Below are 55313 nucleotides of genomic sequence, written 5' to 3'. Positions count from 1 at the left end.
CGACGACAGCGCGGTGTTCCAGCGTGCCGTCCGGCTGCGATCGATGGGGCAGGTGCCGATCTTCCACATCATCACGTTCATCCCCCAGGAACTGGGCAAGGAGTTCACCCGCGAAGAGTTGAACAGTACGTCGCTGTACAAGTTGCTCGCTAGAAGCGGTGTCCGGCTGCATTCGGGCCAGCAGGTAGTGAGCGCGCAACTGGCCGATCCGGTCGTGGCGCCACTGCTTAACGTCGCCGTCGGCAGCCCTCTGCTGCAGCTTCGACGTCAACATTTCGATCAGAGCGGGCGACTGATCGAATATTTCGAGATGCTGGCATCGCCAACGATGTTCGAGCTCTCGATGTCCCTGGATCCGGAGCAACTCTCCAACTGACCCGATCCGGTTGACTTGATCAGTCCAGTCCCAGCCGGCCAGGCGACCAGATGGGGTTATGGAAGCGCGGTTTGCTGCCATGCGGTTACCCGTTCCTGACCTGTCGGGAGCAAATGCATGGCAAATACCAGACTTGCTCAGAACCCATGATAACAGCGTTCGTAGAGCCGCTAGGCCAAAAGACCCCGAAAATGGTGCTGGCTGCGCTCCCATTTGCTGCCCTCGGCGATGCCTAGGCTGTCGCGCAGCCCGTGGATCTGGGTCGGGTTCATCAGCCCGGCGGGGTTGTCCTTGTGGCCGGCGAAGGGCAGGCCATAGCCCTTCACCGTATAGGCGATGAACATCATCGGCTTGTCGTCATCGGCCTGCGCGAAGGCGTCGAGCAGCGTCTCGATGCGACGCCCAGGCCGACCGAGCCGGTCGAAAAGTCGACCGGGACCTTGTCCTTGGTGCGGCTCGGATAGCTCTGTGCGCCACCGAGGCCGCGGAAGCGCTGCAGCTGGTCGAGGCTCTGATTGCCGAGCAGATAACGGATCGCGTGCAGCACCGGCCCGGCGCGCGGCTTCACCGCCACCTTTGTCCTGCGGGGGCAGCGCGTGGAAATAGAGCGCGCTCATGATCGCGGTGATCGACGCGCAGCTCGCCTGGTGGCCACCAACCTTCAGGCCGTCGCGGCTGTCGCGCAGGTGGTTGGCATTGTGGATCGTCCAGGCCGATAGCCAGCGCAGCCGCGTTTCCAGCGCCTCGATCGCCGCGATGGTCGCGGCAGATGCAGGCGTGGGTGGAGCGAAATCGGTCATGAAAACCTCATGGGGATGTATCAGGCGCGGCCGAAGACGGTGTGCGACGGGGCTGCCCAGAAGCCGTCAGCTCCGTTGCGAACCAGTCGGACCGAGGCGGAAGCTGTGCCGTTCACCAGGGCCAGCGGCTTGCGAACGCGGATCTCGACCGCCAGCACGCGCGGGTCGAACAGGCACTCGGCGGCGAGGCGGTTGGCGAAGATCTCGATCAGGCCGGTGCGGCTCTGGCCCAGCCGCGCGGCGCGATCGGCGATCGATCGATAATCGGCGGTGGCGTCGAGCCTGTCGTCCCACACTGGCATGACGTCCAGCCTTATGTCGACGATCAGCGTCTGCCGCCGGCCGATCTCGTCCGGATCGACGCCGATGTCCGCTTCGATGACCAGATCCTCGATGGAGATCTGCTGCCGGGCGATCAGCGCAGGGGAGCGGTCATGGCCGCGACGGTCCTCAAACATGCTGCTGGCTCCGGGCCGCGCGAACGGTGTTTGCCAGCAGGCAGGCGACCGTCATGGGGCCGACGCCGCCGGGCACCGGGGTGATCGCGCCCGCGTGATCCAGTTCTCCCGTCGCGCAGTCGCCAACCAGATAGGAGCTGCCATCCTCGGCGATGCGGCGGTTGATGCCGACGTCGATGACCACGGCGCCCGGTCTGACCCAGTCGCCACGCACCAGCCCCGGACTGCCCGCTGCGACCACGACGATGTCGGCGGCGCGCACGATGCCGGGCAGGTCGCGGGTATGGATGTGGGTCACGGTGACGGTGCACTCGCGTTCGAGCAGCAGTTGCGCCATCGGCTTGCCGACGATGTTGGACTTGCCGATCACTACCGCCTTGAGACCGCGGAAATCGTCGACCACCTGTTCCAGCAACATCATGCAGCCGAGCGGCGTGCAGGGAACGAGACCATCGCTCCCCGTCGACAGCCGGCCGACATTGACCGGATGGAAGCCGTCGACATCCTTGACCGGTGCGATCCGGTCGAGCAGTGCGGCGGCATCGAGCGGTGCGGGCAGAGGCAACTGGACGAGGATGCCGTGGACCGCGTCGTCGGCGTTGAGCCGGTCGATCAGGGCCAGCAGATCCGCCTGCGCCGCGGTCGCGGGCAGACGATGTTCGATCGAGCGGATGCCCGTTTCACGACAGGCGGCGAGCTTGCGGCCGACATAGACGCGGCTGGCTGGATCGTCCCCGACCAGTACGACGGCCAATGTCGGTGGCGCGCCGACGGCATCGGCGAAGGCCTCCACGTCTCGCGCCACCGATCGCCGCAGCGATGCGGCGCGTGCCTTCCCGTCGATGAGTCGTGCCATGGTTGTTACTTTGCGAAGACGACGGTCTTGGTGCCGTTGAGGATGACGCGATCCTCAAGATGGAACTGCACCGCGCGCGACAGCACGAGCCGTTCGATGTCACGGCCCTTCCGGATCAGGTCGTCGGGCGAGTTCGCATGGCTGATCGCTTCGATGTCCTGGTGGATGATCGGGCCTTCGTCGAGGTCGCTCGTCACATAATGGGCGGTGGCGCCGATCACCTTCACGCCCCGGTCGAACGCCTGATGATAGGGCTTGGCGCCCTTGAAGGAGGGCAGGAAGCTGTGGTGGATGTTGATGCACTTGCCCGACAGCCGCGCCGACATGTCGTCGGACAGGATCTGCATATAGCGGGCGAGGACGACCAGATCGGTTCCGCTGTCCTGCACGAGGGACAAGATCCGTTCTTCTTGTTCGGTCCTGGTCGCGCGGGTGACGGGCAGATGGTGGAAGGGAATGCCGCTCAAGTCGATGCTGGCGAAGGTTTCCGCCGGATGGTTCGAGACGATGCCGACGATGTCCATGTCGAGTTCGCCGGTGCGCCAGCGATAGATCAGGTCCGACAGGCAATGGTGGAACTTCGACACCAGCAGCATCACCCGCGTCTTGCGGGTGGCCGGGCGCATCTTCCAGTCCATATGCCATTTGTCGGCCAGCGGTGCGAAGCCGGTGCTGAAGGCGTCGAAGCCCTGCGCTTCGCCGGTGGCGCCGCATTCGATCCGCATGAAAAACTTGCCGGTCGAACTGTCGGTGAACTGGCCGGCTTCGATGATGTTGTAGCCGCCTTCGAAGATATAGTTGCTGACGCCCGCGACGATGCCCGGCGTGTCGGGGCAGGCGAGGGTGAAGATGATAGAGTCGACTTGGGTCATGCTTCGGTCCCGATATGGGTGATCAGATTGTCGGCCAGGCTGCGGGCCACCGACAGTTCGTAGGTCGGCTCGTCATCGATCCTGGACAGATGGACGCGCATCAGCCCGATCATCGTGGCCATCGCCGATCCGCGCCGAAAACGGGCGGGGTGGAGGTCGACGGCGACGCAGTTCTGCAGCCGTTCGGCGGCGCCCTTGCCGGAGATGCGGAAGGTCCGCAGGCCATCGCTCTGGTCGGTGACCGCGGCGATCCCCTGCAATCCCTCGGTCAGCAACGCAACGAACCCGTCCGAACCATGATGGTCGAGGACCAGCCATTTGCCCGGCGCCACGAACAGGATGGATCGACCCGGCCGCTCGATACGCTTGCCGACCGGTGGCAAGGGCAGGCCGTGGCGATCGACCAGAAATTGTTCGACCACCGCCGGATCGCCCAGCGCCATGACGAGCGCCGCCGCCGGCGCTGTTTCGGTGAGCCGCGGGCCCGGTGAAGATTCAACCATGGACACGGGTTCCTTCCGGATCGACGAAGACGGGCGAGCAGACCTCGACATCGCCATGGGCATTGCGGACTGGATCATGCGCGGCGATGGTCTCGCCGATCCGATTGGAGCCATTGTCGAGCAGGCCGAGCCCGATCCACTGGCGGAGCGTCGGCGAATAGGCGGCCGAGGTGATATGGCCCTGATCATGCGCGGCAGTGAACGGGCCGGCGGCGGGCAGCAGATGGGCGCCGGCTGAAAAGGGGCGGCTGCTCCTGAGGCCGACCAGCCGTGGGCGCATCGGATCGGCCAGTGGTTCACGCAGCGCCATGAGCCGGCCGATGAAGTCCTTCTTCTTCGATACCATCCGGCCCAGACCGATATCGGCCGCCGTGGTCTGGCCATTCAGTTCGGGACCGGCGACATGGCCTTTCTCGATCCGCAACACGCCCAGCGCTTCGGTGCCATAGGGTTCGACGCCCAGCGGACGACCGAGCTCGACCAACGCGCGCCATGTCTCCAGTCCGTGGCGTGCGGGCACCGCGATCTCGAAGCCGCGCTCGCCGGAGAAGGACATGCGGAACAGCCGTCCCGCGACGCCGCTGCGCAGCCGCACCGGCATCACCGACATGTGCGGCAGGCTGGCGTCGTCGATCGCGATGTCCGGCTCCAGCAACGCCGCGACGAGCGGGCGGGCGTTCGGGCCAGCGATCGAGAATTGCGCCCATTGTTCGGTGACCGAGGCGATCTGGACGCGCCAGGCCGGCTTGAGCACCTGCAGGCACCATTCGAGATGTTCCATCACCGCCTCGGCATTGGCGGTGGTGGTGCTCATCAGGAAATGCTGGTCGCCGAGCCGCGCGGTGGTGCCGTCGTCGAACACGAAGCCGTCCTCCCGCAGCATCGCGCCATAGCGGACGCGACCGACCGCCAGGGTCGAAAAGAGGTTGGCGTAGACGAAGTCGAGCAGGGCGCCGGCGTCGGGACCCTGGATATCGATCTTGCCCAAGGTCGAGACGTCGCAGATGCCGACGGCGGAGCGCACCGCCAGCACTTCGCGGTTCACCGAGGTCAACCAGTCGGTTTCACCCTCGCGCGGATACCATTGGGCGCGGCGCCAAAGGCCGGCCTCGATCATCGGCGCGCCTCGCTCGAGTGCCCAGTCGTGGGTCACCGTCTTGCGCAGCGGCCGGAAATGCCCGCCGCGATGCGTGCCCGCGAGCGCGCCGATCGCGATAGGCACGGCGGGCGGACGGGCGGTGGTGGTGCCGGTCGCCGCGATCGACTGGCCGGTCAACTCGGCCATCAGCGACAGGCCCAGGAAATTGGCGGTCCGTCCCTGGTCGGTGGCCATGCCCAGCGTCGTGTAGCGCTTGAGATGCTCGACCGATCGATAGCCTTCGGCGAAGGCGAGGCGGACATCCTCCTCGGTCACGTCATGCTGGAGATCGACGAAAACCTTGCCGCCGCCCAGCGATCGCACCGATGAGGGACGGTCCGATGCTGGCACCGGCGCCGGGGTCTCGTCGAAGCTGGTGCGATCGACGACGCTCCGCCCGGCCGCGGCGCCATGGCGGACGCAGGCGTTGGCGGACGACTGGCCGGCCGCCGCACCGCACAGGATCATGCCTTCCGGCCGGGCATCGGCGAGGAACTGGCCTGTCGCCTCGTTCCAGCGTGGCCTGGCGCCGAGATGGGTGGCGATGCCGATATTGGGGTTCCAGCCCCCCGACACCGCGAGGCAGTCGATGGCCAGGCGCGTCGCCTTGCCATCCGCACCGGCGATGGTGACGGCCTTCAAGCTGCGTCCGCCATGGCCGCGTCGCACCGTCGCGCCGAGATGGATGACGATGTTCAGCTGGGGCGCGATCTCCTCCGCGCGCGCGGAAAGGCCGGGGCGGCGATCGATGATGGCGACGATATGCGCGCCGGCACGGGCGGCGTCGGCGGCGCTTTCCCATCCCGCATCATTGTCGACCGCGAAGGCGATCCGCTGCCCTGCCTGGACGCCGAAGCGCGTCGCATAGGTCGCGACGGCGCCCGCGAGCATCACACCGGGCAGGTCGTTCCCGTCGAACAGCATCGGCCGTTCGATCGCGCCGGTGGCCAGGATCGAGCGTTCCGTGACGATCCGCCACACGCGTTGCCGCGGCGCGTCGGCATCGCCGGGGGCAGATTGCTCGACCGCGGCGAAGACGCTATGATCGTAGACTGCGAACATCGTCGTGCGCAGCATCAGGGTGATGTTGGGATGATCGGCGATCCGTCGGGCGGCTGTTCCGAGCCAGTCGGCGGCGTCGCCGCCATCGATCGCACCATCTCTGCCGCGCAGGCTGGCGCCCAGCAGGAAGTCGCTTTCGCACAGCAGCACGCGCTGGCCGGCGTCGGCGGCGGCCAGAGCCGCCGCCATGCCCGCGGGCCCACCGCCGATCACGAGCAGGTCGCAAAAGGCGTTGCCCTTGTCATAATGATCGGGATCGGGTTGGCCGGCGGCGCGGCCGAGGCCGGCGGCGCGGCGGATGGCGGGTTCGTACAGCTTTTCCCAGAACGCCGCCGGCCACATGAAGGTCTTGTAGTAGAAGCCGGCCTTCAGGAATGGCGAGAGCAGCGAATTGACGCTGAGCAGGTCGAGCCTGAGCGACGGGAAGCGGTTCTGGCTCCAGGCTTCGAGGCCGTCGACCAGTTCGACGGTCGTCGCCTTGCTGTTGGGCTCGCGCCGCGCGCCGTGGCCGAGTTCGACCAGTGCATTTGGCTCCTCGGCACCGGCCGAGAAGATACCGCGCGGGCGATGATATTTGAACGACCGGCCGACCAGCCGCACCCCGTTGGCCAGCAGGGCCGAGGCCAGGGTGTCGCCGGCGAAGCCCGTCATCGCCTTGCCGTCGAAGGAGAAGCGGATCGGTCGCGAGCGGTCGATCGCGGCGTTGCCGGTGGCGAGGCGATCGGTCACGCGACGGTCTCCGCGCGGCTGTCGGCGACGGCGGCGGTGCGGGCCGGCGCGACCGACGCGATGGCGTGGGTCAGCGTGTCGCGCACGACGACGAGCCAGCTGCGGCAGCCCATCGCGTGGAACCAGTGTTCGCGATGCTCCCCGCAGGGATTGTCGCGCAGATAGAGATGGTCGGCGACCTCTTCGGCCGTGGCGACCGTGGTGTCGGGCCGCTGCCGCGTGGCGTCACCGCGATAGCGGAACTCCTGGCTGCTGCGCGGGCCGCAATAGGGGCAGTTGATAACCATGGATCGATCGTCCTGTGTTGGCGCGCCGCCGAGGGGATAGCCCCGGCGGAGATGGCCTCAATGGAGATTGGGCTGCGCGCCGGCGCCCTTTTCGTCGATGAGATGACCGCGGGTGAAGCGGTCCAGCCGGAAGGCGGCGGCATCGGGATGGGGTTCGTCCCGCGCCAGCAGATGCGCGAAGCAAAGGCCGGATGCCGGCGTCGCCTTGAACCCGCCATAGCACCAGCCGGCGTTGACATAGAGGCCGTCGATCGGGGACCGGTCGATGATCGGCGATCCGTCCATCGACATGTCCATGATGCCGCCCCAGTTGCGCAGCATGCGCAGCCGTCCGAGCATCGGCATCAGGGCCATCGCGGCCTCGCAGACATCTTCAATCACCGGCAGATTTCCGCGCGCGGCGTAGGAATTATAGCCGTCGATGCCGCCGCCGAAGACCAGTCCGCCCTTGTCCGACTGGCTGATGTAGAAATGGCCGGCGCCGAAGGAGATGACATTGTCGACCAGCGGTTTGATCGCTTCCGAGACGCAGGCCTGCAGGACATGGCTTTCGATCGGCAGGCGGAAGCCGGCGCGTTCGGCAAGGATCGAACTGCGCCCCGCCACCGCGATGCCGGCTTTCGCCGTCTTGATGAAGCCACGGCTGCTGTGGATGCCGGCCAGCCGGCCGTCGCGGATGTCGAAGCCGGTGACCTCGCAATTCTGGATGATGTCGACGCCCGCGCGATCGGCGGCGCGCGCATAGCCCCAGGCGACGGCATCATGGCGGGCGGTGCCGCCGCGCCGTTGCAGCAGGCCGCCCAGGATCGGGAAGCGGGCATTGTCGAAGTCGAGATAGGGATGCATCCTGCGGATCTGCGCCGCGTTCAGCAGTTCGGCGTCGACCCCCATCAGCCGCATCGCATTGCCGCGCCGGGCAAAGGCGTTGAGTTGGGCCTCGCTGTGGCACAGGCCCAGGAAACCGCGCTGGCTGACCATGGTGTTGAAGTTGAGGTCGCGCTCCATCGTCTCCCAGAGCTTCAGCGCGCTTTCGTAGAAGCGGCCATTGGCCGGGAGCAGATAGTTGGAGCGGATGATCGTCGTGTTGCGGCCGACATTGCCCGACCCGATCCAGCTCTTTTCGAGCAGGGCGACGTTGCGCAGACCATAATTGCTGGCGAGAAAATAGGCGGTGGCGAGGCCATGGCCACCGCCGCCGATGACGACCGCGTCATAGGAATCCCGCGGCGCGGCGTCGCGCCAGGCGGGGCGTTCGGACGATCCGAAGATCGCGTCGCGGACGAGGCTGAGGGCGGAATAGCGCATCGTCATGCCTCCGATCGGCCCGACACCGGGAGGGCGTGCCGGGCGAGCGTGGTCCAGAGCCGGACGCCGATGTCGATCGCGTCGTCGTTGAAGTCATAATGGGGGCTGTGCAGCGCGGCGCCGTCGGTGCCGTTGCCCAGCCGGATGAACGCCCCCGGCCGCCGTTCGAGGAAGCAGGCGAAATCCTCCCCGGCCAGGCTGGGGGTGGAGAGCTCCTCGACATTATCGACGCCGAACGCGTCCTGCGCGGCGGTGCGCAGCATGTCGGTCTCGACCAGGCTGTTGATCGTCGGCGGGGTGCCGCGATGATAGCTGATCTCGCACCGCGCGCCCGAGGCGACCGCGACCGACGTCGCCATCATGCGCAACTGCTGTTCGACGCGCCGCCGGGAGTCGGCCGATATGGTGCGGACGGTGCCCTGGATGAGCGCGGTGTCGGGGATGACGTTGTAGGCGGTGCCGGCGTCGATCCGCGTCACGCTCAGCACCGTCGCGTCGGTCGGATCGCAGGAGCGGCTGACGATCGTCTGCAACTGCCCGACGAGCTGCGCCGCGACGGGAATGGGATCGATCGTGATATGCGGCTGGGCGGCATGGCCTCCCTTGCCGAGGATCGTGATATCGAAACGATCGACGGCGGACATCATCGCGCCGCAGCGGATGGCAACCTTGCCCAGCGGCAGGCCGGGCCAGTTGTGCAGGGCGTAGACCTGGTCGATCTGGAAGCGATCGAACAGGCCGTCGTCGATCATCGACATGGCGCCGCCGAGGCCTTCTTCGGCCGGCTGGAAGATCAGCGCGACCGTGCCGTCGAATGGCGTATCGACCAGTTCGCGGGCGGCGCCGATCAGGATCGCGCTATGCCCGTCATGGCCACAGCCATGCATCCTGCCGGTATGGCGCGAGCGATGCGCGCTCGCCTTTGCATCGTTGAGCGGCAGCGCATCCATGTCGGCGCGGATACCGATCGAGCGCTGCGAGCGTCCCTTGCGGATCAGCGCGACGATACCCGTTCCGCCGACTCCTTCATGGATGTTCTCGACACCGGCCGCGCGCAATTCGTTGACGATCAGCGCAGCCGTGCGATGCTCCTGAAAACCGAGCTCGGGATGCTGATGAATGTCTTGCCTCAGTTGCCTGAGGGTGCGCCTCCCCGGCGCTGCATGGGCGTTCATGATGACTCCAGCGGATGATTTCGGCCATCATGAAAGACGATGGCTTCATTAGTCAAGTGACTTGACACAAAAGAATGCAAGTTGCATCAGGGCGTCAGTGGCCGCCGGTCACACCCAACAGGAGCTCTGAATTTCGATGCGTGACGCGCTCAAGAACGACCGGCTGGGCTTCGCCACCCGGGCCATCCACCACGGCTATGATGCGGCGGCGAACAACGGCGCGGTCACGCCGCCGGTCTATATGACCTCCACCTATGCCTTCGAATCTGCGGAGGCCGGCGGTGCGCTGTTCAGGGGTGAAGGCTCCGGATATATCTATGGCCGCACGCGCAACCCGACGCAGGATCTGCTCGAGGCGCGGATGGCCGAGCTGGAAGGCGGGGAGGGCGCTGTCGCCTTCGCGTCGGGCGTCGCGGCGATCAGTGCGACGCTGATGACCCTGCTTAGCGCGGGCGATCAGGTGATCCTCGACAAGACCGTCTACGGAAACACCTATGCGCTCTTCTCGAAGGGGCTGGTTCGCTTCGGTATCGACGTCTGCTTCGTCGACCTGACCGACGTCGCCAATCTCGAGGCGGCGATCACGCCCAGGAGCCGGATGGTCTTCTTCGAATCCCCGGCCAATCCCAATCTGCGCGTGCTGGACATCGCCGCGCTGACCGCAGTGGCCCGCAAGGCCGGGCTGATCTCGGTCGTCGACAACACCTTTTGTTCGCCGGCGCTGCAGCAGCCGCTCGCGCTCGGCGCAGACATCGTCGTCCATTCCGCGACCAAGTTCCTGTCGGGCCATGGCGACGTGCTCGCCGGGATCATGATCGGCCGGAAGGAGCATGCCGACCTCGTCCGCGGGCAGGGGCTGCGTTTCCTCAATGGCGGCGCGATCTCGCCGCTGGTCGCGCATCTGGTGATGCGTGGCATGAAGACGCTGGAACTCCGGATGGAGCGCCATTCGCAGTCGGCGATGGCGATCGCCGAGATGCTCGAGGCTCACCCGGCGGTCGACATCGTGCATTATCCGGGCCTCGCGTCCTCGCCTTTCCATGATATCGCTCGGCGACAGATGAGCGCTTTCGGCGGCCTGATCTCGGTCGAGCTGAAGGGCGGCATCGATGCCGGCATGACCTTCATGAACAAGCTGCAACTGGCGACCCGCGCGGTCAGCCTGGGCGATGCCGAGACGCTGGTGCAACATCCGGCGTCGATGACGCACGCCGTCTATCCGCCGGAAGAGCGGCTGAAGCACGGCATCAGCGATGGTCTGGTTCGCCTGTCGGTCGGTCTCGAGACCACCGCCGACCTGCTCGCCGACGTCGAACAGGCGCTCGCGGCCGTCCGAGGCGCGTGATGGCCGCGCTCGTGTCGTCCTCGGCCGAGGACGGCGTCGCCCGTATCACGCTCGATCGGCCGGCGCAGGGCAATGCACTGAATGCGGACATGGTCGAAGCGCTGCTGGAGGCGCTCGATCATGTTCGGGACGAGCGGCCCCGTTGCCTGGTCGTAAGCGGGGCGGGAAAGGGCTTCTGCGGCGGCTTCGACCTTGGCGATCTCGATGGGCAGAGCGACGGCGATCTTCTCCACCGTTTCGTCCGTGTCGAGACGGCGCTGCAGGCGATCCATCATTTTCCGGCGCCCGTCCTGACCATGGCCCATGGCTTCGCCTGGGGCGCGGGGGCGGATATCTTCTGCGCCGGGCATGTCCGCATCGCCGCTCCGGGCACCCGGTTCAGTTTTCCCGGCAGCAAGTTCGGAATCGTGCTGGGGACACGGCGCCTGCGCGCGATCACCGGCGCGGCCACCGCGTTCGATCTCGTGTTGTCCGGCGCACCGATCGGGTCGGATGTCGCCCTGTCCTGCGGCATCGCCCAGGCGCTGGAGCTGGTCGAGCAATGGCCGGCCTGGCAGAGTGCCTGGATCGCCCGCCAGACGCGGCTCGATTCCGGCATGGCGGAGATGTTGAGCGCGCGCATGCGGGATGACGGCCGCGACGCCGATCTCGCAGCGCTCGTGCGGAGCGCGGCCCGGCCGGGATTGAAGAGCCGGCTGGCGGCCTATGCGGATGCGGTCCGGCGCGCGAAGGCTGCGCGCACGGACGACTGATTGTCGATGGAGTAACAGAGATGTCGGATAGCGAAGCGCCCCCGTTGCAGGGCGTGCGGGTCATCGAGTTCTGCCAGATCGCGGCCGGGCCGTTCGCTGGCATGTTGTTGGCCGATCAAGGCGCCGACGTGATCAAGGTCGAGCCGGCTGCGGGTGACGCGATGCGTGGCTGGCCGCCGTTGAACAATGGCTACAGCGAGAATTTTGCCTCGCTCAACCGCAATAAGCGATCGATTGTGCTGGACCTGAAGGACCCGGCGGATGCCGAGGTGGCCCGTCGCCTGATCCTCGACGCCGATGTCGTGATCGAGAACAGCCGTCCGGGCGTGATGAAGCGCCTCGGACTCGATTATGAACGCTTCGCGAGCGAGCGGCCGGATCTCGTCTATTGCTCGCTCTCGGCCTTCGGGCAGACCGGACCGCGCAGCCGCGACGGCGGTTTCGACGTCACCGTCCAGGCCGCTTCGGGCATCATGAGCGTCACCGGCGAACCGGGCGCGCCGCCGGTCAAGGCGGGGGTGCCGATCTCCGACTTCGCCACCGGCCTCTATGCCTCGATGGCGATCTCGATGCTGCTCTACCGCGTGAAGTCGGGCGGTCCCGGCGGCTATATCGACGTGTCGATGCTGGGGTGCAGCCTGGCGATTGCCGCGCTGCAGACCAGCGAATATTTCGGTACCGGCAAGGCGCCGGGGCGCTGGGGATCGGCGCATCCGCGCAACGCGCCGTACAAGGCGTTCCGCTGCGCCGACGGCTATATCGTCCTTGCCGCCGGCAATCAGAACCTCTGGTCGCTGGTCTGCGATGTGATCGAGCGGCGCGAACTGCTCGACGATCCCCGCTTCGCCTCGGTCACCCTGCGCGCCGCCAATCAGGACGCCTTGTCGGTGGAGATGGAGGCGGTGTTGCAGAAGGGCGGGATCGCCCATTGGCTCGCGGCCTTCCGCGCGGTCGGCGTACCCTGCGAACCGATCAACGATTATGCGTCCGCGCTGTCCGCGCCCGAAGTCCGCGAAATGGGCTGGGTCGCACCAATCACGCTGCCGGGCGGTCGCGACACCGAGACGGTGGGCAATGTCGTGCGGATCAACGGTTCGCTGGGCGCAGCCCCCGGGTCGCCGCCGGACCTGGGCGAACATGGCGAGGCGATCCGCGCTGCGCTAGATACCGAGCGGGCAGGGGAACCGGCATGACCGCGGGGCGGTTGCGCGATGCGGTCCAGGCGCTGACGGCGATCGCCGATGGCCAACCCGACGAGCCCCGTTTCCTCGACGAGGCGTCGCATGTTCTGGCCGATCTGCTGGCCCATGACGACTGGCTGCCGGCGCGCTTCGCCCAGCCTTCGCCGGATCGCTATCAGCAATATCTGCTGCATTGCGATCCGTGGGAACGCTTCTGCATCGTCAGCTTCGTCTGGGGACCGGGCCAGCACACGCCGGTGCATGATCATCGGGTATGGGGTCTGATCGGCGTCCTGCGGGGCGCGGAGCGCAACCTGTCCTTTGAACCGGACGGCGATGGTGTGCTCCATATCGTTGCTGACGACCTAGCCCAGCCGGGCGACATCGGTCGCGTCTCGCCGACGATCGGCGACGTTCATCAGGTCTTCAATGCGCTGACCGACGAAGTCTCGATCAGCATCCACATCTATGGCGGCAATATCGGCCGCATCGAACGCGCGGTGTTCGATCCGGAGAACGGTACCGCCCGGCCGTTCGTGAGCCGCTTCGCCAATCCCGAACTGCCCAACATCTGGAACGATTGAATCTTCGGAGGACTATATGCTGGAATTGCTAGGAACCGCGGCCTCGCGCACCGCGCGGGTGCTGTGGACGCTGGAGGAACTCGGGCGCGACTATCGCCATACCTCGATCGACCATCGCCGTGGCGAAAATCGCGACGCCGGCTTCCTGTCGCTGTCGCCCACCGGCCAGATCCCGGTCCTGAAGGACGGTGATACGATCGTGCGCCAGTCGCTGGCGATCAACCTGCATCTGGCTTTCGACAGCGCCCCGAACGACCTGCTGCCGGCCGACGCGACCATGCGTGCGGCGGCGCTCGAATGGTCGCTGTGGGCAGCGACCGAGATGGAGCCACATAGCTTCTTCCGACTGACAGAAAAGGCGAAGCCGGAAGACGAGCAGGATCGCGCCGGTCTGATGCGGGCCGATGTGGCGATCCGCAAGGCGCTCGATTGTCTCGAAAACTCGCTCGGTGATGGCGACTATATCGTCGGTGGGCGCTTCACCATTGCCGATCTCAACGCCGTCGGCCCGATCGAATATCTGCAGCGCACCGCTTATCCGCTCGAAGCCTGGCCGCGGATCCGGGCCTGGCTCGCTCGTTGCCAGGAGCGGCCGGCCTATAAGAGAGTGCTGGCGATGAAGGCGGCCGCCTGACGGCCGGGGAGGCGACGCCATGCCATGAGCAGGACGTCGCTTCCTATCAGCTCAGCGGGCGGAGCTGCTTGCGCCAGCCCGGCGGGGTGTTCGACCACAGGATGCGCGCGGTCACATCGCCCTTGTTCTCATAACCATGGCCAAGGTGCGACGGATAATAGATCGCGTCGCCCACGACGAGATCATAGGTCTTGCCGTCGACCGTGAACTCGACCTCGCCCTCCAGGATATAGCCGACTTCCTCCCCTTCATGGGTGAAGTCGCTTTCGGTCTTGGAGCCCGGCGGGATGATGTGGATCGTCGATTGGAGCAAGGCACCCTGATCGCTGGCCGACAGCCGGACCATGGTAATGCCGCGGGCGGACGTTTTCTCATCGGCGATAAAATTCGCCGTGGCGTTTGCGCGCACAACCTTCACCTGGTCGGAATAGGCTTCTTCCGGCGGCGCGAACACATCGGCAAGATCTGCCCCGACCACCGACACCAATTTGGCCAGCATTGCGAGGGAGGGCTGAGCCTTCCCATTTTCAATTTTGGAGATGAAACCCTCGGAACACCCAGCCGCGTCCGCGACCTCTCGCATACTCAGGCACCGCAGGAGACGAGCATGCTTGAGCTTCACGCCGACACGCAAAGCGTCACCGGCTGGGTTGGTGGCCGGCGGAGGGGCTCCGCGCAAACGACTTTCGCTGACTTTCTTCATTCGATCATCCCACATGTCCGCGAACGGACTGATAAGCATAACTCATATAACCTTTTAGCACGAAGCTAAACCTGGAGGAAAGTATGATGATAAATATGGGGGAAATTTCCGAATGATGTAACTTACAGGAAAGTCACTTGACTAATGGGATCGTGTCTTGCATCCATAGCTTGTCGAGGCCCGAAATTGGCCCGAATCAGCGGAAAAGGGTGGTGACATGGATATCAAAGGGGAAGCGCGTTTCGTATCGGCCGTGATCTGCCTGATGGGCACGACCAGTTTCATGGGTCTCGCGGCACCGGCGGCAGCGCAGGACGCGGCATCCGCCCCGGCTGGCTTGTCGAAGGGCGCCGCCGAAGATGGCGCGGCATCCGACATCGTCGTCACCGGTTCGCGTATCCGCCGCGCCAATGAGGTGCAGTCCACCCCTGTTGCCACCCTCGGCGCGGCCGAACTCGCGAGCCGCGGCACCGTCAACGTCGTCGAGGCGCTGAGCGCGTTGCCCGCCGTCGGCGCGAACAGCCTCTCGCCCTCCGGCGCGCCGCGCAACACGCTGCTTGCCGGCCTCTACACGGTCGATCTGCGCGCGCTCGGCAGCTCGCGCACGCTCGTGCTGGTCGACGGCAAGCGCTACGTCTCCGGTCTGCAGGGCAGTTCCGCCGTCGATATCAGCACCATTCCCACCGACCTGATCGACCGGGTCGAGGTCACCACTGGTGGCGCTTCGGCGGTCTATGGGTCGGACGCGATCGCGGGCGTGGTGAACTTCGTGCTGAAGAAGAAGGTCGACGGCCTGCAACTGCGCGCCCAGTCGGGGATCAGCTCGCGTGGCGATGCGGGGCAGTACAAACTCGGCCTGATCGGCGGCGGCAGCTTCGCGGATGATCGCGGCGGATTTGTCTTCTACGCCAATTATGATCGCACCCGGCCGGTCTTCGCCGCCAACCGTTCGATCTCCAGCGATGGCGTGGCGGTGGCCGATCCGACCCGGCCCGATCTCGCGCTGTTTGGACCCGCCTCCTATACTTCGCTGCGGACCACGCAGGGCGTCTTCGGGCTCAACGGCGCCACGGTGACCGGGGCGACGATCCGCCGCACGGTGCTGCCGGACGGCACGATTGCTACCCCGCTGGGATCCCGAGATGGCGACAATCCCAATGAATATAACATCATCTACTCGCCGTCCGAGCGGTACATGTTCGGGGCGCGGCTCAACTATGAGCTGGGCAGCGACATCAATCTGACGATCGACGGCAGCTACGCGCATAACGATACGCTGCAGCGTTTCGAGCCGACCTTCCTGAACTCGGGCAGTTCGAACATCGGCGGCCCGACCGGCCTGTCTAACACTATCCCGGTCAGCAATCCCTTCGTCCCGGCGGCGCTGCGCGCGCTGATCCCGGCCGGGCGGACCGACATCTCCTTCGCCCGCGACTTCACCGAATTCGGGCCGCGCGACCTCGACTATACGCGCCAACTCTATCGCTTCGTCGCTGGGCTGGACGGTAAGTTCGAGGTGATGGGCCGCAACTGGTCGTGGGAAGCCTATTATGAATATGGCCGCACCACGCTCGACGAGACGATGCGCAACGGTATCGACACCCAGCGTTTCTATCAGAGCCAGCGGGTCGAAGCGAATGGCGCCGGCGGCTATCGCTGCGTCGATGCGGCGGCGCGTGCGCAGGGCTGTATCCCCGTCAATCTGTTCACCGGTCAGCCGCTAACCCAGGCCGAGATCGCCTGGCTCGGCGCGTCGGCGACGATCCATTCGACCAACACCCAGCAGGTCGCCGCAGCTTCGGTGACGGGTGATCTGTTCAACATCACCACGTCGCCGGTCGCGTTCGCGGCCGGCGTCGAGTGGCGCAAGGAAAGCTCGAATTACGTGCCGAGCGAGGCGCTGAGGAACGGCCTCATCTCGCTGCAATATGCCGGCATCACCAAGGGTGACTTCACGGTGAAGGAGGCGTTCGCCGAATTGACCGTGCCGCTGCTCGAGGGAGTGCCGCTCGTCGACTATCTCGAAGTCGAAGGCGCCTATCGCTACGCCGATTATTCGATCTCGGGCGGGGCCAGTTCGTGGAAGGTCGGCGGCACTTATCGTCCCTTCTCGGGGCTTCGCTTCCGCGGCATCTACGCCAAGGCGGTGCGGGCGCCGAACATCAACGATCTGTTCCGCGGTGCCACCGGCAATCTCGCCAATGTCTCTGATCCCTGCCGGGGCGGCGGGACCACCTCGGCGCGTCAGCAATATTGCCTCGCCCAGCCCGGCATCAGCGCCGGCTTCAACCCGCCGGCGACGACGCAGGTTCAGCAGTCTGTGGTCGGCAATCCCAATCTGACGCCGGAAATCGCACATACCTTGACGCTGGGCGGTGTCCTGACCCCATCCTTCGTCCGTGGGCTGTCGCTGTCGGTCGACTATTTCCGCATCAAGATCGACGACGCGATCACCTCGCTGGCGGCGCAGACCGTGATTGACCAGTGCGCGAACACTAACGACCCGGTTTATTGTTCGACAGTGATCCGCGACACCGCCTCGGGCGTGATCCTGCGCAACAATTCGGTGCCGATCAACGCAGCGCAGGAATTGCTAAAGGGGATCGACGTTGAGCTGGCCTATCGCACGCGCATCGATGCGGTGCCCGGCATAGGCCGGCTGGGCGACACCCTTTCGCTTCAGCTCAATTACACGCGGACGATCGCCTATGATACCGCGCCGTTCGACGGTGCGCCGACGATCAAGCTGCGCGGCCAACCCTTCTATCCGGCGAACAAGGGCAATCTGCAGCTCACCTACGTCAACGGCCCGCTCAGCGCGTCTCTGAACGAACGCTATATCGGCAAGGTCTATCGCGTGGTCGGCGGAACGTTCGACGGCAATGCGGTGCCCAGCTTCTGGTATACCGACGTCCAGTTCAAATATGACATTAGCGAGCAGTTCGCCTTCTATGCCGGCATGAACAACGCCACCGACAAGAAGCCGCCCTTCTTCCCAGTGCCCTATGTCGGGACGTCTACGGGCACCAACACCGCGGCATCGGTCTATGATCTGCGAGGGCGCTTCATGTATGCCGGCGTCACCGTGAAGTTCTGACGGCGGATCGACGATGGCTGGCCATGATCATAGGGAAACGGGCATGGCCGGCCCGTTGACGCACCCGGCGGCCGGAGCGTCGAAGGTGACCGCACGTGCCTGGGTGGTGCTTCTCGTCCTGGCGATGGTGAACTCGGTCAACTACATGGACCGATGGGTCATGTCGGTGCTGATCCAGCCGATCAAGGAGAGCATGCACCTGTCCGACACCCAGCTCGGTCTGCTGACCGGTCTGGCCTTCTCGCTTTCCTATGCGCTGTTCGCGCTGCCGATCGCGCGCTGGGCGGACAATGGCGTCCGCCGCAACGTCCTGATCTGCTCGATCACCCTCTGGAGTGTGATGACCGGGCTGGGCGGGCTCGCGCAGAATTTCTGGCAGCTCTTCCTGGCGCGGATCGGCGTCGGCGCCGGAGAGTCGGGGTGCATCCCTACCGGCCAGTCGATCATCTCGGACTATTTCCCCAACGACCGGCGCGCCTTCGCGCTTGCCATGTTTTCGGCGGGCAGCATGTTGGGCAAGGTCGCTGGCATCGGCGGTGCCGGTTTCCTTGTCGTCCATTATGGCTGGCACGGCACCTTGCTGCTGCTGGCCGTGCCGGGGTTGATCGCGGCGGTCGTGGTCCGCCTGCTGGTGCCCGAACCGCCGCGCGGACGCTTCGACAATCTCGAGGGCAAGGCCGCAGCCATGTCGACCGGGGAAGCGTTGCGCAGTCTGCTGACGACGCGCAGCTATGTCCTGATCTCGATCGCCGGGGCGCTTAGCAATCTGGTGATCTTCGGGGTCCAGAACTGGACGCCGTCCTTCTATATGCGCACCCATGGCATGACGGCGGCGCAGGTGGGCGCGGCGATCGCCACCGTCGTCGGCATATGCAGCGCGATCGGGTTGCTTTCGGGCGGCTATGTCACCCAGATACTGATGCGCCGCGACGAACGCTGGAGCATGTGGCTGGCGGCGATCGTCCATGTCGTCGTCGGTGTGGGCATGATCCTCGTCTTCACCACGCCCGACCTCGGCCTGTCGCTGGCACTGTTCGCGGCGATGTCAGTGACCGCGAACATCCCGGTCGGGGCTCTGTTCGCCACCAAGATGAACGTCGCCGATCCGCGTTGCCGGGCGCTGGCCTCCGCACTGGCGCTGGCGCTGACCAGCGTCCTCGGCCTGGGCCTCGGCCCGTTGCTGGTGGGCACGCTCAGCGACTTCTTCCGGCCGGCCAGGGGCGATGATGCGCTGCGCTATGCGCTGATCAGCGTATCGGCGCTCAACGCCGTGCCGGCCTTGCTCTACATATTCTCCACCAGAACCCTGCTCGCCGATAGCGCGCGGGCCAGCCACCGGCCGGCCTGATATGGGGCTGCACGATCGATGGGACATGCCATGACCGATCCCTATATCCTGAACCCGGGTCCCCGAGTTCCCGTCACCGGTCTGAAGGCTGCGTGCAGCACCGACAGCGCGATCGTCACCGAGACGATCATGAAGATCCTGCGCGATGGCGGAAATGCGGTCGATGCCGCCATCGCCGGGTGCATGGTCCAGGCTGCGGTCGAGCCGTTCATGACCAACCATGCCGGCACCGTCGTCTTCCTCTATTTTGAGGCGAAGACGGGGCGCTATCATCAGCTCGACAGCACCGGGACCTTTCCGGGCGGGATCGCCCCCTTCCGCCCGCTGCCGAAGATGACGCACGGGTTCGCGGCCACCCATCTGTCCGCCTGCATCCCCGGTTTCATGCCGGGCCTGAAGGCGATGTACGATCGTTTCGCCACGCGGAACTGGGCATCGCTATGCGAGGATGCGATCCGCTGGGCGGACGAGGGGCATCCGGTCTCCAGCTTCGAATATGGCATCACTGCGGGGCAGGAGCATTTCCTGACCTATTTCCCGGAGGGCCGGGAATTCTATCTGCCGGGCGGCTATTTCACGCCGGTGGGGCAGCGTTTCGGCAATGCCGCCATGACGCGCACGCTGCGTCGCGTCGCCGAGGAAGGCCCCGATCACATGATCAGCGGCGGCTGGGCACGCGCCTTCGTCGACAAGGCCAACGCCATGGGCTGGCCGATCACCATGGCGCATATGGTGGAGACCCCGCCACGCTGGGTTGAGCCGCTGCGCTTCACCCATGGCGCGCACGAGATCGTCGGTCTCGCCCCGCCGCAACAGCAGGCGCTCTATTGCGCCTATGTGCTGGGCGTGCTCCGCCACCTCGGCATTGCCGACCATGCGCCGGGCTCGGCCGAGCATATCTTCTACATGGCACATGCGCTGCGCCTGGGGCTGTTCCATTGCGGTTTCCTCGGCGACCCGATGGTGGGCAGCTATGCCTTCGATCAGCTACTCGACGACGACTTCCAGCGCGCAGGCGCGCGGATGATCGGCGGGCTCCGACCCGCGATCGACCTGACCGAACATGTCCGACTGACGGCGACGGGCAGCGCCAAGGCCGGCCGGCCGACCCGCGCAATCACGTCGCCTGCCTTGCCGCCCAGCAGTTGCGAGCTGAGCATCGTCGATGCCGAGGGCAATTGGGTGCAGATGATGAACACGATGCAGTCGGGCGGTATCCCCGGCATGGTGGTCGAGGGTATTCCGATGTGCGGATCGCACGCGACCTTCACCGGCATGAGCGGCAATATGGACGCCAAGCTTGTCGCCGGCACCCGCATGCGCCGCGCGCTGGGATCGACCTTCGTACTGCGCAACGGGGTGCCGGTGCTGTCGCTGGGCACGCCGGGCAACGTCTATTTCACTATTCCGCAGATGCTGACCTACCTGCTCGATTTCGGGCTCGACGTGACTGCGGCGCAGGACGGCGCCCGCATGTTGCCGATGGACGAGGATGGATCGGTCACCGTCGAGGATCGGCTGATGACCGACACGCTCGACAGGCTGGCGTCCTGGGGCGTCAACACCCGCGCGATATCGCCCTATGAATATCATATGGGTTCGTTCCAGATGTGCTTCCGCGACGGCCCGGGCGGCCAGCTCGGCGCCAGCGCCGATCCGCGTCGCTGCGGCGTCGCCGACGGCATCCGGGCATGATCGGCGCGAATATATCGATCGCCGCGCTGGGCGCGGGGCTACGGTCTGGAACGATCAGCAGCCGGGCTCTGGTCGAGGAGGCGTTGGAGAAGGCGCTTCGGCCGGATGGAGAGGGTGGTCGCGCCTTCACCCGCATCCATGTCGATGCGGCGCGGCAGGCGGCACGGCAGTCCGATGACCGCTTTGCGAGCGGCTCGGCGCGGTCGGCCCTCGACGGCCTGCCGATCTCGATCAAGGATCTGTGCGACGTCTCCGGCGAAGCGACGACCGCCGGTGCGATCGCCCTGAGCGACGCGACGCCGGCCGCCGAAGATGCGCCCATCGTCCAGCGCCTGCGCGCGGCAGGCGCTGCGATCGTCGGTCGGACCAACATGACCGAGTTCGCCTTTTCCGGGCTTGGCCTCAATCCACACTACGGCAATCCGCGCTCGCCCTGGCGCCGCGCCGAAGGTCGGATCGCGGGTGGCTCCTCGTCCGGGGCGGCGGTATCGGTCGCCGATGGCATGGCGGTGGCCGCGATCGGCAGCGATACCGGCGGGTCGATCCGCGTGCCGGCCGCCTTCTGTGGCCTTGTCGGTTTCAAGCCGACCGCAGCGCGGGTGCCGCGCGACGGCTGTTTCGAGCTTTCGGCAACGCTGGATTCGCTCGGCCCGCTGGCGCGCTCGGTTGCGGATTGTCACGCGGTGGACGCCATCCTCGCGGATGCACCGCTACCGCTGCAAACGCCAGGGCGGAGATGGCGGCTGGGCCTCGCGCCCGCCTATCTGCTCGACGGGTGCGATGCGACGGTTCTGGCCGCCTATGAGCATGCGCTGACCCTGTTGGAACAAGCGGGGGCCGATCTCTTTCCGCTGCCGAAGGATGCGCTGCAACTGGCCGGGCAACTCACGGCTACAGGCAGTTTCGCGACGCTCGAAGGGTGGGGACGCCATGGCGACATGCTCATGCGCATCGCTGACCGGATGGACCCGCGCGTCTATGTCCGTTTCGAGAAGGGGCGCGATGCCGCGCCGGGGCTGCTGGCCGAATTGCGTGGGATCCGATCCGCGCTGATCGACCATTTCGCGATGCTGACCGACGGTCTCGACGCGATCGTCGGACCGACTGTCGCGATCGTGCCGCCGCGCGAGGCCGACCTAGAGGATTATGAGGCGTATTGCCGGACCAACGGGCTGATTTTGCGCAACACCGCCGTCGCCAATTTCATCGATGGCTGTGCAGTGACCATTCCTGCTACCCGCCCCGGTTATGCGCCCGTCGGCATCAGCTTCACCGGTGCGCATGGCCGCGATGCGACGATACTGTCACTTGCCGGCTGGGCCGAGGCGATGCTCGCCGGGGCAGCATGAAGCTCGAGCAGCTTCGCATTTTTGTTGGGGTCGCCGAGCAGGAGCATGTCACCCGCGCTGCCGAAGCGCTCAACATCACCCAATCCGCTGCCAGCGCGGCGATCGCGGCGCTGGAGGGGCGCCATGGCGTTCATTTGTTTGATCGGGTCGGCCGGCGGATCATATTGACCGAAATCGGCCGTGGCTTCCTGGACGCCGCGCTGGACGTCGTGATGGTGCTGCCGTCGAATGAAGCGGTGTGCACAGCGGTGATCGAAGGCGTCGGGGTCGCGGCGCTGTCGGCACTCGTGGTCGATCCCGCGCTCGACAGGGCGCTGCTCCACGCCGCACAAGGGGCGCTGACGGTGCGCAAGTTCGTCTGCCTCCGGCACAAGGAACGATCGATCAGTCTGTCGGCCAAGGCCTTCGAACGCCTGATCCAGACTAACACCATGACGCCGGACGGCCGTCCGCGACCGTAGAGAGGAAGAGCATGTCATCCCATCGCGCGCCCCTTCTGTGGGACAATCACGTCTATCTGCCGGAAGATCCCGGTACGGCGGCGATCGAGCAGCTGGAGAGGCATCGGCGACTGGGCTTCAACGTCGTGATGCTGAACATCGGCGATGCCGACTGCACGCTGGAATCGATCGTGCGGATGGCAGCCTTCGCCCGGCGCTGGCTGCGCGAGCATGACGACCGCTTCCTGCTGATCGAAAATCTGTCTGACATCGATCGCGCCCGGCGGGAGGGGAAGCTGGCCGTCGGCTTCAATGTCGAGGGCCTCTATTCGCTCGGCGAGCGGACCGATGTGCTATCGCTGTTCCGAGATCTGGGCGTTCGCTGGGTGCTGATGGTCTATAATCGTCGCAACGGCGTGGGATCGGGCGTGCATGACGATATCGACGAGGGGCTGAGCGACCTCGGTCGCCTCGCGGTGGCGGAGATGGACGATCTCGGCATCGTCAAATGCCTGAGCCACACCGGGCATCGTACGGCACGCGATGTGCTGGCGATGAGCCGGCGACCCTGTATTTTCTCCCATTCCAACGCGGCGGAGATATGGCCGCATGCGCGCAATATCCCCGACGACCTGATCCGCGCCTGCGCCGCGACCGGCGGGGTGGTCGGCATCAACGGCATCGCCCTGTTCTTGGGAGAAGGACCCGCTACCGCGCTGCGCATGGCCGATCATATCGATCATGTCGCCCAGCTTGTCGGGGTGGCGCATGTCGGGATCGGCAGCGACTATGGCTATCAGGTGCCCAGCCATGTCGCTGGTGCCATACCGACGGAGTCCTTCTTCTGGCCGGCGGGCAATGGTTATGGCGAGCGGCGGGACCATGGCGTGATCGAGCCGGAGGAACTGCCCGAGCTGTTCGATATTCTCGCCCGGCGCGGCTATGGCGAAGCCGATCTCGCCGGGATCCAGGGGGGCAATCTGCTGCGCGTGGCGGGGCAGGTCTGGACCGACCTCCGCTAACGCTATCGGTGCGCCAGAGGCGGGGTCACCAGGCGATGCCGGCCCGGTCCAGTTCCGCCATCGCCGGCGCCAACGCGTCGGCATGGCGACGCCACGCGCCAACCGAGCGATTGTGGATCGGTTCGCGGACCTGCACCGAACTGGCCGTCGAAACGGCGGCACCGTTCTTGTGGAAGTTCAGGCAGGCGTCGTCCCAGCCGAGCCCGCAGGCATCGAGCAGGCGCCGCGTCGAGCCCATCTGATCGTCGACCAGCGCTTCATAGTCGATCTGGAGAAACCGACCGGCTGGCAAGGTCGCGCTCCAGTGGGCGACCAGCCGATCGAAGGCGACATACCATCGGGCGATATGCGCCAGATCATAGCTATGGTCGTAATAGCCGAACTCGGCCGAGAACATCTGCCGGTAGTTGGCGAGGATGACGTCGAGCGGATGGCGGCGCAGGCAGATTATCCGCGCATCGGGAAAGGCGCTGTGGATCAGCCCGGCATAGAGGATGTTGAGCGGCATCTTGTCGACGGTCCGCTTGCCGCCTGTGCGGGCGCTCAGCGTTTCGAGATAGAGCGATGCCAGTCGATCGGAATCGATCCGCCCGGCCGCCTGCAGTGTCGCCGCGTCGAGGACTCGGTCGGTGCCGCTGCCGCCGAGCCTTTTAACGATGAGTGAGAAGGCGGGAGATTCCCCGACGCCGACCATGTCGGGATGTGCGCCGATAATTCGATCGACCAGGGTCGTGCCCGATCGCGGCAGGCCGGTGACGAATATGGGCGACGCCTGCGATTCCGGCGCGCGTGTCGATGGAGCGGGGCGGGGCGCCCGAGCGGCGAGGGCGTAGAGCGCGTCGGTGGCGTCGGGATCGTGGCGGACCAGCGTCTTCTTGGTCGACTTGGCGCGATGCAGCCAGGTCATCATTGCGTCGTGGCGGCCGCGATCCTCGTGGAGCTTTGCGATGCTGTGGCCGATGCGAAGGGCATCGTCGGCATCCTGACCCCGCGCCTCCCACAGGGTAAGGAGCGCGGTCAGCCGGGGCTCGTCGGCTTCGCCCTGGCGCCGGAGATGAATGAGCGCGAACCAGCTGCGGCTGTCGTCGGGATCGAGTACGAGTGCCTGTTCATAAGCGCCGTTCGCCTCCGCCAGCTCGCCCAAGAACTGGAGGACGTTGCCGAGATTGCGCCAAGTGGCGGCGCGGGCGCCGTCGCCCTGCGTCGCGATGCGGAAGATGCGCGCGGCTTCCTCATGTTCCTCGACCCGCGCGAGGACGACACCTAGATCGTCTGCGCTCTCCATGTCCGGCATTGTCTGGCGCGCGGCCAGTAGCGCCGCCAATCGCGCGTCCTCGGTGCGGCTCAGCAGCAGGAACAGCTTCGCCTGCCGGATCAGATAGCGGGCATCGTCTGGCCGACGGGCGAGCGCCCGCGTCAAAAGCTCGGCCGCCTTGCCGATATTGCCATGGGCTTCGGCAATCGTCGCCAGCGCGGCAACGGCGCGATCGTCGCCGGCGTCGGCTCTGAGCAGATCGAGCGCGATGCCGTGCGCATCGCGCCACTCGTTGGCAGCGATATGCCGGGCCAGCATCGTCGCCTGACTGTCCTGTCCCAAACCTTTCGCCAGTGCCATCGAAACTCCTGGATCGTCCGGAACCATGGCGGGCGGCGGATGACCGCCGCCCGCTTGCCGGTCAGAACCGCTTGCTGAACCGCAGGCCGAACTGCCGCGGCGGCAGGATATAGGTGAAGAAGGAACGGACATAGACGTTTCCGCCCCCCGCATCCTTGACCACCTGATTATAGGCCGGCGGATAGAAGGATGCGCCGGATTCCGCATATTTGTTGAAGACGTTGTTCACATAAGCGGTGACCGTCCAGCTCTCGCCGTCGAGGGCGAGCGAGAGATCGTGGCGGGTGAAGCCCTTGATCGTATAGGACCCGGCCCGGCCGCCGATCCGGGTTTCGACATTGCTCTGCCCAGTGCCGAGATAGGCGCCGGTGAGGGTCAGGCCGTCGCCGAGCGGATAGGCATATTCGACGTTGACGCTGGCCGTGTGGCGCGGCGAACCTGGCAGACGATCGCCCGGCTGGCCGTCCTCATAGTCGATCGTGTTCTGGAAGCCCGGCGGTGTGATGAAGGGGATGATCCGCGGCGTCTCCTTCGTCAGCTGCGGATCGGTATAGGCGTAGGAGAAGCGCATCGACAGCCGGTCGGTCGGGCGTCCCGCCAGCATCAGCTCGACACCCTTGGTCTCGGCACCGCCGCCGTTGATGGTGATCCCCTGGAAGCCGTTCTGTGTGACCGAAGAAATCTGCGGATTCTTCCACTTGATGTAATAGGCCGCGACGTTGAGGGTCAGGCGCCGGTCGAACCATTGGGTCTTGGCGCCGATTTCGTAGTTGATCGTCTTGTCGGGCTTGTACTCCAGCTCGTTGGGCAGGGCGCAGACGATCTGGTTCGCCGGCAGCGGGGTGGGGCAGGCCGGAGTCGCGTTGGAATTGCCGATCCGATACCCCTGGCTATAGGTGGCGTAGACCAGCGCATCCGGCGAGAATTTGTACGAGGTGTTGACCTTGTACAGGAAACCGTTGTCGCTCTGCCCGCCAGGGGTGAAGTTCAAGATGATGTCGTTCGGCCCGGCGCGGCCGGTGATCGTCTTGAACAGCGGCAGATCGGTGGCGAGCTGGGTCCGCAGCTTATAGTCATAATAGCGGCCACCGACCGTCACCTGCCATTCCGGCGTGACCTTGTAGGACAGCTCGCCATAAGCGGCCATCTCGGTCAGCCGGCTGCGGATAACGTTGATATATTCCAGGCTGTCGGGCCGGATCTGGGCGGCCTGTCCCAGCGAGAAGAGATATTCGCTGTAGCCCGGCGTGAACTCCTTGCTCGACTGGAAGGTCTTGGCGCGGCTGTAGAAGCCGCCGAAGATCCAGCTGAAGGGGCCGTCCGACTTGGAAACCAGCCGCAGTTCCTGGATGAACCGGTTCTGGCGGCCGTCCTCACGGGTCCGCATCGCAAAAGAGGGAAACAGCTCATAGCCATATTCGAGGCCGATCAGCAGGTCGGTCTGATCGCGATTGCCATGGTCGCGATACCAGGAGCGTCCGGTCGAGGAGGTGAGCTGGGCGAAGTCGAGATCCGCCGACATTTCCAGCGACAGCAGCTGGTTGGTGCGGGTGTTCGGCTCCTCGGTGCGGCGGGCGATTTCATATTTGCCGATCGGGACCGGGAAGTTGGTGAGCCCCCGGTTGCTCGCCTGGCGGCCGTCGCTGTGCGACCGCTGATAATAATAGGTCAGGTTGGCGTCGAAGGCATCCGACGGCTTCCAGCGCGCAGCGAGGCGGCCCGAGAGAGTCTCGTTGGTGTTGACGTCCTTGGCGCGCCGCAGATTGGCGTTGACCGCCGCCGGGTTGGTGAAGTCCGGATCGGGATCGGACACGCCGATCTGCCGTACGATGAAGGGCTGGTCGACGAAACCGCGGTCGTTCAGCCGATCGATCGAGCCGCGCAGCGCGAAGGTCTCGCTGACTGGCAGGTTCAGCGTCGCGCCGAGATCGGTGCTGACCGAGCTGCCATGGGTATAGCCATAGACATTGCCGCGAACCTCGCCCGAGATCCGGTCGAACTGCGCGCGCTTCGGAATGTAGCGGATGGCGCCGCCCAGCGTGCCGGCGCCATAGAGCGTGCCCTGCGGACCGGCGAGAAACTCGACCCGCTCGATGTCGTTCAGCCGCAGGTCGATGTAGAGCGGCACTTCGCCGACATAGGTCGCGACGGTGCCGCCGCCGCCGTTCGAATATTCGGTCAGGCCGAGCGGGTTGGAATTGAGGCCGCGAAACACGATCAGCGACGATGCGCGCGGGCCGGTTTCGGGGATGTACACGCCGGGGGTCAGCTGGGTCAGCGTGCGAAGGTTGGTGAGGCCCTGGCTCTGGATCTGATCGCCGCCGACGGCCGCGATGTTGATCGGCGCCGACTGCACCGTCATGTCGCGGCGGGTGGCGGTGACGACGATCTCCGACGTGGCCCGCTGGTCGTCATCGGCCGAGGCGCTGGTCGAGGCATTCTGTGCGAAGGCCGTCGTCGAGCACAGCGCCAGCAGCATGGCGCTCCCGTGCAGCAGGGCGTGCCGGCTGTTGCGATATCCGTCTTTCATAGTTCACTCCCCAAGATGTTTTTGTTGGCGCCATCGGCGGTTCGTTGGTCTTGGCCATCGTGGCGGCGCCAGGCCGGTCCGACGATGGCGGGTGGCGAGAGGGGCGGCACCGCCGCACCCGTCTCGATCCGTTCGGGACGAGAGCCGCCGGGCCGCTGGAAGACAGCAACCTGTGGGCGATCCCGACCATGTTCGATGTGTCCGGATCAACCGGGTGGATACGGCCTTCCGGTCATGGTCCGGCCTCGCTCTTCGCCGGTTGGGCGAGCAGGCGCGACTGGGCGAGGAAATAGGCGGAGCCCGGTTCGAACATGGGCCGATCGGTCGTCTCGCTCAGCGCACGGCCGAACTGCACCAACAGGTCGATGTCCGTCGCGAGACCGCTGAAATCGAGGTCGGGCGACCAGGCATCGCCGCGGCCATGATAGCGGTTGTCGAAATAATCGTCTTCCTGCGTCTTGCCGGCCGCCGGGCCGCCGTCGTGAAGGTCCAGGCCCGACCCCAGGGTCACGCCCGGCACGCCCAGGCGCGCGAAGGAGAAATGGTCCGACCGGAAATAATAACCATCGTCGAAACGGGGATTGCGGACCAGCGTACGGCCGGCGGCCTTGGCCACACGGCCCAGCAGCGGTTCCAGCCCGCTGCGCCCATTGCCCCACAGGCTGATGTCGCGGGTGGCGCCCTTGATGTCGAGCGCATCGATGTTGATGTCGGCGACGATGCCGCGCAGCAGCGTGGTGGGATGTTCGGCGAAATAGGCGGAGCCGAGCAGGCCTTTCTCCTCGGCGGTGAAGGCGACGAACAGCAGTGAACGTCGGCGCGGCGGTGCGGCGGCGAAGACCCGGCCCAGTTCGATAAGGCCGGCGATGCCGCCCGCATTGTCCTGCGCGCCGGGCGCGACGACCTTGCGGCCATCGGGACCATCGATATGACCCAGATGATCCCAGTGCGCGGAGAAAATGACGCTTTCGTCGGGCGCGGTCGATCCGTCGACCCGACCGATCACGTTGCGGCTGTCGAAGTTGCGCCGCTGCAATCCGAAATGCGCCGAAAAGCGCGACCGGCGGAAATCGATCGGACGGAAATCGGGGGAGGAGGCACGTTGCTGTTCGGCGTCCAGGTCCATCCCTTCGGCGGCGAACAGACGAACGGCCTGCTCCCGGGTGATCCAGCCTTCGACCGGCGCGTTTTTCGAGGTACGTGCGGTCGACTGGAGGTCGAGCTGGGGCAGGCCGAAGAAGCGGGCCCAGCCGGCCCATGTGCCGCCCGATGCCTTCTGATCGTGGATGATCAGGATGCCGCGGGCGCCGCGGCGTGCGAGCTCGCTGAACTTGTAATCCCAGCGGCCGTAATAAGTCATCACCGGGCCATCGAAGCGGCCATCGAGATCGACTCGGAAATCGGGATCGTTGATCAGAACCAGGGCGATCTTGCCGGTGAGATCGGCACCCTTGAAATCGTCCCACTGTTTTTCCGGCGCATCGACGCCATAGCCGGCGAAGACCAGGGGGGCGTTCTTGATGTCCACCCGGTCGAGATCGGCCCGGCTGCCCACGACGATGTCGCGACGCTGGACCAGGGTGGTTTTCCGGCCGTCGGTGTCGATCGACAGGTCGATCGGCGTGCTGAGACTATATTCCTCGATGGGGACGGTCTGGGTCCAGCTTCGCCGGCCGTCGGGCAGCAGATCGCCACCCGGCTTCAATCCCGCGGCAGCGAACTGCCGGCTGATATAGTCGACGCTCAGCTTCTCGCCCGGGGTGCCGGGCTCCCGGCCGCCGAAATCGTCGGAGGCGAGGGTGCGCACATGATCGGACAGCGCCGTGGGCCGGATCGTCGGTGCGGCGAGCGCGACCCCACCGCTCAGTCCGGCAAGACCCAGCAGGGCGAGTGTCAGGTTGAGAGGGCGATCGACGGTCGACATCTTTCTACTCACGGAAATAATCTGTAGTTCAATTCCACATCAATGCATGAAAGGCAAGTATCTTTCATTATGGGCATGAATTCACGGTTTGCTGTCGATAGAAGCTTATGTGGGACCGGGAAGTGAGAATTTTCTATAGGATCGGGACAAGGCTTCTGGAGCGAATCGTAGATCGATGACGCCTGTTTTCAAAGGCGTTTAGGTGAGTTCGTCGGCTTTCCCATACGGAATGGAGAGGAGGCGCCATCGAAGAAAGTCAATATATACACAGGAAAGTAATTTTCCTAAGAGTGTTCGGCGGCCGAGCCGAGCGCATGATGCAGGTGGCCGGACGGGGAGGATGGCTTGGGTAACAAGATTCAGCATTCGCTGCTGGGGCACCCGCGGGGGCTCTCCGTCCTCTTCATGACCGAGATGTGGGAGCGCTTCTCCTATTACGGCATGCGGGCGCTGCTCATCCTTTACCTGATCGACCATTTCGGCCTCGGCGAACGGTCCGCCTATCTGGTTTACGGCACCTACACGTCGCTGGTCTATGTCACGCCGCTGATCGGCGGCGTGCTGGCCGATCGCTGGCTCGGTTATCGCAAAGCGATCCAGGCCGGGGCCGTGCTGGTGACGACGGGACATGGCCTACTCGCTCTCGACGATGGGCTCGCCCTGGGCGGCGATATCCTTTTCTATGCCGCGCTGGCCTTCATCGTCGTCGGCACCGGCTTCGTGAAGGCGAATGTCGCGGCCTTTGTCGGCGCGCTCTACGACCGGGACGATCCGCGCCGCGAGGCCGGCTTCACCCTCTACTATATCGGCATCAACATCGGCGCTGCGCTGGGAGCGATCGTCGCCGGATGGCTGGGGCAGAATTGGGGCTGGGCTTATGGCTTCGGCGCCGCCGGGATCGGCATGGCCCTCGGCTTCCTCCAATTCTTGTTGGGAACGCGCCATTTCGGCGGGTTGGGCGAACCGCCGCGCGACGCTGGTCTACGGCGAAGCATGATCGGCCTGTCGGTGGAAAGCTGGATCTATATCGGCGCGCTGGCCGCGGTCGCGTTGCTGTATGTGATGATGCGGCAGCATGGCGCGGTCGAATATCTGCTGATCGTCGCGGCAGTCGCGGTGATCATTTACATTCTATGGTTCAGCATCACCGCGCTCGATGGGCCGGCGCGACGCGACATGGCGATCGTCACCGCGATGATCGCGATTTCAGTGCTGTTCTGGGCTCTCTACGAACAGGCAGGGTCTTCCCTGAACCTGTTCACCGAGCGTCAGATCGACCGAGTCGTGCTGGGTATGACGATCCCGGCCTCGATGTTCCAGGCGCTCAATTCGATCTACATCATCCTGCTCGCCCCCTTCTTCGCGGCGCTGTGGATCTGGCTGGGCCGGCGGCGGCTCGAGCCGTCGACCGGCACCAAATTCGGTCTCGGCCTGATCCAGCTCGGCGCGGGTTTTCTCGTCCTGGTGCTCGGCATCGAGGTGAGCGGCGACGGCAAGGTGCCGTTGATCTTCATCCTGCTGCTCTATCTGCTGCACACCACCGGCGAACTCTGCCTGGTTCCCACCGGCATCGCCGCAGTGACGCGACTGTCGGCGCCCCGGCTGGTCTGCTTCATGGTTGGTTGCTGGGCGTTCGCCAATGCCGCGGGCAGCTTCGTCGCCGGCCTGATCGCCAGTGCCACGGCGGGCGGTGAAGGCGGTATGGCCAATATCGCCATCGTCTATTCGAAGATCGGCTGGATGGCCGTTGCGATCGGCCTGGTCCTGATACTGGGCGCGGGCATCGTGCGCTGGCGCGGCTGGTCCTCGGGTGCCGAGGTGCCGGCCGGGGTCTGACCGATGGGGCTGGAGGCGCGCATCCAGACCGCCTGGGCGGAAGCGAGCGAACCGCTGCTCCACCGCCGCCTCTGCCTCGTACTCAGGACCCTGATAGAAGACGGCACGACACCGCGCGGGCAGCGCATGCCGGCGACGCGCTTGCTGGCGGGGCAACTCGGCTGTTCGCGCAACACGGTACGGCAGGCCTATGATCAACTGATCTCGGAAGGCTATCTCGTCTCCCATATCCGGGGCGGCACTTTCGCGGCTGAGCTGTTGCCGGCCCGTCGTTTCGACAAGCTCGCCACGCTGCTCGATCCCGATTTCGAGACCGCGCTGTCCTGCTATGGCAATGAGCTCGACATATTGCCGATGTCGGTCGCCACGCAGCGGCGTGCCTTCTGGCCGCACGAGACCGACGCCCGGCATTTCCCGTTCCAGACGATGATCCGGCACTTCGCGAAGAGCTGGCGCGGCAGCCGCGAGGATGTGCTGCGCGATCATGATCCGGCTGGCTTCGCACCGCTGCGGCGGGCGATCGCGACCTTTGTCCTGCATCAGCGCGGCATCGTCTGCGAGCCGGCGGACATCATCGTCTGCAACGGCACGGCGGCGAGCTTCGAACTGATCATCAAGCTGCTGCTCGATCGCAATGACGGCGTGTGGCTGGAGGAGGCCAATTGCTCCAATGCGGCGACGGCGGTGCATATGGCAGGTGGCCGCGCAATGGTCGTGCCGATGGACGAGCAGGGCATCGTCGTCGAACAAGGCATCGTCCGCGCGCCCAGCGCCCGCATGGCGATCGTCTCGCCATCGACCTGCTATCCCGTGGGCACGGTGATGAGCCTGGAACGAAGGCAGGCGCTGCTCGACTGGGCCCGCCACGCCAACGCGTTGGTGATCGAGGACGATTATGGCTGCGAGTTCATGTTCGAGGGCACGTCGCAACCGGCCATCCGCGCCTTCGATCAGAGCGGCCGGGTCATCTATATCGGCAGCTTCTCCAGCTATCTCTTTCCCTCGCTGCGGGTCTCCTATGTGATCGCACCGCCGGCGCTGGCGCGGCGGATCGCCAATCTGCGCTACAAGCTGGAGTTCCATCCGCCGATGGGGATGCAGCCGGTCATCGCCTCGATGATCGAGGATGGCGCCCTGGCGACGCATATCCGACGTATGCATCGCGTCTATGCCGCCCGCCGTGCCGCGCTGGCGTCGGCGTTCGAACGGCATCTGTCCGACCATTTCCTGCTGCGCCTGCCGCCGGCCGGGCTGAACGCGATCGCCCGTCCGAAAGCGGAAATGGGGCCGGGCGAGGTTCGTCGCTTGGTCCAGTGCGCGATGCGGCACGATGTCGGCCTGACCCCGGTGTCGACCGGCGCGGAAACGGCGACGCGTCGGCCCGCGATCCTGCTCGGCTTCGGCGCTACCGACGAGGGTGAGATCGACCATGGCGCTCGTCGCCTGGCCGCCGCGATGCAGGAGCTGGCAGGGTGAACGAACTCGCCCGGCCGCTGGGCCCCGCTGGGCCCTTCATCTCGCCGGTATGTGGGTCTTTATCGTGTCGGCCGCCGGGCGCACCGCTGGTGCAGGATCCAGAGAATGATCCGCATGGGACGGGAGCATCATGAGAAGATTGCGCATCGCTACGGATGTCGGCGGCACGTTCACCGACCTCGTCGCCCAGGAGATGGACGAGGCGGGCCAGCTGGTCGCGATTCACAGCGCCAAGGCCGACACGACCCCGCCCGATTTCGAGAAGGGCATATTGAACGTGCTGGATCGCGCAGACCTGTCGGCCGGCGACGCCGCGTTCTTCGTTCATGGCACGACGGTGGTCATCAACGCGCTGACCGAGCGCAAGGGCGCCCCGACCGGGCTGATCACCACAGCGGGGTTTCGCGACGTGCTGGAGATCGGGCGCGGCAACTGCCCAGATTATTTCAACATCCGCTTCGAAAAGCCGACGCCCTTCGTGCGCCGCAAGCACCGTCGGGTGCTGGAGGAACGGATAGACTATCAGGGCTGTGTGGTGCGCCCGCTCGACCTCGGCGGCTTGCCTGAGATCCTGGCCGACTTCGATCGGGACGCGATCGGCGCGGTCGCAGTCTGCTTTATCAACGGCTATGCCAACTCGGACCATGAGCGGCGCGTGATCGAGGAGATCGGCCGGCTCCGTCCCGACCTGTCGGTGGTCGCGTCGCATCAGATCACCCGCGAGTGGCGCGAATATGAACGGACCAGCACCACCGTCCTGTCCGCTTATGTGCAGCCCGCCGCGAAGCGCTATCTGGCCGCGCTCGATCAAGGACTGAAGGCGCAGGGCATGACCGCAGGGCTGCATATCATGCAGTCCAATGGCGGGATCGACTCGGTTGCGGCCACGGTCGAGCGGCCGATCACCATCGTCGAGTCCGGTCCCGCCAGCGGGATCTTCGCGGCGGCGGCGCTCGGCAGGTTGATCGGGCGTCCCAATGTCATCGCGCTCGATATCGGCGGGACGACGGCCAAATGCGCGCTGGTCGAAGATGGCGAAGTCCCGATCACCACCGAATATTATATCGAGCGGCACCGCCGCTTCGCCGGCTATCCGATCATGACACCGACGGTCGATATCGTCGAGATCGGCAATGGCGGCGGCAGCATCGCGTGGATCGACGATTATCGCGTCCTGCATGTCGGGCCGAAAAGTGCCGGCGCCACGCCGGGGCCGGTGGCCTATGGGCGGGGCGGCACCAGTCCCACCACCACCGATGCCAATCTGATCACCGGACGGATCGACAGCGAGAGCTTCTGCGGCGGCGCGGTCGATCCCGATATGGCGGCGGTGCGGGCCGCGTTCACGGCGCTGGGCGAGCCGCTGGGTTGCTCGGCGATCGAGGCGGCGCGCGGTGTGCTGCGGGTGGCCAATCACAATATGGTCAATGCGCTGAAGCTGATTTCGGTCGATCGCGGCCATGATCCGCGCGACTTCGCGATGGTCGCCTTCGGCGGTGGCGGGGCGATGCATGCGGCACTGCTGGCCCGCGAACTGCGCATCCCGCTGGTCGTCATCCCGGCAGCGGCGGCGGTCTTCTCGGCCTGGGGCATGCTGATGGCCGACCTGCGCCGCGACTATGTCGTGACCCGGCCCGCGCTGCTGACCCCGGACAGTGTCGGCGAGATGCTCGCGCGTTTCGATGATCTGCGCGGCCAGGCCGAACGGGAGTTCGAAGAACTGGCGACCGATATGGAGCGGCTCGACCTCGAGCTGTTCGTCGACGCGCGCTATGACGGGCAGGACAATACGGTGCGCGTGCCGCTGCCCCGCTCACTGCGCGACGAGCGGCGGATCGACGAATTCGAGGAACACTTCCGCGAGATCTTCGCCCGCAAATATGGCTATCGGCTCGACACTGGGGTCGAGGTCGTCAACCTCCACCTCGCCGCTTTCGGGCGGGTCAGCCATCTCGCATGGTCGCATGAGGCGATGGGCGAGGCATCGGCCGACTGCGCGCGGATCGGCAGCCGCAATGTCGATTTCGACGCGCTGGGGCTGCACCCGGCCACGATCTACGATCGCAGGCGGCTTTGCCCCGGCATGCGGTTCGTCGGACCCGCGATCGTCCAACAAGACGGCACCACCACGGTGATTCCGCCCGGCGATGCTGTGGCGATCGACGCCCATTTCAACATCTGCATCACGATCGCGGGGGAATAATCGATGGCCCGGCAGGATCCGTTCACCATCAACATCATCCAGAACAGCTTCCAGGCGCTCTGCGATCAGATGAGCGCGTCGCTGCGTCGCACGGCAATGAGCTCGGTCATCTATGAGGCGCTCGACTTCGGTGTCGGCTTGACCGATGCGGCGGGCGATCTGGTCTGCGACGGCGCGGGCATCCCGATGTTCGTCGGCATCCTCGACCATTCGGTGCGCACCGTCATCGCCAAGTTCGGCGACGATGTGCATGCGGGCGACCTGTTCCTGACGAACGTGCCGACCGGCGGCGGAGGCACCCATCTCAACGACGTCGTCGCTCTGCAGCCGGTCTTTGCCGGAGAGCGGCTAGCGGGCTGGGTGGTCGCCAAGGCGCATTGGACCGATATCGGCGGCATGGTTCCCGGCGGGATCAGCGACAAGGCGACCGAGGCCTTTCAGGAAGGACTGATCCTGCCGGAAATCCGGCTGTTCAACCGTGGCGTCCTCGACCATGCGGTTCGCGACATTATCGCGGCCAACAGCCGCATGCCCAAATTTACGCTGGGCGACATGTGGGCGATGGTGGCGGCGGTTCAACTCGGCGCGGACCGTCTCGGCGAGACCGCGGGGCGCTATGGCGCGGATGCGCTGGCCCTGGCGATGGCCGAGATGATCGCGATTGGGGAACGGGTGACGCTGGCCGGGCTGCGCAAGCTGCCGCCGGGCACCTATCATGCCGAAGACCATATGGATGACGGCCGCCGGCTGCAGTGCAGCGTCACGATCACCGCCGACCGCTTCGTCGTCGACCTGCGCGGCAATCCCGAACAGAGCCCGACATCGCACAACAGCCCTTATATCAGCAGCTTCGTCTGCGCCGGGCTGGTCCTGAAGGCGATCACTGATCCGCAGGCGGTGGCGAACAGCGGCTGCTTCCGCGCGCTGACCGTTTTGACAGACAAGGGCTCGATGTTCGATCCGTTGCCGGGTTCGGCCTGCGGCATGTATGTGCCGCCGTCGCTCTATGTCACCGAACTCGTCTGGAAGGCGGTCGCGGACCTAGCCCCGGATCGCATGGCCGCCGGCCATGTCGGATCGATCAACGCGATCAGCATGCTCGCGACCCATCCCGAACGCGGCACCGATGTCTTCCTCGTCGTGCCGGAGGTCGGCGGCTATGGCGCCGCGCATGACGCCGACGGGCAGCCGGCCTCGGGCATCTTCGGCAATGGCGACGCCCGCAATTCGCCGGCCGAGATCTGCGAAGCGCGCAACGGTATCCGGGTCGACCGTTATGAGTTCCACGACGAGCCCGGCGGCGAGGGGGAGTTTCGCGGCGGCCGTGGCGTTTGCGTCGAATATGTCGTGGCGGCGCCCGACACGCTGCTCGCCAGCCTGACCCAGACGCGGTCGGTCTATCCGCCTTGGGGGATGAAGGACGGCCGCGATGGATCGCTCAACCATGCCGAACTCGTCCGCGCAGACGGCAAGATCGAAACAGCGTCCCGCTTCGCTCAGGTCGGGCTCGATCCGGGGGACCGGGTGCGGATCTACACCGCGCATGGCGCCGGCTATGGCGATCCGCGCAACCGAACCGCTGAGCGGGTGCAAGCCGACATCGACGATGGCCTGATCACTGCCGAGCGGGCTCGCATAGTCTATGGATATGGGGCGTGATGGCCGGCGGGCAGCGCCGTGACGGCGGGGGCATCCTGCCGACGGCGGCGATGGTGTCGACCGGCGTTTCGGGATCGGTCATCCTCGCCTTGCTGCCGTTGCTCGTCGGATTGCTGGTAGACCGGCTGGCGCTGCCGCTGGCGACGGCGGGGGACATCGCCGGACTGCGGATGAGCGGCGCGACGATCGGCTGTCTGCTGATCGTCCCGCTGACGCGCCGGGTCGACTGGCGGCTGATCGCGGGCGGCAGCCTTGTCGCCATCCTGATCGGCAACGCGATGTCGATGCTGGTCCATGACGTAGAGTCGCTGGCTTTCTGGCAGGGCGTGGTCGGACTGGGGGAAGGGGCCACGGCGATCAACGGCGCCGCGCTGGCCAGCAGCCACAATCCCGATCGCGGTTTCGGCGTCCTCGGTTGCGTGTCGCTGTCGTTGGGGTCGATCGGCTATTTCATCTGTCCGCGTCTGGCGGAAAGCTACGGACTGGCCGGACTGATCGTCCCGATGATGCTGGTGGCGACGATCGGATTGCTGCTGCTGCGCTGGTTTCCGCCCTCGGGCCGGGGGGAGATCGATCCGGATATGCCCGCTCCGGGGTTGCTCGACGGCCGTTCGCTGCTCGGCCTGTTGACCATGGGTGTCTTCTTCCTCGGGCTCGCGACGATCTGGAGCTGCGTGGAGCGGGTAGGGGTGTGGCGTGGTTATTCGCAGGTCGATATCGGGCAGGCAGTCGGCACGCTCAATCTGATCTTCGGCCTGGCGGGCGCCGGCCTCGCGGTCGTCTTCGGCAACCGGCTGGGACATCGCTTTCCGGTCGTCGCCGCGATGGGGCTCAGCCTGCTCAGTTTCTCGTTGTTCGGCATCCAATCCTGGTTCTGCTATCTCACGGCGATCGCCCTGACCTTCCTGGCATGGATGGCGGCCTTCTCGTTCATCATGGGATTGCTCGCGGAGATCGACGGCAGCGGGCGGCTCGCGGTCGCCGGGCTCGTCGTTCAGACGGGCTGCTTCGCGGCCGGGCCGGCCTTGGGCACGCGCCTGCTCGGCACCGGACTGTTCGGTCTGCAATTGTTCGCGATCGCCTGTTCAGTGGGCGCGATCGGCCTGGCCATCGTCGTCACCGCGCGGCGGTATCCATAGCTTCCAACTGGCGATCGACCATGCCCGCCATGGGAAGGTGATGATCGCCTTCGGGACAACGGTGAGCAATTGCCGCGGCTCAACGGCTTTCCGGTCCGGTTGGTATTCCACTGACTGGGTCAAGATGCTGTCCGGCATCGAGATGCTGGCGGCGCCCGATGCCATTCGGCCAGCATGGTGCTGGTGCAGCCCAAGCTGACTCGCGTTCAATGACAGACGATCGCCCCTATCGGCTCTTTCCATATTGCCCCCGATAGCGACATGCATGCAGCTCTACCCAACAAGCCGTCTATGTGAGCCGCTTGCCCACGATACCCTTGAACGCGTTTAAGTGCGGGCCTTGTTGTCGATACCGAGCTTGGCGCGGTTGCTGTCCCGGAAATCGATCTCGGCAGGTAGCGGTGCAAATGCTGCTTGCGGCACTGTCGATAGACGCTCCTTCATGCCACATTTGAAGATCGAGAACGAGCCTTCCCCAATGACGTTTGCTTTCGCCTCGTCCATTCCCAAATGCGGACAGTCGGATCGTCGCCATAGTGGTCGCTCCGACGCAACTTGCTTCCGACCGACCCAGCGCGCAGTCATGCCGCCATATAACCGTGCCCGTTCGAGGCCAAAGTGGCGACCTTGTCGAGTATCCTGCGACCGAACAGGCTGGCGGTAAGGTCCGCCAGGAGGTGGGCGCTTTTGCCACGCTCGTCGAGAAACGGGTTTAATTCAGCGATATCCATCGAGGTCGTCAGCCCGGACTCGCTCAGCATCTCCATGATAAGATGCGCCTCGCGGAAGTTGGCGCCGCCAGCGACCGTCGTACCGACGCCGGGGGCGATGGCGGGGTCGAGGAAGTCGACGTCGAGGCTCACGTGGAGCATGGCTCCCATTCGCTCGACCTGCTCTAGGATGCTGCGCAGGATCGCTGCAATGCCGAACTCGTCGATAGCCCGCATGTCGAAGACATTGATCCCGCGCTCCGCAAGCAACTCGCGTTCGCGATCATCAACCGACCGGATGCCGATCATGAAGACGTGATCAGGCGCGACCAGCGGTCGGCCGTTCGGCAGAACGTCTTCGAAGCCGGGCTCGCCGCAATAGAATGCGACGGGCATGCCATGCATATTACCTGATTCCGAGGTTGCCGGCGTGTTGAAATCGGCATGGGCGTCCAACCACAACACGCAGAGCGGCTGCCCCCGGTCGTGGGCAAAGCGCGCGGCGCCGGCGACCGTGCCCATCGCCAGGGCATGGTCACCACCAAGGAAGATCGGCAGGCGGCCGTCCCGCAAGACGGCATAAGACGCCGCCTCCAGCGCGCGCGTCCAACTGGTCACGTTCGTCGCGTGGTTTGCCCGGCCCGCAAGCTTGTGCTCAATCCCTTGGGCGGGAACGACATCGCCACGATCTTCGACCTCGTGGCCGAGGGACGACAGCATATCGCCAATCCCGGCCAGTCGCAGTGCCTCGGGGCCCATCAGGCACCCGCGCACCCCGGCACCGAGTTCGATCGGCGCGCCCACCAGGCTGATCCGCTGCTTCTTCATTATGGATCGCTCCTCAGGCGGCGCGCTGGAGCATGCCGAACAAATCGCGCGGATCGTCAGGATCCGCCAGTATATCGATATTCTGGAAGAAATCGGTCCCCTGCAGTTTGGAATAGACATAGCGCAGGGCGGAGAAGTCCTCGGTCGCGAAACCAACACTGTCGAACAGAGTGATCTGGCGAGCATCGCGGCGACCCGGAGCCTCGCCCTTCAGCACGCGCCAGAATTCAGTCACTGAATAGTCGGCATCCATCTGTTGGATTTCACCCTCGATCCGCGTCTGTGGTTCGAACTCGACGAAAGTCTCCGCACGGCGCAGAATATCCTTGTGCAGCTCGGTCTTGCCCGGGCAGTCGCCGCCGATCGCGTTGATGTGAATGCCGGCACCGACCATATTATCGGTGAGAATCGTCGCATAAGCCTTGTCGGCGGTGCAGGTGGTGATGATCTGTGCGCCTTCTATCGCCTCCTGCGAATTGGCGCAGATGGTGACGTGCAGCCCGCTGTCACGAAGGTTGCGTGCAACCTTCTCGCTCGCCTTGGGATCGATGTCGAACAGCCGCACGGCCGCGATGCCGACCACCGCTTTCATGGCCAGGGCTTGGAACTCCGCTTGTGCGCCATTGCCGATCATCGCCATTACCTTGGCGCCAGCGGGTGCGAGGTAGCGCGCAACCATTGCCGAGGTGGCGGCGGTGCGGAGCGCGGTGAGCAGGGTCATCTCGGTCAGCATCAAGGGATAGCCGGTATCGACACGAGCGAGCAGGCCGAAGGCGGCAACCGTCTGGTAGCCTTTGGCGGCGTTGCTGGGATGACCGTTGACATATTTGAAGCTGAAAGCTTCGGCGTCCGATGTCGGCATCAGTTCGATCACGCCGTCGCGCGAATGCGAAGCAAGGCGCGGTGTTTTCTCGAACTGCTCCCACCGGCGATAATCTGCCTCCACGGCGTCGGTCATTTCGGCCAGCACCGCCTCGATTCCGAAATGATGCACCAGGCGCATCATGTTCTCGACGCTGACGAAGGGAATATAGGCGAGTTCGGACGGCAGCGGGCCCATTGACGGCTCCTATCTGGTTGGCGTTGCTCGATCGTAGGTCGGCTTAATGTTTATCAAAATAGCAATGACACCTGTAATATCGGTAGAATTTGGCAATATTGCTCATTATATTTGCCAAAATTGGCAATTTGGTGGTACACACTCATGACTGTTGGAACCTTCATTCCTGACGATCTCGATCGTCGAATCATGGCACATTTGCGGGTGGATGGCCGAGCATCGCTGTCCAAGCTCGCGGATGCGCTGGGCGTGGCGCGTGGAACTGTGCAGAACCGCCTCGATCGATTGCTGCAATCAGGGACGCTGCTGGGCTTCACGGTTCGAATGCGCGAAGATTATACGGACAATAGCGTTCGGGCCATGATGATGATCGAGGTGGTCGGTAAGTCGACGACGCAGGTGATCCAACGCTTGAAGGGTTTTCCTGAAATTCGTGCTCTACACACCACCAATGGAAATTGGGATCTGGTTGCCGACATTCGCGCAGCCAACCTTTCGGATTTTGATCGTGTGCTGCGGGAAGTGCGGATGATCGACGGCGTTTCCAACAGCGAGACGAGTTTGCTGTTAAGTACCGTTTGACCCGCATTCACGATGTGCCGCAGCCGGCGGCCGAATGGTGGCCGTGTGTTGAACTGTGTGTTGGCGACTGAGGATGTCGCGCGTGCCCGAATTGCGATCGGCAATAAGGCATTGATATTTCGAAGAAAAATGGTGCCGGCTGCAGGGATCGAACCCGCGACCCCCTGATTACAAATCAGGTGCTCTACCAACTGAGCTAAGCCGGCACTCCGTTCGCCCTATTGCGTCAGGGAATGCCGAAGGTCCAGCCCTCGACGGCGGCGATGTGCGAAGAAAGCGCCGGCGGGTTCCACAGATCGGCACGGGACGCGGCTGCCGCCAGCCAGGCCGCGCCGAGGATGGCGTCGGTGCTGTGGTCGTCATAGCGGGGCAGGACCGGCGCGCGGCGGATGCCATGGCCGGAGAGGCCGGCGCGCAGCCGGTCGGCGTCGCGCATCTTGCTCCCGCCCGACAGCCCCGCCGTCCGCGCGGCGATCGTCGTGTAGATCTCTACGATGACCGGGCCGGTCTCGGGCAGCGGATCGAAGGGCCAGACGGGCACCCGCCCGTCGAGGCGGTGGAGCAGCCGCATTCCCGTCAGGCTCGACTTGCCGACCTGCGCGGCGCCGACGAGGTTGAAGCAACTCGTCGCCGGCCCGTGGCGGTCGTCGCGGCAGATGCGTTCGACGAGGCGGTAGCGGCCGTTGCCGGCGCCGAACAGGTCGCCCTGCCGGCCGCCATGGCGGCGGAAATGCCGGCTGGCCTCGACATGGTCGACGAAGGCGCCTGCCTCCAGATGCGGGTCGTCCGCGCAGATATCGTCGACCAGCTTCCACAGCGCACGGGCATCGGCCGGGCTATCGGCCCAGCCGGGGAAATAGGCGCCCGCATCGAGGAAGGGCAGGGCGGTCGAGAAGTCGATCCCGATCAGCAGGTCGCTGCCGCGGCGCGCATGGTCGAGCAGCCAGTCGAACACCGCCTGGCGCGACCAGGCTCGTTCGAGGAGCCTTGGTGTCCGGCCCGGTCCGTCGCTGACCGCGACGGCGATGCCCTTCTGCCGATCGCCCTTCGCCCCCGACCAGTCGATGCAGGCGAAGCGCCGGAAGCGGCGGGTCATGCCTTCTTCCCGGGCCTCGGCTTCGCGCGCTTCTTCGCCAGCGCCTGCTGGTGCGCGCGCTCGATCATCGAAAGGACCCTCTCGGGATCGGTGCTGCCGTAGCGGACCAGCACGGCGGGCCAGCCCTCATAATGCGGCGACTGCCAATAGGTGTCGGGATCGGTTTCCTTGAGTATGTCGACCGTGTCGCGGTCGATCATCAGGCAGAAGCTGCCGTCTTCCCGCCCCGGCGCGACGAAGGCGTTGCCGTTCGCCTTGGCCGCCGGGCCGCCATAATGGGTCGAGCGCTCGGCCCCGGGCAGCCCGGCCGCGAAGCCGGCGACCTTGTCCCAGTCGAGGCTCACCGGCTCCCGCGCTCCTGCCGCAGCCGCTCCCAATAGGCGATGCGCTCGGCGATCTTCGCCTCGAAGCCGCGCGGGGAGGGTCTGTAGAAGCTCTGCGGCGCCATGTCCTCGGGCCAGTAATCGTCGCCGGAAAAGGCATCCTCGGCGTCATGGTCATAGGCATAGCCCTTCCCATAGCCGATATCCTTCATCAGCTTGGTCGGCGCGTTGAGAATGTTCTTGGGCGGTACAAGCGAGCCCGTCTCCTTCGCCGAGCGGAACGCCGCCTTCTGCGCCGCATAGGCGGCGTTCGATTTCGGCGCGGTGGCGAGGTAGAGGCAGGCCTGTACGATCGCCAGCTCGCCCTCGGGCGAGCCGAGGAAGTCATAGGCGTCCTTGGCGGCAAGGCACTGGACCAGCGCTTGCGGGTCGGCCAGGCCGATATCCTCGCTCGCGAAGCGGACCAGCCGGCGCAGCACGTAGAGCGGCTCCTCGCCGGCGGTCAGCATCCGGGCGAGATAGTAGAGGGACGCCTGCGGGTCCGATCCGCGCAGCGACTTGTGGAGCGCCGAGATCAGGTTGTAATGGCCTTCGCGGTCCTTGTCGTAGACCGCCATCCGGCGATGTAGCAGCGCGGCCAGTTCCCCGGGCTCGAGCGGATGGTCGATCGCGACCGAGAACAGCGTCTCGACCTGGTTGAGCAGGAAGCGCCCGTCGCCGTCGGCCGAGGCGACGAACGCGTCGCGCGCGCTGTCGGTCAGTGGCAGCGCCCGGCCCTCGATCTCTTCCGCCCGCGCGATCAGCTTGCCGAGCGCGGCGGCATCGAGCCGGTTGAGGATCAGCACCTGCGCCCGGCTCAGCAGCGCGGCGTTGAGCTCGAAGGAGGGGTTCTCGGTGGTCGCGCCGACCAGCACCACGGTGCCGTCCTCGACATAGGGCAGGAAGCTGTCCTGCTGGGCGCGGTTGAAGCGGTGGATCTCGTCCACGAAGAGCAGCGTGCGCGTGCCCATCCGCGCATGCTCGCGCGCCTCTGCGAAGATCTTCTTGAGGTCGGCGACGCCCGAAAAAACTGCGGAGACCGGCGCGAAGCGCAGGCCGACCGCATCCGCGAGCAGGCGTGCGATCGTCGTCTTGCCGGTGCCGGGCGGCCCCCACAGCACCAGCGAGGACAGGCGGCCCGCCGCGACCATGCGGCCGATCGCGCCTTCGGGGCCGGTAAGATGTTCCTGTCCGATCACCTCGTCGAGGGCCCGCGGCCGCAGCCGTTCGGCGAGCGGCGCGGCATCGGCGGGCAGGGCGGCGGGGTCGGGCGCAAAAAGATCGGCCATCGCGACGATATAGGCGCGGCCGGGCCGTCCGCACAGGGGGCGAAAAACCGGCTTGTCAAAACTCTTTCAAGATATATCTTAGAGCTATCGAGAATGATTCGATAGATATGAAGACCGGAGAATAAGATGTTTGGTTTTAACAAAAGGCATCGCGAACATGGTGGTCATCACGGCTTCCATGCGATGCGCGGCCGCCACCGTGGCGGCTTTGGCGATGCATTTGGCGAGGGGTTCGGAGAGGGCATGGGCGGCCGGGGCGGTCGCCGGGGCGGCGGACGCCGCCGCGTGTTCGAGAGCACCGAGCTGCGGCTCGTCCTCCTGGCGCTGATCGGCGAGCAGCCGCGTCACGGCTACGACCTGATCAAGGCGATCGAGGAACGCTCCGGCGGATCCTATGCGCCGAGCCCGGGCGTGGTCTATCCGACGCTCACCATGCTCCAGGACATGGGACTGATCGCCGAGCAGGCGGCCGAGGGCTCGAAGCGGCTGTTCGCGATCACCGAAGCGGGCAAGCTCGAGATCGGCGAGCAGGCCGAACAGGTCGAAGCGCTGTTCGCACGCATCGAGGCGCTGGGCGAGGAGCAGGGCGGCGGCCACGACCGGGCGCCGGTGCGGCGGGCGATGGTCAACCTCGCCATGGTGCTGCGCGATCGCATGGGCCGCAGCGGCAACACCGATCTGGCGCATGAGGTCGCCGCCATCCTCGACGAAGCCACTCGCAAGATCGAGAGGCTCTGATGACGATCAGCGCAACCGCATCGGTGCCCACCGCTTCGGGCAGCAAATATCTCCAGCAGCTGTGCAAGCACTGGACCCATAAGCTGAAGGTCGCGTTTACGCCCACCCACGGCACGGTCGTCTTCCCGCGCGATGCGCGGGGAGCCGACCATCCGGGCGATGGGCTCGCCACCTTCGACGCGACCGATGCGACGCTGGAAGTCCGCATCGACGCGAGTTCGGACGCGCAGCTCGAAGGCCTGAAGGGGGCCGTGGCCCGCCACCTCGACCGCTTCGCCTTCCGCGAGGCGCCGCTGCCGTTCGACTGGAAGCCGGCCTAGCGCGGTTTCCGAAAGTCAGGGCACCGGGCTCTGGCGGGTGACGCGGATGCCGGCGTTGTGCTGGCGCAGGATGCGCACATAGGCGTCGACCAGCTCCTGGTTGACCTCGTCCCAGCCATAGCGCGCGCTCGCCTTCAGGCCCGCCTCGCCGATCGTCCGGCGCATGTCGGGATCCTCGCAGAAAGCCTGCAGGGCGTCGGCGAAGGCCTTCGTGCGCCCGGGCGTGATCAACCGCCCGGTCCGGCCGTCGTCGATCAGGCTCTCGCTGCCGGTCGCGCGCGCGGCGACGACGGGCAGCCCGGCCGCCATCGCTTCCAGCGTGACGTTGCCGAACGTCTCGGTGACCGACGGGTTGAACAGCATGTCCATCGACGCGACCGCGCGGCCCAGGTCCTCGCCCGCCTGGAAGCCCGCGAAGATCGCACCGGGCAGGCGCTTCTCGAACCATTCGCGCGCCGGGCCGTGACCGACCACCAGCACCTTGTGCCGCACCTGGCGCCGGTCGAGCTGGTCGATCGTGTCGGCGAAGATGTCGAGGCCCTTTTCCATCACCAGCCGGCCGACGAAGCCGATCACGACGTCGTCGGGCAGGATTCCCAGCGAGCGGCGCCAATCGTCGCACCGCCGCTCGGGCTTGAAGATCGTCCGGTCGATCCCGCGCGACCAGATACCGACGTCGTAGCTCATCCGCTGGTTGCGCAGCAGCTGCGCCATCGACTCCGATGGCGCGAAGATCGCGTCGCAGCGCCGATAGAAACGGCGCAGCATCGCCTCGACCAGCGGCTCGAGAAAGGCGAGGCCATAATAGCGGAAATAGGTCTCGAACCGCGTGTGGACCGATGCCACCACCGGCAGCTTGCGGCGCAGCGCGAGCGCCACGGCGCGATGACCGAGGATCTCCGGGCTGGCGACGTGGATGATGTTCGGGGCGAAGCGGCTGATGTCGCGCTTGACCCTGGGCGGGATCATCAGCGGGAAGCGATATTCGGTGCGGCCCGGCACCGGCAGCGACGGGATGTCGACCAGGTCTCCGGTCGCCGGAAAGGCGGGCTCGTCGACCATTGGCGAATAGATCCGCACCGCTGCACCCTGGCGCAGGAGGTAGCCGACCAGCCGGTTGAGGGCCTGGTTCGCGCCGTCGCGCACATAGTTGTAATTGCCCGTGAACAGGGCGACACGAAGCTGGGATGCGTCCATCGCGACGCCTTAGGAGCCAAAGACGGTCATCGCAACCGGAACAGCCGCGCGGGCGGACGGTTATGGGTGCGAAAGGACATATCTTCGCATGGCAAAGGGCTTTCGCAGCGGGCAGAGGATATCGTGGAACTGGGGCGCGCACGTCGCCCATGGCCATGTCGTCCAACGGTTCGAACGGCGGGTCCAGCGTACCATCGAAGGCGCCCGGATCGTCCGCCGCGGCACCGCCGCCAATCCCGCCTATCTGGTGAAGACCGATGACGGAAAGATGGCGCTGAAGCGCGGCTCGGAACTCGACGCCGGATAAGGGTAAGCAGGATGGATCAGTTCTTCACGCGGGTTGCGGCCAGGATCTCCAGTGCGGTCGGCCAGCCGCTCGCCTTCGTCGTCGCCTTTTGCGCGATCGTCGTCTGGGGCGTCAGCGGTCCCATGTTCGGCTTCTCGGACACCTGGCAGCTGATCGTCAACACGACGACGACGATCATCACCTTCCTGATGGTCTTCCTGATCCAGAACGCCCAGAACCGCGATGCCGCGGCGATGCAGGCCAAGATGGACGAACTGATCCGGGCGATCGATAGCGCTCGCAACGACTATATCGGCATCGAGCACCTTACCGAGAAGGAACTGGAGAAGATCCGCTCCCAGATCGAAGAGGAATGCAAGCCGGGCGATAGCGGACCTCGTCCGGCCGACAGCATCGCCCATCTGATCCGGCGGCGATAGGGCGGGCGGCGGCGCGCCCCCCCCCGGCGACGCGGGCGATCAGGCCGCTTCGACCTCGCCGTCGTTCAGCCACGCCTTCAGCGCCTCGCCCGCACGCTCGGCCATCATCGCCTTGCGGTCGCCCTTGCGCTTGCGGCCGCCCTTGGCGCCTTCGAGCGGGGGAAACAGCCCGAAATTGACGTTCATCGGCTGGTAGCTGGCCGCGTCCGCGCCGCCGGTGATATGGCCGAGCAGCGCGCCGAGCGCCGTCGTCAGCGGCGGCGCGTCCATCGGCCGGCCGAGCAGTTCGGCCGCCGCGAAGCGCCCCGCGAGCAGGCCGATCGCCGCCGACTCCACATAGCCTTCGCAGCCGGTTATCTGGCCGGCAAAGCGGATGTTCGGGCGCGACTTCAGGCGCAGCGCGCCGTCGAGCAGCTTGGGGCTCTGGATGAAGGTGTTGCGATGGAGGCCGCCCAACCGGGCGAACTCGGCCTTTTCCAGGCCGGGGATCGTGCGGAACAGGCGGACCTGCTCGGCGTGCTTCAGCTTGGTCTGGAAACCGACGATATTCCACAGTGTGCCCAGCGCATTGTCCTGGCGCAGCTGCACGACCGCATAGGGCCAGCGACCGGTGCGCGGATTGTCGAGTCCCACCGGCTTCATCGGACCATAGCGCAGCGTGTCGACGCCGCGCTCCGCCATCACCTCGACCGGCATGCAGCCGTCGAAATAGGGCGTGTCCTTCTCCCATTCCTTGAACGCGGTCTTCTCGCCGTCGAGCAGCCCCTGATGGAAGGCCAGATATTGCTCCTTGTCCATCGGGCAGTTGATATAGTCCTTGGTCTCGCCCTTATCCCAACGCGAAGCCATCCAGGCGACGTCCATGTCGATGGAGTGGTGGTGCACGATCGGCGCGATCGCGTCGAAGAAGGCGAGGGCGTCGGCGCCCGTCGCGGTGCCGATCGCCTCGGCCAGCGCGGCGGCCGTCAGCGGGCCGGTCGCGACGATCGCCGGGCCGTCCTCCGGCAGCGCGTCGACCCGTTCGCGGACCAGTTCGATCAGCGGATGCCCGGCGATGGAGCGAGTGACCGCTTCGGCATACCCTTCGCGATCGACGGCCAGCGCCGATCCGGCGGGCACCCGGTGCGCGTCGGCCGTGCCGATGATCAGCGATCCCAGCGCACGCATCTCGGCATGGAGCAGGCCGACGGCGTTCGCCGGATCGTCCGAACGAAAGCTGTTCGAGCAGACCAGTTCGCCGAGGCTGTCGGTCTGGTGGGCGGGCGTTGCCTCGATCCCGCGCATTTCGGACAGGCGCACGCGAATGCCCGCCTGGGCGAGCTGCCACGCCGCTTCCGACCCGGCGAGCCCGCCGCCGATCACATGTATCTGATGAACCATCGCCGCGCTTTAGTCCCCCTCGCGCGGAGATTGAAGTCTTTCCTCCCGCACCCCGCGTCGCGGGACGCAAGATCCAGGCACTCGCCGGAGGACGGGACGCCTAGAAGAGGGTGACGAAGATAGAAGCGATGATCGCCCAGAGCAGCGCCGAGGCGCCGACCGCGATCAGTGCACCGACAAAGGCCGGATATTTCTCCTCGCCAGCCCCCTCCAGCACCTCCTCCGGAAGACGAAGGAAGGCATGTCGAGCATGGGCGTGGCGAACGAAGTTCCTCATGGACGCATACCTCCCCCAATCCAGGTCGCGCGGCTTTCGCGCCGTATGACAGAGGGATTACATCATGTCGGACAGGAAAGCAGCGGGGGCCTAGACCAATGTCTAAGAGCTTGGCGCGATCGGGCGCGCCTACCGCGATACTCCGCCGTGGAGGCCCAGCCAGAGGGCCATTTCCCGGAGCTCGATATCGAGCTCTTCGCGGGTTTCGCCGGGAGCGTCGGGTTCGAGGTGGGTCGACTGCACCCGCAGGACCGACCTCTGCCGGTCGGCCTTGAGATCGACCCGCGCGACCAGCCGGTCGCCGAGCAGGAAGGGCAGGACATAATAGCCGTAGCGGCGCTTCTCGGCAGGCGTGTAGATTTCGATGCGGTAGTGGAAGCCGAATAGCCGTTCGGTCCGGTCGCGTTCCCAGATCAGCGGGTCGAAAGGCACCAGCAGCGCGCGGGCATCGACGCTGCGCGGACGCCGGGCATCGCGGTGCAGCCAGGCGGGCTGGCGCCAGCCTTCGACCGTGACGGGGAGAAGCAGCCCTTCCGCAGCCAGTTCGGCAATCGCCACCCTGGTGTCGGCGACGGAGGTCCGGAAATAATCGCGCAGGTCGGTCTCGGTCGCGACGCCCAGCGCGGCAGCGGCGCGCGCGAGCAGGCCGCGATGCGCCGTGGCCTTGTCGGGGGTAGGAAGGGCCAGGATCGTGGGCGGGATGACTCGCTCGGTCAGGTCGTAGACCCGCTCGAAGCCGCCGCGCCGGGTGGTGGTGGTGACGTGTCCCGCCCAGAACAGCCATTCGAGCTTGCGCTTGCTGTCGCCCCATTCCCACCAGCCGCTGCGGCTCCGGCCGTCCTCGAAGTCGGAGACGGCGAGGGGACCTTCGGCGCGGATGCGATCGAGCACCGCATCGACCTCGCCGCGCTTGTCCCGGGCATAGACCCGAAGCGCCTTCCAGCCGCGCTCGCCGCGGTCGGCCTCTTCCATCCGCCAGCGGAGCAAAGGCTGGAGATCGACGGGCAGCAGCGACGCCTCATGCGCCCAATATTCGAACATGCGCCGTTTCGACCGGCGGCCCCAGGCGGCTTCGTCGAGCAGGGCGCGGTCATAGCCGCCGAGGCGCGAGAAAGCGGGCAGGTAATGGGCACGCGACAGGACGTTGACGCTGTCGATCTGGTGGAGCGCCAGCCGGTCGAGCGTGCGGCGCAGATGGGCGTTGCCGACGGCCTGCGGCCGGGGAGCGGCGAAACCCTGTGCGGCGAGCGCGATCCGGCGGGCCTGCGCGAGCGACAGCCTCGCGGTCAACGCCGCTCGATCCGCCCCGCCGCCCAGGCATAATCCTCGGCGGCCTTCCGGTCCTTCGCATCCTTGAAGGCGATCGCCGGGTCCGGGGCAGCGCCGATCGCGTGGAGCAGAATCCACAATGCGAAGCGGCGGCCGGAATCGCGTTCGGTGCCGAAGGCGATCTCGACCCGCTGGCGGGCATCCTCGATCGCACCCTCATCGAGCGTGTCGATATCGTCGGTACCGAAATAATGGTGGAGCAGGGCATCGAGATCCATGAGGCGAGCGATGCCGTGGCGCCGGCACGAAGGCAAGCCTTCACGGCGCGTCGCGGCCTTCTCCGAGAAATTCGTAAATCCCCTCATTGACTTGGCCGTCCCGAAAGATGCCAGTGGCCATGGCGCCACCGGTACGATTTTCTCGGATCGGCAATCGGTCTGGCGCATTATGCTCCGAAAGAGGAGAAGCGCGACGATGCTTGAACATCTTCCCCGCTGGCTGGGCGCGGTGCTGCGCAATGTCCGCGCCGGCCATTCGAAACTGGTGATCGTCCAACCCGAACTGCGGATCGGCGACACGGTGATCGACCTGAGCAGCCCGGCTTTCGCCTCCGGCGCGCGCCTGCCGGTGCGCTTCACCGCCGATGGGGAGGGAGTATCCCCGCCGCTGCTCTGGGGGGAGGTGCCGACGGGCACGACCAGTCTCGCGCTGATCGTCGAGGACCCCGATGCGCCCGCCCTCCAGCCCCTCGTGCATGCGCTGGTATGGAATATTCCGGCCGACGACCGGCATCTTCCCGAAGGGGCCATCGTCGCCGACGGCGACGGGACGGTCGACGGCCCGGATGTCGGCCGCAACAGCCTCTTCGAGGGCTGGCTGCCGCCGGATCCACCCACCGGCCACGGCAGCCACGACTATGTCTTCCAGCTGTTTGCGCTCAGCGAGACGATCGACATCGGCGGCAATCCCGGCCGCTCGGGGCTGATCCGGGGGTTGCAGGGCCGGGTACTGGGGGCCGGCATGTTGGTCGGCACCTATTCGCGCGGCGAGGAGGCGCCGCTGTCGGAAGGGCGGATCGGCAGCGTTTCCCGCGCCTGATCGATCAGCCCCCCGTCAACCGGCCCGGGCCTTGGCGGACGGATCGCGGTGGCGGTAGGATCGGTCGCGGGTCGCGTAATAGAGGTCGAGCTTTTCCCATGCCTCTTCCGCCGTCTCGACGAAGCGGAACAGGTTCAGGTCGTTCTCGCTGATCACGCCTTCCTCGACCAGTGCGTCGAAATTGACGATCTTTCGCCAGAAGTCCTTGCCGAAGAGGAAGATCGGCAGCTGCGCCATCTTGCCCGTCTGGACCAGGGTCAGCAGTTCGAACAGCTCGTCGAAGGTGCCGAAGCCGCCGGGGAAGGCGGCGACGGCGCGGGCGCGCAGCAGGAAGTGCATCTTGCGCAGGGCGAAATAGTGGAACTGGAAGCTCAGATGCGGCGTCACATAGGCGTTCGGCGTCTGCTCGAACGGCAGGACGATGTTGAGACCGATCGATTCCGCGCCGACGTCGTGGGCGCCGCGATTCGCCGCTTCCATGATCGACGGTCCGCCGCCCGAACAGACGACGAACTGGCGCTTGCCTTCCGCGTCGGCCGGGCATCGGCTGGCCAGTTGGGCGAGTTTGCGCGCCTCGTCATAATAGCGGCTCTTGGCCTTCAGCCGTTCGGCGATCTTCCGCTGCTTCGGCGTCGCGGCCGATGCGATCAGCGCATCGGCCTTGCCCGGTTCGGGAATGCGGGCCGACCCGTACATCACGAAGGTCGAGCCGATATTCGCTTCCTCGAGCAGCAGTTCGGGCTTCAGCAGCTCGAGCTGGAAGCGGACCGGCCGCAGGTCGTCGCGCAGCAGGAAGTCGGTGTCCTGGAAGGCGAGCTTGTAGGCGGTGTCGGTGGTCTGTGGGGTTTCGGTCGCGGTCTTGGCGACCGCAGCATCCTCTTTGGCGCGGGCGAAGACGCGTTTGGGTACTTTTCTGTGTGCCATATGTCTCTGTTACAGATAGTCAGCTTTCGCCCGCATTACAGGGCAGACGGTCTCCGGACTTCTATCGGCAATAGGGTCCGCTGCCCATGTCGAAATGGAAGTGGTCGTGGTGAAGCGCGTTCGCGTCCGGCCCGAGCACGATCGGGAAACGGCCGCAGGCGCCGCGATGGAGCGTGCGAAGGAAGCCGCGCACCTGCTGGTCCGGGCCGTTCCAGCCGTCCTTGACGCTGATACGCCGCCCGTCGCGCAGGCGGAAGGCGGCGATGTCGACGGCGTTGGCGCGGCCATGCTCGGACAGGCGGTTGCCGGCCTGGTTGTTGACCGGCCGGCAGGCGAAGCTGCCGAAGCTTTCGATGCGGACCACGTCGGACCCGAGCCAGCGTTGCGCCGCCGCCGGGACGTCCTGGCGCACCCAGCGAACGAACGGCAGGGCGAGTCCGCATTTGACCGCGCCGAGATTGGTGACGGGAATGCCGATGGCGACGAGCTTGACCGCGGATGTGGCGGAACAGCCATTGTCGAACCGGCGATCGGGAAGCGCGTCGACCTGCGCGCCGTCGGCTCGCAGCGCGGCGACGCATTGGCGGAAGCGCTCGGGGCTCTCCGCCGGCGGCCGCCAGCCACGGCGCGGTTGGCTGGGGGAGGGGATGCATCCGGCCAGCGCGAACAGCAGGAGGACGGGCCAGAGCAGGACCGAACGGTCGGCCGGGCTCCTGCGAGCGGGATTTCGGCCGTCGCGGCCGGGATGGGAGAACGACACCCGGCCAGCATAGTCAGCAGCGCTCATATTTCCAGTCGAGACGCTTGCCTTCCTCGAGCTGGGCGATCGTCGTGCCGATCCGCTTGCTGCGGGTCTCTCTGCGGTTCTGCCGGAAGCCGGACGCCACATGCGCCTTGAAGGCCGCCCTGCCGCAAAGAATGCGGCCGCGGTTAACGAAGTGGGGAAAGCCCGATTGGATCGTTTCTTCCGCGTAGGGGCAGTTTTTTCCAACCAGATCGCGGAGATCCGCAAGGATCGGGCGGGCAAAGGGCGCGGCTCGGTCAATATAGCCGTCGATATGGGGATCGCTCTTCATCGCTCGCTGCTGTCCCACAAAGTTCGAAGTCGCGCCAAAACGGCCCAAAAGTAGGAAGAGTTTACGTTTCAACTCTTTCCCTTGCGTAACATATCGCGCACAATGTCACCTTGAAAAGGCGCCTGTGGCGTCTGATCGGGGTGGGAATATGATGAAGGTCCATGGTGGGCCGGGCCTCGTGCTCGGCACTGCCCTTTTGCTCATGTCCGCGGGTGCCGGGGCGGCTGATCCGCCATCGCGTGCGAACGCGATCGCCGCCGCCGACGCGGCGGCCGGTCTGCCCGCCGCGCAGGATCCCGGCGTGCCGGTCTGCGCCGCACCGCCGGAATCGGGCCGGAAGCTGGCGGGGGACATGGAGCTCGGCGCCGAGGGGCACAGCATCGAGCTGCAGAACAGCGGCATGCGCGACGCCCTGATCAAGATCCGCCATGCCGACACGGGCCGCCTGGCCGCCAGCTTCTTCCTGCGCCGGCAGGAGGGGCTGTCGATCGATGGCGTGCCCGACGGCCGCTACATCATCCAATATGCCTTCGGGGCGGCGCTCGCCCCCGACTGCAAGTCCTTTACCCATATCCTCAAGGCCAATCAGATGCCCGAGGTCGACGACATGATCACGGAGGTCATCGACGATGATGAGCATACCGAGGTCAAGCGCTCGAGCGTTTCCTACGACATCTCCGTGAGCGAGAGCGCCAACGTGAAGCCGGTGACGATCGACGCGGCGGCCTTCAACGCGGAATGAACATGCAGGGCCCGATCGGCTATCCACCACCCACGCTGGTGCGGAAGCGCTCGGGCTTCCGCAAGCGCGCGGTGATGGTGCTGGTCGCGGTCGTGCTGATGGCGGGCGGCTATGGAGTTACCTGGCTTATCCAGTCGCGGCAGGCGCCGCAGCCTGCCGAAAGGCCCGTCCCGCCGCCCATGGCCCGAGCGGGAACGGCTTCCGCCGATATGCCTGCGGCGGCACTGCCCGACGCGGCGGCCAAGCCCGCGGTCGCCGTCGAGACGCCGGCCGATGGGGCGACCGTCGACGAGCCGGTCGATGCCCGTCGCCCCAACCGCTGGTACTATGTTCCCCGGCTGGGCGACGGTCCGGGTGCGATCTACAGCAGGACGGGTGGGCAATGGAGCTATGCGCTTGCCTGCACCACCGCCGCAAAGACGATCGAGATCATCGCGGTCGGCACTGGATCGCCCGGCGATTTCGACCGGCAGGCGATCACCGTCGGCAAGGTCAGGCTGATGATGGACGCCACCTATTCGCCCGATGGCGGAGGTACGATCGCCACGACGCTCCCGTCTAGCCACGCGTTCTTCAATGCGCTCGACGGATCGGTGCCGATGCAGATCCAGCTCCACGCGAACCGCAAGACTGTCGTGCCGGTCGGTCCCGAAGTGGTTCGTCTGATCCGCGACTGCCGCGGCCGCGGCTGAGTTCGCCGGGGGGTTCCCTTCGCCGCCGCGATCCGTCATGGACGGCACATGGCTTCCCGACCGATCGACATCCGGCAGCTCGCAGCGCTGCTGTTGCTGCCGCTGGCCCTTAGCGGCTGCACCGCCACTTCCTCATCGCCGCCGGTGCCCGTACCGCCGCCCGCCGCGCCGCCGCCGGCCGCTCCGGTCCCGCATGGCGGCGACTGGCGGGACTGGCCCCTGACGGCTGGAACGTGGCGCTACGTGCCGGGCACGCCCGTCTCGACCGCGCGCTACGGCGACCCGCAGGCCTCGCAATTCGTGGTGCAATGCGATGCGACAAAACGCCAGGTGACGATCATGCGCGCCGGCACCAGCACCCAGATCGAGATCATCGCGTCGAGCCGCAGCGCGCGTTTCCCGGCCGGCCACATCCTGGACCGCGGCGCGGCGATGAGCGCGGTCGTCCTCAGCGCCAATGACGGCTTCCTGGATGTGATGGCGTTCAGCCGGGGACGGATCGCGGTGCGCTCCCCCGGGCTTCCGGACCTGGCGATTCCGGCCTGGGCCGAACCGGCGCGAGCCATCGAGGATTGCCGAAAATAGAATATATTTCAAGGCTTGTTCGTGAGCGCGCAATGACCCATGTTCGAGTCCTCGGCAACATTGCGAAAGGAGGTGATCCGATGTCTCATGGTTCAGCATGGAGGTCGGTTCTGTCCGTTCGGGGAACGCGCTTCTAAGAGGCGCGGTGGTTCTCCGGGCCGGCACTCCGGCCGCTGACCATGTCAGGAGTTGCCGGGGTCCAGGCCCCGGCAACTCTTTTCATTTTGGGCTACCGTCCCGTCCTGTCGCGATTGCCCGCGCGCCGCGCG

Annotated in this window: 53 protein-coding genes, 1 tRNA gene and 1 pseudogene (2 of these 55 running past the window's edge); 26 read left to right on the top strand and 29 right to left on the bottom strand. The window is 65.8% G+C overall.

All coding sequences use genetic code 11. The features are described from left to right. Positions 1 to 376 carry the 3' end of a GntR family transcriptional regulator gene (locus tag ASE22_RS17925; protein ID WP_156397128.1) on the top strand. The gene continues 473 nt to the left of window position 1, outside the view, so only the last 376 of its 849 coding nucleotides appear in the window; the start codon falls outside the window, past its left edge; its stop codon occupies positions 374 to 376. A gap of 209 nt (positions 377 to 585) precedes the next feature. On the opposite strand, the pseudogene ASE22_RS26285 reads toward ASE22_RS17925, so the two are convergent. From ASE22_RS26285 to ASE22_RS17880, 9 genes and pseudogenes are all read right to left on the bottom strand, one after another. Further along, positions 586 to 1176, bottom strand: a pseudogene (locus tag ASE22_RS26285) (hypothetical protein); the annotation flags it as partial. A 20-nt stretch (positions 1177 to 1196) separates the two neighbouring features. Continuing rightward, positions 1197 to 1634, bottom strand: coding sequence for a dihydroneopterin aldolase (locus ASE22_RS17915; RefSeq protein WP_056362893.1), 438 nt, complete (start codon positions 1632 to 1634; stop codon positions 1197 to 1199). Further along, the gene (locus ASE22_RS17910; protein ID WP_056362890.1) at positions 1627 to 2490 is read right to left on the bottom strand and encodes a bifunctional 5,10-methylenetetrahydrofolate dehydrogenase/5,10-methenyltetrahydrofolate cyclohydrolase; all 864 of its coding nucleotides are present in this window, start codon (positions 2488 to 2490) and stop codon (positions 1627 to 1629) included. Before ASE22_RS17910 ends, ASE22_RS17915 begins: the two co-directional genes overlap by 8 nt. Before the next feature lie 5 nt (positions 2491 to 2495). After that, on the bottom strand, positions 2496 to 3362 hold the full coding sequence (gene purU, locus ASE22_RS17905; RefSeq protein ID WP_056362887.1) for a formyltetrahydrofolate deformylase: 867 nt from the start codon (positions 3360 to 3362) through the stop codon (positions 2496 to 2498). Then, the gene (locus ASE22_RS17900; protein ID WP_056362884.1) at positions 3359 to 3865 is read right to left on the bottom strand and encodes a sarcosine oxidase subunit gamma; all 507 of its coding nucleotides are present in this window, start codon (positions 3863 to 3865) and stop codon (positions 3359 to 3361) included. Before ASE22_RS17900 ends, purU begins: the two co-directional genes overlap by 4 nt. Continuing rightward, complete coding sequence (locus tag ASE22_RS17895) at positions 3858 to 6794, bottom strand: sarcosine oxidase subunit alpha family protein (RefSeq protein ID WP_056362881.1); 2937 nt, start codon at positions 6792 to 6794, stop codon at positions 3858 to 3860. Before ASE22_RS17895 ends, ASE22_RS17900 begins: the two co-directional genes overlap by 8 nt. Continuing rightward, positions 6791 to 7081, bottom strand: coding sequence for a sarcosine oxidase subunit delta (locus tag ASE22_RS17890; protein ID WP_056362877.1), 291 nt, complete (start codon positions 7079 to 7081; stop codon positions 6791 to 6793). Before ASE22_RS17890 ends, ASE22_RS17895 begins: the two co-directional genes overlap by 4 nt. 57 nt (positions 7082 to 7138) lie before the next feature. Further along, positions 7139 to 8386, bottom strand: coding sequence for a sarcosine oxidase subunit beta family protein (locus ASE22_RS17885; RefSeq protein WP_056364061.1), 1248 nt, complete (start codon positions 8384 to 8386; stop codon positions 7139 to 7141). Positions 8387 to 8388: 2 nt separating this feature from the next. Beyond that, positions 8389 to 9561 (bottom strand): M20 aminoacylase family protein, encoded by a 1173-nt coding sequence (locus ASE22_RS17880; RefSeq protein ID WP_056362874.1) that lies wholly within the window; start codon positions 9559 to 9561, stop codon positions 8389 to 8391. Positions 9562 to 9697: 136 nt separating this feature from the next. Here ASE22_RS17880 and ASE22_RS17875 point away from each other — a divergent pair, with 136 nt between their 5' ends. The 5 genes from ASE22_RS17875 to ASE22_RS17855 are packed head-to-tail and all read left to right on the top strand — an operon-like array spanning position 9698 to position 14057. After that, the gene (locus ASE22_RS17875; protein WP_056362872.1) at positions 9698 to 10906 is read left to right on the top strand and encodes a trans-sulfuration enzyme family protein; all 1209 of its coding nucleotides are present in this window, start codon (positions 9698 to 9700) and stop codon (positions 10904 to 10906) included. Next, positions 10906 to 11658 (top strand): enoyl-CoA hydratase/isomerase family protein, encoded by a 753-nt coding sequence (locus ASE22_RS17870; RefSeq protein WP_056362869.1) that lies wholly within the window; start codon positions 10906 to 10908, stop codon positions 11656 to 11658. The genes ASE22_RS17875 and ASE22_RS17870 overlap by 1 nt, the downstream gene beginning before the upstream one ends. A 20-nt stretch (positions 11659 to 11678) precedes the next feature. Beyond that, positions 11679 to 12851 (top strand): CaiB/BaiF CoA transferase family protein, encoded by a 1173-nt coding sequence (locus ASE22_RS17865; protein WP_056362866.1) that lies wholly within the window; start codon positions 11679 to 11681, stop codon positions 12849 to 12851. Next, entirely contained in the window at positions 12848 to 13423 is a 576-nt protein-coding gene (locus tag ASE22_RS17860; RefSeq protein WP_056362865.1) for a cysteine dioxygenase, read from the top strand. Before ASE22_RS17865 ends, ASE22_RS17860 begins: the two co-directional genes overlap by 4 nt. Positions 13424 to 13439: 16 nt before the next feature. Continuing rightward, positions 13440 to 14057, top strand: a complete 618-nt coding sequence (locus ASE22_RS17855; protein ID WP_056362862.1) for a glutathione S-transferase family protein — start codon at positions 13440 to 13442, stop codon at positions 14055 to 14057. A 46-nt stretch (positions 14058 to 14103) separates the two neighbouring features. On the opposite strand, the gene ASE22_RS17850 is transcribed toward ASE22_RS17855, so the two are convergent. Next, a complete protein-coding gene (locus tag ASE22_RS17850) occupies positions 14104 to 14760 on the bottom strand; it encodes a cupin domain-containing protein (protein ID WP_162248190.1) in 657 nt (218 codons plus the stop codon). A gap of 217 nt (positions 14761 to 14977) precedes the next feature. Between ASE22_RS17850 and ASE22_RS17845 the strand changes: the two genes are divergently transcribed. From ASE22_RS17845 to ASE22_RS17820, 6 genes are read left to right on the top strand one after another with little or no spacing between them, the layout of a single operon-like run. Next, entirely contained in the window at positions 14978 to 17857 is a 2880-nt protein-coding gene (locus ASE22_RS17845) for a TonB-dependent receptor plug domain-containing protein (protein ID WP_056362857.1), read from the top strand. Between the two features lie 43 nt (positions 17858 to 17900). Continuing rightward, complete coding sequence (locus ASE22_RS17840; RefSeq protein ID WP_056362854.1) at positions 17901 to 19205, top strand: spinster family MFS transporter; 1305 nt, start codon at positions 17901 to 17903, stop codon at positions 19203 to 19205. Positions 19206 to 19235: 30 nt separating this feature from the next. Continuing rightward, a complete protein-coding gene (locus tag ASE22_RS17835; protein WP_056362851.1) occupies positions 19236 to 20900 on the top strand; it encodes a gamma-glutamyltransferase in 1665 nt (554 codons plus the stop codon). Beyond that, complete coding sequence (locus ASE22_RS17830) at positions 20897 to 22249, top strand: amidase (protein WP_056362849.1); 1353 nt, start codon at positions 20897 to 20899, stop codon at positions 22247 to 22249. The genes ASE22_RS17835 and ASE22_RS17830 overlap by 4 nt, the downstream gene beginning before the upstream one ends. Continuing rightward, positions 22246 to 22710: a LysR family transcriptional regulator gene (locus ASE22_RS17825; protein WP_056362842.1), complete on the top strand. Its 465-nt coding sequence runs from the start codon at positions 22246 to 22248 to the stop codon at positions 22708 to 22710. The genes ASE22_RS17830 and ASE22_RS17825 overlap by 4 nt, the downstream gene beginning before the upstream one ends. Before the next feature lie 11 nt (positions 22711 to 22721). Next, positions 22722 to 23711: a dipeptidase gene (locus ASE22_RS17820; RefSeq protein WP_056362839.1), complete on the top strand. Its 990-nt coding sequence runs from the start codon at positions 22722 to 22724 to the stop codon at positions 23709 to 23711. A 25-nt stretch (positions 23712 to 23736) separates the two neighbouring features. Here the strand turns inward: ASE22_RS17820 and ASE22_RS17815 are convergent, their stop codons facing one another. The 3 genes from ASE22_RS17815 to ASE22_RS17805 all read right to left on the bottom strand — a co-directional run bounded on the left by ASE22_RS17815 (position 23737) and on the right by ASE22_RS17805 (position 29792). Then, the gene (locus ASE22_RS17815) at positions 23737 to 25326 is read right to left on the bottom strand and encodes a tetratricopeptide repeat-containing sulfotransferase family protein (RefSeq protein ID WP_162248189.1); all 1590 of its coding nucleotides are present in this window, start codon (positions 25324 to 25326) and stop codon (positions 23737 to 23739) included. Between the two features lie 61 nt (positions 25327 to 25387). Then, a complete protein-coding gene (locus ASE22_RS17810; RefSeq protein ID WP_056362833.1) occupies positions 25388 to 27856 on the bottom strand; it encodes a TonB-dependent receptor in 2469 nt (822 codons plus the stop codon). Positions 27857 to 28088: 232 nt separating this feature from the next. Next, complete coding sequence (locus ASE22_RS17805; RefSeq protein WP_156397126.1) at positions 28089 to 29792, bottom strand: M20/M25/M40 family metallo-hydrolase; 1704 nt, start codon at positions 29790 to 29792, stop codon at positions 28089 to 28091. A gap of 333 nt (positions 29793 to 30125) precedes the next feature. On the opposite strand from ASE22_RS17805, the gene ASE22_RS17800 reads away from it, so the two are divergent. From ASE22_RS17800 to ASE22_RS17780, 5 genes are all read left to right on the top strand, one after another. After that, complete coding sequence (locus tag ASE22_RS17800; RefSeq protein ID WP_056362826.1) at positions 30126 to 31616, top strand: peptide MFS transporter; 1491 nt, start codon at positions 30126 to 30128, stop codon at positions 31614 to 31616. A gap of 3 nt (positions 31617 to 31619) precedes the next feature. Further along, a complete protein-coding gene (gene pdxR / locus ASE22_RS17795; protein WP_056362825.1) occupies positions 31620 to 33092 on the top strand; it encodes a MocR-like pyridoxine biosynthesis transcription factor PdxR in 1473 nt (490 codons plus the stop codon). A gap of 130 nt (positions 33093 to 33222) precedes the next feature. Then, complete coding sequence (locus ASE22_RS17790) at positions 33223 to 35295, top strand: hydantoinase/oxoprolinase family protein (RefSeq protein WP_056362821.1); 2073 nt, start codon at positions 33223 to 33225, stop codon at positions 35293 to 35295. A 3-nt stretch (positions 35296 to 35298) separates the two neighbouring features. Continuing rightward, positions 35299 to 36954, top strand: coding sequence for a hydantoinase B/oxoprolinase family protein (locus ASE22_RS17785; protein WP_056362819.1), 1656 nt, complete (start codon positions 35299 to 35301; stop codon positions 36952 to 36954). Continuing rightward, on the top strand, positions 36954 to 38093 hold the full coding sequence (locus ASE22_RS17780) for a hypothetical protein (RefSeq protein ID WP_056362816.1): 1140 nt from the start codon (positions 36954 to 36956) through the stop codon (positions 38091 to 38093). The genes ASE22_RS17785 and ASE22_RS17780 overlap by 1 nt, the downstream gene beginning before the upstream one ends. Positions 38094 to 38420: 327 nt before the next feature. Here the strand turns inward: ASE22_RS17780 and ASE22_RS26865 are convergent, their stop codons facing one another. The 3 genes from ASE22_RS26865 to ASE22_RS17770 all read right to left on the bottom strand — a co-directional run bounded on the left by ASE22_RS26865 (position 38421) and on the right by ASE22_RS17770 (position 40691). Beyond that, positions 38421 to 38597 (bottom strand): hypothetical protein, encoded by a 177-nt coding sequence (locus ASE22_RS26865; protein WP_200933084.1) that lies wholly within the window; start codon positions 38595 to 38597, stop codon positions 38421 to 38423. A gap of 77 nt (positions 38598 to 38674) precedes the next feature. Further along, the gene (gene rocF / locus ASE22_RS17775; RefSeq protein ID WP_056362813.1) at positions 38675 to 39631 is read right to left on the bottom strand and encodes an arginase; all 957 of its coding nucleotides are present in this window, start codon (positions 39629 to 39631) and stop codon (positions 38675 to 38677) included. Between the two features lie 13 nt (positions 39632 to 39644). Beyond that, the gene (locus ASE22_RS17770) at positions 39645 to 40691 is read right to left on the bottom strand and encodes an ornithine cyclodeaminase (RefSeq protein ID WP_056362811.1); all 1047 of its coding nucleotides are present in this window, start codon (positions 40689 to 40691) and stop codon (positions 39645 to 39647) included. A gap of 144 nt (positions 40692 to 40835) precedes the next feature. Between ASE22_RS17770 and ASE22_RS17765 the strand changes: the two genes are divergently transcribed. After that, on the top strand, positions 40836 to 41273 hold the full coding sequence (locus ASE22_RS17765; protein WP_056362807.1) for an Lrp/AsnC family transcriptional regulator: 438 nt from the start codon (positions 40836 to 40838) through the stop codon (positions 41271 to 41273). A gap of 130 nt (positions 41274 to 41403) precedes the next feature. Here ASE22_RS17765 and ASE22_RS17760 read toward each other — a convergent pair. The 4 genes from ASE22_RS17760 to ASE22_RS17745 all read right to left on the bottom strand — a co-directional run bounded on the left by ASE22_RS17760 (position 41404) and on the right by ASE22_RS17745 (position 44020). Continuing rightward, a tRNA-Thr gene (locus ASE22_RS17760) sits at positions 41404 to 41479 on the bottom strand. A 20-nt stretch (positions 41480 to 41499) separates the two neighbouring features. Beyond that, positions 41500 to 42369, bottom strand: a complete 870-nt coding sequence (locus tag ASE22_RS17755; RefSeq protein WP_056362804.1) for a hypothetical protein — start codon at positions 42367 to 42369, stop codon at positions 41500 to 41502. Then, positions 42366 to 42713, bottom strand: a complete 348-nt coding sequence (locus ASE22_RS17750; protein WP_056362801.1) for an MmcQ/YjbR family DNA-binding protein — start codon at positions 42711 to 42713, stop codon at positions 42366 to 42368. The genes ASE22_RS17755 and ASE22_RS17750 overlap by 4 nt, the downstream gene beginning before the upstream one ends. Further along, positions 42710 to 44020, bottom strand: coding sequence for a replication-associated recombination protein A (locus ASE22_RS17745; RefSeq protein WP_056362798.1), 1311 nt, complete (start codon positions 44018 to 44020; stop codon positions 42710 to 42712). Before ASE22_RS17745 ends, ASE22_RS17750 begins: the two co-directional genes overlap by 4 nt. A gap of 126 nt (positions 44021 to 44146) precedes the next feature. Between ASE22_RS17745 and ASE22_RS17740 the strand changes: the two genes are divergently transcribed. Further along, complete coding sequence (locus tag ASE22_RS17740) at positions 44147 to 44758, top strand: PadR family transcriptional regulator (RefSeq protein ID WP_056362794.1); 612 nt, start codon at positions 44147 to 44149, stop codon at positions 44756 to 44758. After that, positions 44758 to 45078, top strand: coding sequence for a DUF2218 domain-containing protein (locus ASE22_RS17735; RefSeq protein WP_056362791.1), 321 nt, complete (start codon positions 44758 to 44760; stop codon positions 45076 to 45078). Before ASE22_RS17740 ends, ASE22_RS17735 begins: the two co-directional genes overlap by 1 nt. 15 nt (positions 45079 to 45093) lie before the next feature. Here ASE22_RS17735 and ASE22_RS17730 read toward each other — a convergent pair whose 3' ends face one another. Further along, the gene (locus ASE22_RS17730; RefSeq protein ID WP_056362788.1) at positions 45094 to 46275 is read right to left on the bottom strand and encodes a glycosyltransferase family 4 protein; all 1182 of its coding nucleotides are present in this window, start codon (positions 46273 to 46275) and stop codon (positions 45094 to 45096) included. Positions 46276 to 46363: 88 nt separating this feature from the next. Here ASE22_RS17730 and ASE22_RS17725 point away from each other — a divergent pair, with 88 nt between their 5' ends. Both ASE22_RS17725 and ASE22_RS17720 read left to right on the top strand, forming a co-directional pair. Next, positions 46364 to 46582, top strand: a complete 219-nt coding sequence (locus ASE22_RS17725; protein WP_056362786.1) for a DUF2945 domain-containing protein — start codon at positions 46364 to 46366, stop codon at positions 46580 to 46582. 11 nt (positions 46583 to 46593) lie between these two features. Beyond that, entirely contained in the window at positions 46594 to 47001 is a 408-nt protein-coding gene (locus ASE22_RS17720) for a low affinity iron permease family protein (protein ID WP_056362784.1), read from the top strand. A gap of 39 nt (positions 47002 to 47040) precedes the next feature. Here the strand turns inward: ASE22_RS17720 and trmFO are convergent, their stop codons facing one another. From trmFO to ASE22_RS27345, 4 genes are all read right to left on the bottom strand, one after another. After that, entirely contained in the window at positions 47041 to 48381 is a 1341-nt protein-coding gene (trmFO, locus tag ASE22_RS17715; protein ID WP_056362782.1) for a methylenetetrahydrofolate--tRNA-(uracil(54)-C(5))-methyltransferase (FADH(2)-oxidizing) TrmFO, read from the bottom strand. Positions 48382 to 48481: 100 nt separating this feature from the next. Beyond that, positions 48482 to 48658 (bottom strand): hypothetical protein, encoded by a 177-nt coding sequence (locus tag ASE22_RS26860; protein WP_156397125.1) that lies wholly within the window; start codon positions 48656 to 48658, stop codon positions 48482 to 48484. Positions 48659 to 48787: 129 nt separating this feature from the next. Continuing rightward, on the bottom strand, positions 48788 to 49948 hold the full coding sequence (locus tag ASE22_RS17710) for a winged helix-turn-helix domain-containing protein (protein WP_056362780.1): 1161 nt from the start codon (positions 49946 to 49948) through the stop codon (positions 48788 to 48790). After that, the gene (locus ASE22_RS27345) at positions 49945 to 50205 is read right to left on the bottom strand and encodes a hypothetical protein (RefSeq protein ID WP_056362777.1); all 261 of its coding nucleotides are present in this window, start codon (positions 50203 to 50205) and stop codon (positions 49945 to 49947) included. The genes ASE22_RS17710 and ASE22_RS27345 overlap by 4 nt, the downstream gene beginning before the upstream one ends. Positions 50206 to 50401: 196 nt before the next feature. On the opposite strand from ASE22_RS27345, the gene ASE22_RS17700 reads away from it, so the two are divergent. Further along, on the top strand, positions 50402 to 51025 hold the full coding sequence (locus tag ASE22_RS17700; protein ID WP_056362774.1) for a YbhB/YbcL family Raf kinase inhibitor-like protein: 624 nt from the start codon (positions 50402 to 50404) through the stop codon (positions 51023 to 51025). Positions 51026 to 51040: 15 nt separating this feature from the next. On the opposite strand, the gene ASE22_RS17695 is transcribed toward ASE22_RS17700, so the two are convergent. The 3 genes from ASE22_RS17695 to ASE22_RS17685 all read right to left on the bottom strand — a co-directional run bounded on the left by ASE22_RS17695 (position 51041) and on the right by ASE22_RS17685 (position 53025). Beyond that, entirely contained in the window at positions 51041 to 51949 is a 909-nt protein-coding gene (locus ASE22_RS17695; RefSeq protein WP_056362772.1) for a TIGR00730 family Rossman fold protein, read from the bottom strand. A 61-nt stretch (positions 51950 to 52010) separates the two neighbouring features. Then, positions 52011 to 52736, bottom strand: coding sequence for an extensin-like domain-containing protein (locus ASE22_RS17690; RefSeq protein WP_056362769.1), 726 nt, complete (start codon positions 52734 to 52736; stop codon positions 52011 to 52013). Further along, positions 52723 to 53025: a DUF1801 domain-containing protein gene (locus tag ASE22_RS17685; protein WP_082545297.1), complete on the bottom strand. Its 303-nt coding sequence runs from the start codon at positions 53023 to 53025 to the stop codon at positions 52723 to 52725. Before ASE22_RS17685 ends, ASE22_RS17690 begins: the two co-directional genes overlap by 14 nt. A gap of 148 nt (positions 53026 to 53173) precedes the next feature. On the opposite strand from ASE22_RS17685, the gene ASE22_RS17680 reads away from it, so the two are divergent. Genes ASE22_RS17680 through ASE22_RS17670 form a run of 3 tightly spaced genes read left to right on the top strand, consistent with a single transcriptional unit; the run spans position 53174 to position 55044 of the window. Further along, positions 53174 to 53767, top strand: a complete 594-nt coding sequence (locus tag ASE22_RS17680) for a hypothetical protein (RefSeq protein WP_056362766.1) — start codon at positions 53174 to 53176, stop codon at positions 53765 to 53767. A gap of 2 nt (positions 53768 to 53769) precedes the next feature. After that, positions 53770 to 54459 (top strand): hypothetical protein, encoded by a 690-nt coding sequence (locus ASE22_RS17675; RefSeq protein WP_156397124.1) that lies wholly within the window; start codon positions 53770 to 53772, stop codon positions 54457 to 54459. 48 nt (positions 54460 to 54507) lie between these two features. Continuing rightward, on the top strand, positions 54508 to 55044 hold the full coding sequence (locus tag ASE22_RS17670) for a hypothetical protein (protein ID WP_056362760.1): 537 nt from the start codon (positions 54508 to 54510) through the stop codon (positions 55042 to 55044). A 229-nt stretch (positions 55045 to 55273) separates the two neighbouring features. Here the strand turns inward: ASE22_RS17670 and ASE22_RS17665 are convergent, their stop codons facing one another. After that, positions 55274 to 55313, bottom strand: the 3' end of a protein-coding gene (locus ASE22_RS17665; RefSeq protein ID WP_056362758.1) for a DUF4345 domain-containing protein. 371 nt of this gene lie beyond the right edge of the window; only the last 40 of its 411 coding nucleotides appear in the window; the start codon falls outside the window, past its right edge — the gene reads right to left on this strand; its stop codon occupies positions 55274 to 55276.

Origin of the sequence: Sphingomonas sp. Root720, assembly GCF_001428605.1 — a bacterium.
Classification (GTDB): Bacteria; Pseudomonadota; Alphaproteobacteria; order Sphingomonadales; family Sphingomonadaceae; genus Rhizorhabdus.
The sequence above is the reverse complement of the archived record's forward strand: the minus strand, read 5'-3'. Positions and strand labels throughout refer to the sequence as shown.

Excerpts from the sequence above, each read along its gene's own strand:
- ASE22_RS17915 (WP_056362893.1), bottom strand. The coding sequence starts at position 1,634 with ATGTTTGAGGACCGTCGCGGCCATGACCGCTCCCCTGCGCTGATCGCC.
- ASE22_RS17910 (WP_056362890.1), bottom strand. The coding sequence starts at position 2,490 with ATGGCACGACTCATCGACGGGAAGGCACGCGCCGCATCGCTGCGGCGA.
- purU (WP_056362887.1), bottom strand. The coding sequence starts at position 3,362 with ATGACCCAAGTCGACTCTATCATCTTCACCCTCGCCTGCCCCGACACG.
- ASE22_RS17900 (WP_056362884.1), bottom strand. The coding sequence starts at position 3,865 with ATGGTTGAATCTTCACCGGGCCCGCGGCTCACCGAAACAGCGCCGGCG.
- ASE22_RS17890 (WP_056362877.1), bottom strand. The coding sequence starts at position 7,081 with ATGGTTATCAACTGCCCCTATTGCGGCCCGCGCAGCAGCCAGGAGTTC.
- ASE22_RS17885 (WP_056364061.1), bottom strand. The coding sequence starts at position 8,386 with ATGCGCTATTCCGCCCTCAGCCTCGTCCGCGACGCGATCTTCGGATCG.
- ASE22_RS17880 (WP_056362874.1), bottom strand. The coding sequence starts at position 9,561 with ATGAACGCCCATGCAGCGCCGGGGAGGCGCACCCTCAGGCAACTGAGG.
- ASE22_RS17875 (WP_056362872.1), top strand. The coding sequence starts at position 9,698 with ATGCGTGACGCGCTCAAGAACGACCGGCTGGGCTTCGCCACCCGGGCC.
- ASE22_RS17870 (WP_056362869.1), top strand. The coding sequence starts at position 10,906 with ATGGCCGCGCTCGTGTCGTCCTCGGCCGAGGACGGCGTCGCCCGTATC.
- ASE22_RS17865 (WP_056362866.1), top strand. The coding sequence starts at position 11,679 with ATGTCGGATAGCGAAGCGCCCCCGTTGCAGGGCGTGCGGGTCATCGAG.
- ASE22_RS17860 (WP_056362865.1), top strand. The coding sequence starts at position 12,848 with ATGACCGCGGGGCGGTTGCGCGATGCGGTCCAGGCGCTGACGGCGATC.
- ASE22_RS17855 (WP_056362862.1), top strand. The coding sequence starts at position 13,440 with ATGCTGGAATTGCTAGGAACCGCGGCCTCGCGCACCGCGCGGGTGCTG.
- ASE22_RS17850 (WP_162248190.1), bottom strand. The coding sequence starts at position 14,760 with ATGAAGAAAGTCAGCGAAAGTCGTTTGCGCGGAGCCCCTCCGCCGGCC.
- ASE22_RS17845 (WP_056362857.1), top strand. The coding sequence starts at position 14,978 with ATGGATATCAAAGGGGAAGCGCGTTTCGTATCGGCCGTGATCTGCCTG.
- ASE22_RS17840 (WP_056362854.1), top strand. The coding sequence starts at position 17,901 with ATGGCCGGCCCGTTGACGCACCCGGCGGCCGGAGCGTCGAAGGTGACC.
- ASE22_RS17835 (WP_056362851.1), top strand. The coding sequence starts at position 19,236 with ATGACCGATCCCTATATCCTGAACCCGGGTCCCCGAGTTCCCGTCACC.
- ASE22_RS17830 (WP_056362849.1), top strand. The coding sequence starts at position 20,897 with ATGATCGGCGCGAATATATCGATCGCCGCGCTGGGCGCGGGGCTACGG.
- ASE22_RS17825 (WP_056362842.1), top strand. The coding sequence starts at position 22,246 with ATGAAGCTCGAGCAGCTTCGCATTTTTGTTGGGGTCGCCGAGCAGGAG.
- ASE22_RS17820 (WP_056362839.1), top strand. The coding sequence starts at position 22,722 with ATGTCATCCCATCGCGCGCCCCTTCTGTGGGACAATCACGTCTATCTG.
- ASE22_RS17815 (WP_162248189.1), bottom strand. The coding sequence starts at position 25,326 with ATGGCACTGGCGAAAGGTTTGGGACAGGACAGTCAGGCGACGATGCTG.
- ASE22_RS17810 (WP_056362833.1), bottom strand. The coding sequence starts at position 27,856 with ATGAAAGACGGATATCGCAACAGCCGGCACGCCCTGCTGCACGGGAGC.
- pdxR (WP_056362825.1), top strand. The coding sequence starts at position 31,620 with ATGGGGCTGGAGGCGCGCATCCAGACCGCCTGGGCGGAAGCGAGCGAA.
- ASE22_RS17790 (WP_056362821.1), top strand. The coding sequence starts at position 33,223 with ATGAGAAGATTGCGCATCGCTACGGATGTCGGCGGCACGTTCACCGAC.
- ASE22_RS17785 (WP_056362819.1), top strand. The coding sequence starts at position 35,299 with ATGGCCCGGCAGGATCCGTTCACCATCAACATCATCCAGAACAGCTTC.
- ASE22_RS17780 (WP_056362816.1), top strand. The coding sequence starts at position 36,954 with ATGGCCGGCGGGCAGCGCCGTGACGGCGGGGGCATCCTGCCGACGGCG.
- ASE22_RS26865 (WP_200933084.1), bottom strand. The coding sequence starts at position 38,597 with ATGGACGAGGCGAAAGCAAACGTCATTGGGGAAGGCTCGTTCTCGATC.
- rocF (WP_056362813.1), bottom strand. The coding sequence starts at position 39,631 with ATGAAGAAGCAGCGGATCAGCCTGGTGGGCGCGCCGATCGAACTCGGT.
- ASE22_RS17770 (WP_056362811.1), bottom strand. The coding sequence starts at position 40,691 with ATGGGCCCGCTGCCGTCCGAACTCGCCTATATTCCCTTCGTCAGCGTC.
- ASE22_RS17765 (WP_056362807.1), top strand. The coding sequence starts at position 40,836 with ATGACTGTTGGAACCTTCATTCCTGACGATCTCGATCGTCGAATCATG.
- ASE22_RS17755 (WP_056362804.1), bottom strand. The coding sequence starts at position 42,369 with ATGACCCGCCGCTTCCGGCGCTTCGCCTGCATCGACTGGTCGGGGGCG.
- ASE22_RS17745 (WP_056362798.1), bottom strand. The coding sequence starts at position 44,020 with ATGGCCGATCTTTTTGCGCCCGACCCCGCCGCCCTGCCCGCCGATGCC.
- ASE22_RS17740 (WP_056362794.1), top strand. The coding sequence starts at position 44,147 with ATGTTTGGTTTTAACAAAAGGCATCGCGAACATGGTGGTCATCACGGC.
- ASE22_RS17735 (WP_056362791.1), top strand. The coding sequence starts at position 44,758 with ATGACGATCAGCGCAACCGCATCGGTGCCCACCGCTTCGGGCAGCAAA.
- ASE22_RS17730 (WP_056362788.1), bottom strand. The coding sequence starts at position 46,275 with ATGGACGCATCCCAGCTTCGTGTCGCCCTGTTCACGGGCAATTACAAC.
- ASE22_RS17725 (WP_056362786.1), top strand. The coding sequence starts at position 46,364 with ATGGCAAAGGGCTTTCGCAGCGGGCAGAGGATATCGTGGAACTGGGGC.
- ASE22_RS17720 (WP_056362784.1), top strand. The coding sequence starts at position 46,594 with ATGGATCAGTTCTTCACGCGGGTTGCGGCCAGGATCTCCAGTGCGGTC.
- trmFO (WP_056362782.1), bottom strand. The coding sequence starts at position 48,381 with ATGGTTCATCAGATACATGTGATCGGCGGCGGGCTCGCCGGGTCGGAA.
- ASE22_RS26860 (WP_156397125.1), bottom strand. The coding sequence starts at position 48,658 with ATGAGGAACTTCGTTCGCCACGCCCATGCTCGACATGCCTTCCTTCGT.
- ASE22_RS27345 (WP_056362777.1), bottom strand. The coding sequence starts at position 50,205 with ATGGATCTCGATGCCCTGCTCCACCATTATTTCGGTACCGACGATATC.
- ASE22_RS17700 (WP_056362774.1), top strand. The coding sequence starts at position 50,402 with ATGCTTGAACATCTTCCCCGCTGGCTGGGCGCGGTGCTGCGCAATGTC.
- ASE22_RS17695 (WP_056362772.1), bottom strand. The coding sequence starts at position 51,949 with ATGGCACACAGAAAAGTACCCAAACGCGTCTTCGCCCGCGCCAAAGAG.
- ASE22_RS17690 (WP_056362769.1), bottom strand. The coding sequence starts at position 52,736 with ATGAGCGCTGCTGACTATGCTGGCCGGGTGTCGTTCTCCCATCCCGGC.
- ASE22_RS17685 (WP_082545297.1), bottom strand. The coding sequence starts at position 53,025 with ATGAAGAGCGATCCCCATATCGACGGCTATATTGACCGAGCCGCGCCC.
- ASE22_RS17680 (WP_056362766.1), top strand. The coding sequence starts at position 53,174 with ATGATGAAGGTCCATGGTGGGCCGGGCCTCGTGCTCGGCACTGCCCTT.
- ASE22_RS17675 (WP_156397124.1), top strand. The coding sequence starts at position 53,770 with ATGCAGGGCCCGATCGGCTATCCACCACCCACGCTGGTGCGGAAGCGC.
- ASE22_RS17670 (WP_056362760.1), top strand. The coding sequence starts at position 54,508 with ATGGCTTCCCGACCGATCGACATCCGGCAGCTCGCAGCGCTGCTGTTG.